We start from the raw sequence: 55,672 nt of genomic DNA, 5'->3' as shown, positions 1-55,672 counted from the left end.
TCGTGGTCATGGCTGGTCTCTCCTCGCGATGGTGTGTGCGTGGAGGACGGCCCTCGCCGGGCTCGGAGCCCGTACCGGAGAAGGGCAGAGAAAAAGGGCCGTCCGTGACGAACGGCCCTGGTCCCGCGCTGAAGAGGTGGCCGCTCCTAGGAGGAGCGCCACCAGTTCCGGCGCGGTACGAAGGTCATGGGCAGAGCTTAACCGGGGCGCGGTCCGGTCACGGGGAATTCCGCCGGACCGGGGTCCGGTTCCGCTCATGGCCGCGTGCACACCCGGGTCCGGCGCCCTCATGACCGCCTCCGCCCCGGTGACGAGTCACCCATGGGTGATGAAACGCGCACATAACTCGACTGGGTTCTACTGAGTTGTCATGAGCGAGGCGGGCATAAAGACCAAGCTGGGCCGGCCGAAACCCTCCGACGTCTCGGCCGGCCTGGTCACCGGGCTCTTCTCGATCCCCGAGGGCATGGCCTACGCGGCGATCGGTGGCTTCAATCCGGTCTCCGGCATCTACGCGGGTGTCGTTCCCACGATCCTGGGATCGTTCTTCGCCCGGACCGTCCTCATGGTCACGACCCTCACCTCCGCCATCGCCCTGACCTCGCAGAGCGTGCTGGCCGGGGCACATCTGGACCCCGGGGACGCGGGGAACATCGCCACGGTCGCCGTACTCGCCGGGCTGGTCATGGCGGTGCTCGGGCTGCTGAAGCTCGGTGCGGTGATGAGCTTCGTCTCCAATGCCGTGATGACCGGTTTCTCGACCGGGATCGCCCTCCAGATCATCACCGGCTCGCTCGACGACGCCACCGGCTACAGGCCCGCCGGCCACAACCGCCTCACCCAGTTGGCCGACTGGGTGATCCATGCCGGCGACTGGAAGCTCACGACCACCCTGACCGCACTGGCCACGGTCGCCGTCTGGGCGCTCGTCCGGCTGGTCAGGCGGCTGGAACCGGTCTCGGTCCTGGTCGCCCTGGTCGCCGTCAGCCTGGGCGTCGGGCTGCTGTCGGTCGATGTGGAGCTGGCCGGGGACATCGCGAAGATCCCGGCGGCGCTGCCCCACTTCACCGCCCCGGACCTGTCCGCCGTCGGCTCGCTGCTGCCCGGCGCCTTCGCCGTCGCGCTGGTCGCCCTGGCCCAGGCGGCGTCGATCGGCCCGACCGTCCGCAACCCCGACGGCTCCAAGTCGTCCGTCGACGGCGACTTCGTCGCCCAGGGGATCGGCAACATCGGCGGCGGGCTGTTCGGCGCGCTGCCCGCCGGCGGTTCCATGTCCCGTACCGGGGTCGCCGTCAGCGCGGGCGCGCGCACCCGCTGAGCCGGCGTCTTCGCCGGGCTGTGGCTGGCGCTGCTGGTGCTGACCCTCGGTTCACTGGCCGAGCGGATCCCGATGCCGGTCATCGGCGGCCTGATCATCGTGATCGGCTGCGAGCTGATCCTGGGGCGCCGCAAGGACATCCTGCTGGTGCTGCGCACATCCCCGCTGCCGGCCGCCGCGATGATCGTCACGTTCGTCGCCACCACCCAGCTGCCCCTCCAGCAGGCCATCGTGATCGGGGCGATGCTCTCGCTGCTGCTGTACTGCGTGCAGGCGGCCCGGCAGAGCGGGCTGCGTGGGCTTGAGCACGGCCGTACGCCCGGGAGCTGGCGGTTCACCGATCCGCCCGCCCGGATCGGGCCCGGCGAGGTGACCGTCCTCTTCTACGGCGGGGCCGGCCTGTTCGCCGAGGTCCCCCGGATCGACGCCCAGTGGCCCGACATCTCGCAGGCACGGGGGTCGGCCGTGGTGCTGACGCTGCGCACCACACCGGAGATCCCGTCCTCGGCGGTGGTGAAGCTGCTCGACCGGTACGCCGAGGAGCTGGACGCCCACGGCGGCCGGCTCTATCTGGCCGGGGTCCGGCCGGGGCTGCTCGCGGTGCTGCGCCGGACCGGTCTCGGCGCGGAGCTCGGCGACGACCAGGTGGTGCCCGCGCGCGAGGAGATCTTCGGGGCCCAGCGCGAGGCGATCGAGCGGGCCACCCGGTGGGTCGAGGAGCGCAGCGGAGGGGGTACGGCCACCGCGGAATAGGAGGACGAGGCGCTCCGTTGTAAGGTGTGCGAGTTAGTTCAACGTTCAACTACCTGAAGCGATCACCTGGAGGCGGGCGCCATGCAGTTCGGGATCTTCACCGTCGGGGACATCACCACCGACCCGACGACCGGCACGACGCCGAGCGAGCACGAGCGGATCAAGGCCACCGTCGCCATCGCACGGAAGGCCGAGGAGGTCGGCCTCGACGTCTTCGCGACCGGCGAGCACCACAACCCCCCGTTCGTCCCGTCCTCCCCGACGACCACCCTCGGCTACATCGCCGCCCGCACCGAGCGCATCATCCTGTCCACCTCGACGACCCTGATCACCACCAACGACCCGGTGAAGATCGCCGAGGACTACGCCACGCTCCAGCACCTCGCCGACGGCCGCGTCGACCTGATGATGGGCCGGGGCAACACCGGCCCGGTCTACCCCTGGTTCGGCAAGGACATCCGCCAGGGCATCCCGCTCGCCATCGAGAACTACGCCCTGCTGCACAAGCTGTGGCGCGAGGACGTCGTGGACTGGGAGGGGAAGTTCCGTACGCCGCTACAGTCCTTCACCGCGACCCCGCGCCCGCTGGACGGCGTACCGCCGTTCGTCTGGCACGGCTCCATCCGCTCCCCGGAGATCGCCGAGCAGGCCGCGTACTACGGCGACGGCTTCTTCCACAACAACATCTTCTGGCCCATCGAGCACACGAAGAAGATGGTGAACCTCTACCGGCAGCGCTACGCCCACTACGGCCACGGCACCGCCGAGCAGGCCATCGTGGGCCTGGGCGGGCAGGTGTTCATGCGCAAGAACTCGCAGGACGCGGTACGGGAGTTCCGCCCGTACTTCGACAACGCGCCGGTCTACGGGCACGGGCCCTCGATGGAGGACTTCACCCAGCAGACGCCGCTGACCGTCGGCTCCCCGCAGGAGGTCATCGAGCGGACGCTGTCCTTCCGGGACGCCGTCGGCGACTACCAGCGCCAGCTGTTCCTGATGGACCACGCGGGACTGCCGCTCAAGACGGTCCTGGAGCAGCTCGACATCCTCGGCGAGGAGGTCGTGCCCGTACTGCGCAAGGAGTTCGCCGCGCTGCGGCCCGCCGGGGTGCCCGAGTCCGCGCCCCTGCACCCGGCCGTCGCCGCCACCACTGCCGCGAAGGAGAGCTGACACCGTGTTCGCCACCGAACCGCTGAGGATCACCGCCGTCTCGGCGGGGCTGAGCAGCCCCTCGTCGACCAGGCTGCTGGCCGACCGGCTGGCCGCCGCCACCCGGGAGCGGCTGGAGGAGAGCCAGGACCGCCCGGTCGAGGTCCGTGTGATCGAACTGCGCGACCTGGCCGTCGACATCGCGGGCAACCTGGTGTCCGGGTTCCCGTCGGCCAGGCTGGAGGAGGCCATCGGCGCGGTGACGGGGGCCGACGGTCTGATCGCCGTCACCCCGGTCTTCACCGCCTCGTACAGCGGCCTGTTCAAGTCGTTCTTCGACCTGGTCGAGAACACCGCGCTGACCGGCAAGCCCGTCGTCGTCGCGGCGACCGGCGGGACCGCCCGGCACTCGCTGGTCCTGGAGCACGCGATGCGTCCGCTCTTCGCCTATCTGCGGGCCGTCACGCTGCCGACGTCGGTGTACGCCGCGTCGGAGGACTGGGGCTCCTCGGGCGACGAGTACACCGAGGGCCTGCCGGCCCGGATCCGGCGCGCGGGCGGTGAGCTGGCACAGGCGATCACCGGCGGCCGCGCGGTCTCCGGCGCCTCCAGGTCCCTCGGACTCGACGACGAGGTGGTCCCGTTCGAGCGGCAGCTGGCCGATCTCCGCCTGGACTGACCGCAGGCCCCTGACCGGTCGCTGAACACCCCCTGGAACTGTGGTTTCGTATGGTTTGACTACAGTTGCACACGAAGGTGCGTGGTACGGGTACCCGTCACCACGCACCCGCTCGACCCAACGGAACCGAGCTGGAGGCAGAGATGGGCAGGATCGTGGTGGGCGTTGACGGCTCCGAGTCGTCGATCAAGGCGCTGCACTGGGCCGTACGCCAGGCGGAGCTGACCGGTGACACGGTGGAGGCCGTCAACAGCTGGGAGTACCCCGCCACCAGCTGGGCGTCGATGATGCCGGGCATGCCGGAGGACTTCGATCCGCAGGCGCTGGCCACCGTGTCGCTCACCGAGGCGCTGGAGGAGGCACTCGGCGGTGCGCGCGCGGCCGAGGTCAGCAAGGTCGTGGTGATCGGCAACCCGGCCCAGGCCCTGCTCGACCGGGCGGAGGGCGCCAATCTGCTGGTGGTCGGAGCGCGCGGACGCAGCCCCTTCAAGGCCACGCTGCTCGGCTCGGTCAGCCTGCATGTCACCCAGCACGCACCGTGCCCGGTGACCGTGGTGCGCAACTGACCGGGCGCGACCGGCACCGGGCACGGTGTGGGACGACGCCCGGCAGGCGGACGGGCCCGCGCCGGTCCTCGTCGAAACCGAGGAGGCGCGGGCCCGTCCGGAGAGTGCCGTGCGGGGCTCGGCCCCTGACGTGCGGAAGCGGGGCTCAGCGCTTCCTCGTGTAGAAGGCGTAGAACGCGGCCACCAGCATGGCCGCCCCGGTCAGCAGGCCCAGCACGGACGCGGACAGCACACTCTTGCCGGACAGGCTGTAGAGAAAGCCGACCGACCCGCCGAACAGCGCGCCGTACGCGACCGCCGCGAGTTCGGCCGGCAGGCGCTTCTGCACCCGGCCCAGTCCGAAGCAGACCGCCGCGAGCACAGCCCCGGAGACCAGTCCGAGCGCGAGCTGCGTGCCGGTCAGCACACCGCCGCCGCGGACGATGGATGTCGCGTACCAGCCGAGGATCACGCCGAGCGTGAGGGGCACGGCCCAGCTGAGCGTGGAATGGCGCTGGGCACGCGCGTGCGTTCCGCGTGCCTGCACCGAAGCGTGTGCGGACATGGCAGCGAGCTCCTTCCGTCGCCCCCGCATTTCTCTTCGGTCCCTCTCCCGGCTCTCCCCCGGCCTTCCTCCGGCTCTCCCCCAGCTCTCTCCCGGCCTTCCTCCGGCTCTCCCCCAGCTCTCTCCCGGCTCTCTCCCGGCTCTCTTCGAGGGCCCACCCGAAGTTCTCTCGGGATTCCCTTCAAGAGCACACCCGGCCGTCGGCCCCGGCAACTCGGATGGCCCATGGCCCGGGGCGCCGCCCCGGCATTCGCGGTTCCCTGGTGAGGTGCGGACCTATTTCTCGGCGGCTCTCTCGGTGGTGTTCCTGGTGCTGCTCGCCGTCCTGGTACCGCTGAGCGCGCTCTCCGCCTGGGTCGATCTGGAGATCGACGACACGGACCGCTACGTGGCCGCGGTGGCGCCGCTCGCCTCCGACCCCGATGTGCAGAACACCGTCGCCGACCTGATCACCGACGAGGCGATGAAGCAGATCGACGTCGGCCCGCTCCAGAGCACCGTCCGTGACTTCCTCCACCAGGCCGTGCTGTCCTTCACCACCACCGACGCCTTCCAGGCCGCCTGGAACGCCGCCAACCGCACCGCGCACGAGGCCGTCACCGCGGCGCTGGACGGCGACAGCGGTGAGAGCGTCACCATCGATCTGGCTCCCGTGGCGGAGAAGGTGAGGCAGAACCTGGTGGACAACGGGGTGCCGTTCGCCGACCAGATCCCCGTCCAGCACACCGCCATCCAGATCGTCTCCGCCGACCGCGCGGACCAGATGCGCCACAGCTTCCAGTGGCTGCGGACCGCCAGTGTGTGGCCGACCGTCGGCACGCTCGTGTTCGCGCTGCTCGCCATCGTCCTGGCCTGGGTGCGCGGCGGTCCCGGCCGCCGGGGCCCGGCCCTGGCGGCGCTCGCCGCCACCGCCGTCGCCGGGGCCGGTTTCGCCCTCGGCGCCCTGGTGCTGCGCGGGGGGATCGCGCTGGCCCGCAACCGGGTGCTGGCCGAGGTGCCCGACAGCGACACCGACGGGGCGGCGGCGGTGTACGACGCGCTGACCGGGGCGTTGCGCACCACGGTGTGGATCGTCTTCGGTACGGGACTCGCGGTGGCCGTGTGCGCGGTGGCGGCGCGGATCTGGGCCCAGCGGGTGCTGCCGGCCCCCGACGGGGCATGAGCGGACCGCTGCCGCCCCGGGCCGGGCATGAGCGGACCGCCGCCTTCAGGGCCGTCCCGCTCTGCGCGACCGCCCTCCTCCTCACCGGAGTGAGCCTGGTGATCGGTTTCCGGGCCGCGGGCGCCGACGGCCCGACCCCCGTCCCGCAGGCCCTGGCCTTCCTGCCCTGGCTCCTGGTGCCCGGCGCCGCCGGTCTCGGACTGGCCGCGCTGGCCCGGTGGCGCGGCGGCCTGGTCTGGGCGGTGGTGGCGCTCACGCTGACCGTGTGGTTCACGCGCCCGTACGGCCCCGGCAGCACGGGCGCACGAGGTCCGGTGGCGGCGCGGCTGGACGTCCTCACCGCCAACGTGGAGTTCGGTGACGCGACGGACGGGCTGATCGCGACGGTCCGCCGTGAACGGCCCGATGTGGTGTTCGTCCAGGAGTGCGACCTCGCGTGCGCGGACGCCCTCGCCGCCCGTGTCCCGGCCGCCTCGTACCCGTACCGCGAGGTCGTCCGGCTCGACGGTTCGCTCGGCTCGGCGATCCTCAGCGGGTTTCCGCTGCGTACGGCGGGCCGGGTCGGGGGCACGATGGCGATGCCGGGAGCGGTCGCCGCCGTGGCGGGCCGCGAGGTGCGTCTCCAGCTCGCGCACCCCATGCCACCGGTCCCCGGCGGGGTGTCCGTCTGGCGCCGCGAACTCGGCCGGATCCGCGACCTCGCAGCCGCCGTACGGGCGGAACCCACCGTCCTGGCAGGAGACTTCAACGCTTCCCAGGACCACGCCGCCTTCCGGGCCGTCCTGGACGCGGGCTCCCTCCACGACAGCGCCCGCCTCGCCGGTTCCTCCCGTACGTACTCCTGGCCCGCCGACCGCGCCACACCGTTGCGCGCCCAGATCGACCATGTGCTGGTCAGCGAGGAGTTCTCCGTCCGCTCGGCCCGCTTCCTGCGCCTCGCCGGCACCGACCACCGCGCGCTCCTCGTCGCCCTGGACCTGCGCGAACGGGGCTGAGGCCGGGGCCCGCCCATGCCGAGGTGCGGGCTTCGGCGGGCCGGGGAAGAGTGGAGGGGGTGACTGCCGGGGGCTACTGGAGGGTCTGCCGTATGCGAGCCATCGCCGTCAGCACGTTCCGGTCCGGTCCCGGCCTGGCCGAGGTCCCCAAACCGGATCCGGGACCGGGTGAGGTACGGGTCAGGGTCGAGTACACCTCGGTCAACCCGCTCGACCGGCAGCTCGTGGACGGTACCGGGGAAGGCACCCGGGAAGGCCTCGTCCCTCAGCTCTTCCCGCTGGTGGTCGGCGTGGACTACGCGGGCCGGGTCGACATGATCGGCAGCGGCGACAACCGCTTCAGGGTCGGCGACCACGTCTTCGGCCGGTCCGGCGGCCCGGCCGAAGGTGCGGGGACGTACGGCGACTACGTCTGTGTGCCGCAGGACTCCGCCATCGCTCTGGTCCCGCCCGGCCTCGGCTCCCGGGTCGCGGCCGCGCTGCCGTCGGCCGGGATGGCCGCGGCCCAGATCCTGGAGGCGGTGGCGCTGCGCGGCCACGAGAGCCTGCTGGTCGTCGGGGCCGCGGGCGGCGTCGGCAGCTGTCTCACCCAGCTCGCCAGGGCCCGGGACGTGCGTGTGATCGCGGCGGTACGCGGTGACGAGCGGTCCAGGATGGGGTCCTTGGGCGCCGCCGCCACGATCGACGTCACGGACGGTCCGGCGGCCGACGCGATACGGGCGGCCTGCCCGGACGGTGTCGACGCGCTGGCCGACCTGGCCTCCGCGACCCCCGAGGCGTTCGCCGCGCACGCCGGTACGCTCCGGCGCGGCGGCATCGCGCTCTCCACCCGCGCGGTCGCGGGTGCGGCGCAGCTCCCCGGCGGGGTGCGGGGTGTCGACTTCCGCCTCGATCCGAGCCCGGTCCTGCTCGACGTGCTGGCGGCGGGCGTCGCGGAGGGCATCCTGCGCGTCCCCATCGAGACCGAACTCCCGCTGGAGAAGGCCCCGCAGGCCCTGGACCGCAGCCGGACCGGCGGGGCACGCGGCAAAACCGTCATCGCCCTGCGGAACCGCGGACACCGTTGAGAGGGCGCCGTGCCGAACGACCGACCGCGCTGCCGAGCGACCTCACCGGCCGGGTACCCGGCCTCATCACCGCCGGGCAGACGCGACTGCGTACGGTGGAGACCGGGCTCGGCCGGCGCCGGGACCTGCGGCAACAGCGCCGTGCGCTGAGCGAGCCGGGTGAGAACCACGCACCGGCCCGGCAGCCGGGGCCTGAACCGGGTGCGGGAGCCGGGAGGCATCGAGGCCGACCGCTGAACGGTGAAGGGGGCGCGTTGAAAGGCACCGGAGCGGCAGCCGGAGCAGCAGCCGGAGGGGACGCGAAGGGCGACGGCGCGGGCGGAGACGGCCGCACCGGGCCGGTGGCGCCCCCCGGCTCCGCCGCCCCGACGGCACCCGTCGGCTCCGGTTCTGGCTCCGGTTCTGGCTCTGGATCCGGCTCCGGCTCCGGCTCCGGCTCCACCGTCCGCCCCACCCCGGCCCAGCGACGGGCCATGCCGCCCGTCTGGCTCCGCTACGGACTGCGCCCGCAGCCCACCCCCATCCCCTGGGCCGCCGTCGCCCGCGCCTCCGTGGCCCTCGCCGCACCGCTCGCCGCCGGATTCGCCGTCGACCGGCCGGTGTACGGGGCACTGGCTTCCATGGGCGCGCTCTCCGGGGTCATCGGCGACACCGCCGACGCGTACCGGATGCGCATCCTCAACATCGCCGTGCCACAGCTGTTCGGCGCCCTCGGCATCATGACCGGCACGCTCGTGTACGGAACCGGCTGGGCGGCCGTCGCCGTGCTCACCCTCATCGGCCTCGTCTCCGGAATGATGTCGACGATCGGTGCCGTCGCCTCCGTGTCGGGGCTGCTGCTCCTGCTCAACTCCGTGGTGGGCGCCGGGCTTCCGATGCCGGACCCGTGGTGGGTGGCGCCGCTCCTGCTGACGCTGGGCGGGCTGTTCGTCCTCGCCCTGACCCTGCTGGCCTGGCCGTTGCGGCGGAAACTGCCGGAACGGGTCGCGGTCACGGGCACCTATCTCGCGGTCGCCGACCTGCTCGCCGCCGCGGGCACCGACGCGTACGAGGAGAAGCGACAGGCGGTCACCGACTCCCTCAACACCTCCTACGACCTGATCCTCGCCCGCCGCGCCCGCTACCACGGCCGCAGCGCCGCGATGGTGCGGCTGCTGTCGCAGCTGAACGTCGTCATCCCGCTGGTCGAAGCGGCACCCGCGGTCCATGTACGGCGGCTGCCGCTGCCCGACGCGATCCCGGCAGCGGTACGGGACCTGGCGGCGGACGTGTCCCAGGGCCGCACCGGCGGCGCCGAACCCGCCCTGTCCGCACCCGACTCGCCCGCCACCCGGGCGGTCGACAGCGCGCTGCGCCATGCCTTCGCGGTCGTCCACAAGGCCGATCCGGATCCGTACAACGTCGACGACCGGCTGGGCCGGCCCGCCGCGCTCGGAGTACGCGTCCGCCGTGCCACCCGCAACGTCCTGCTGTCCGGGCCCTCCTGGCGGTACGGGCTGCGCCTCGCGCTCTGCGTCGGGCTGGCCCAGGCGCTGACCTCACTGGTCGACGTGCCGCGCTCGTACTGGGTGGCGCTGACCGTCACCTTCGTCCTCAAGCCCGACTTCGGCTCGGTGTTCTCCCGCGCCGTACTGCGTTCCGTGGGCACCGCCGCAGGCCTCGTCATCGCGGCGCCGGTGCTGGCCGAGGTGCCCGTGGGCTGGTGGGACGTGCCGGTGATGGTGCTCCTCGCCGCGCTGATCCCGGCGCTCACGGCGAAGGGATACGCCTTCCAGACCGCGGCCGTCACCCCGGTCATCCTGCTGCTGTCCGATCTGCTGAACCACCAGGGCGTGCACCTGGTCTGGCCGCGCTTCCTGGACAGCCTGATCGGCTGTGCCCTCGTGCTGGTGGCCGGATATCTGTTGTGGCCGGAGAGCTGGCACACCCGGATCGGCCACCGGCTGGCCGACGCGGTCACGGACATCGCGGACTATGTGGCGTACGCGTTCGAGCCGGGCGGTGACGGCGACCGGGCGGAGCGGGTCCGGGCCCGCCGACGCATCTACCGCGATCTGTCCTCCGTACGCTCCGAGTTCCAGCGCGCCCTGACCGAACCGCCCCCCACCGGCACCCGCGCCGCCGCGTGGTGGCCGCTGGTCGTCGCCGTGGAACGCATCGTGGACGCCACCACGGCGGCCCGGGTCCGCGTCAACCACGGGGCCCCGGAACCGGAACCGGCGGAAGTGGACGTCGTACGGCGCCAACTCGTCGAACTGGCGGAGGGCCTGCGCGCGAGCGAGGTCCTGGTGGAGGTGCGCGCCGAACTCCCGGGCGACGACGAGGGCGTACTCGCCCCGCTGCGCCAGGAGGTGGCGGCGGCACGGGCCATCGCCTCGCCCCAGCCGTAGGACCACGCACCGCGCCCCGTCATTCCGGGTCCGTCCACGTCATTCCGGCAGCCCGGCCCGTCGCTCCGAGGGCCCGGGATCGTCACCCCGAGAACCCGGGACCCTCACTCCGAGGGGTCGGGCCCCGCACCCCGCAGCCGGTCCATCTCGCGCCGGTCCCGCTTCGTCGGCCGGCCCGCGCCCCGGTCCCGTACCGGAACCTGGATCGCGGCCTCACGCGGCGGCGGGGGCGGGCTGTTGTCGACGAAGCACTCCGCGGCCACCGGCGCCCCGACCCGCTTCTTCACGATCTTCGAGACGACGACGACCCGGTCCCGGCCGTCGTGCCGCAGCCGCACCTCGTCACCGACGCGCAACGCCTGGGCGGGCTTGGCGCGCTCACCGGCGACCTTCACATGACCCGCGCGGCAGGCGGCGGCCGCCTGCGCACGGGTCTTCGTGAGCCGGACCGACCAGATCCAGACATCAACCCGAACGCTGCCTGCCGCCTGCGGCGCCTCACCGGAAACCATGGGTCCGACTCTAGTGCGGTGTACGCATGCGGGACCGGCACAAGTCGGCACCGCACACGTACGCGTGACTGGTACAGGTGAATGACCGGCACCGGCCCTCGACGGCGGTCTCCGGGGCACCCCCAGGACTCGGTCCGGAATCGGTTGCGGCTCAGTTGCCCCACAGGCGGGCCGTGCCACCGATGGGCCGGATCCGGCCGCTAACCTTACGTATCCGCCCTGGCCAGGGATCAATTCCCGCAGTACGGACTCATCGCACCCAACTCATGCGAAAGGCCTCGCCCATGGGCATTCGGAGCTTGCTGCGCAAGGTGTTCGGCCGTGACCGCACGGAGCAGGACGAGCCGACGACGGCCACGGTCCCGCCTCAGAGCGAGCGCACCCTGGCCCCGGAGTCGGTGGCGGTGGCGGTGGACGAGCCGGTCGCCGAGACCGGGTCCGCGCCCGAACCCGCCCCGGCCGTCAAGGCGTCGGTGCCTGCCCCGGCCTCTTCGGAGCCGGACCCGGCCACCGTGTCCCGGTCCGCCACGGACGACGGCAGCGCGGCGGCGGACCTGGTGGCCGCCGCCTTCGACAAGGCCGCCACGCCCGCCCCCAAGACCGTTCCCATGGTTCCGTCGCAGGGCTCCGGGTCCCGGTCGAAGCCCGTGGCGCCCACGGAGGCCCCGGAGCCGACGGAGGCCGCTGAGCCCGCGAAGGCCGCTGAGACCGCTGAGACCGCTGAGGTCACGGAGACGGTTGCGCCGAAGGCCGACGCGGAAGCCGCAGTTGTGACCGAGGCCGAGGCCGAGACAGCGGCTGAGACAGCGGTTGAGGCCGAGGCACAGGCGACGGCAGAGGTCGTGGAGACGCCGGCGGATACCCCCGCCACGAAGTCCGAGCCGGTCCCTGCCGAGCGGGTCGCCGAGCCCGAGCCCGCCGCAGCCGCCGCCGAGCCCGAGCCGATCACCATCGACATGGACCCGGAGCCCGAACCGGAGCCGCTCCCCGAGCCCGAACCGGTCGCCGCCGAGGCCGCCCCGGACCCCGCGCCGGTCGCCGCGGAGCCGGTCGCCGAGCCGGAGCCGGTCGCCGCCGAACCGCTCCCCGCCCCCGAGCCGGTCGCCGCCGAACCCGTCGCCGCCGAGGCCCCCGCCGGCAAGCCCGCGCTCACACTCGCCAAGGTCAAGTCCCGCGCGCCCGAGCTCGTCGCCCCGTACAAGGCCGCCCAGGCCGGGCTGAAGGCACACGGGCTCACCGGCCTGCGCGCCACCGTGTACCTGGTCCTGGACCGCTCCGGCTCCATGCGGCCGTTCTACAAGGACGGCAGCGCCCAGCACCTGGGCGACCGCACGGTCGCCCTCGCCGCGCACCTCGACGAGAGCGCCACCGTCCAGGTCGTCTTCTTCTCGACCGACATCGACGGCACCGGCACGGTGGAGCTGGACGGTCACGAGGGCCGGATCGACGAGCTGAACGCGGGCCTCGGCCGGCTCGGCCGGACGAACTACCACCGCGCCGTCGAAGAGGTCGTCGCGCACTACGAGCGGTCCGAGGCCACCGGCCCGGCCCTGGTGATCTTCCAGACGGACGGCCCGCCGGACGTCAAGCAGGCCGCCCGCCAGGCGCTCGACGAGGCGGCACGGCTGCCGCTGTTCTTCCAGTTCGTGGCGTTCGGCGAGACGGACTCGAAGGGCTTCGACTTCCTGCGGAAGCTGGACGTCCCGAACGCCGGCTTCTTCCACGCCGGTCCCGCCCCCCGCGAGGTCGCGGACGCCGCGTTCTACCGCGAGGTACTCGCCGCCCCGGCCGCCTGGGCCACCGCGCGCGGGACGGCCGCCGGAGCCTGATCGGCCGGCAGGCGTACGGTCACGGCGAGCCCGCCCTCCGGGCCCGGCACCGCCGTGACCGTGCCGCCGTGCGCCACCGCGATGGAGCGCACGATCGAGAGCCCGAGCCCCGAGCCCCGCCCCATGCGGTCCTTGCCCTCACCCCGCCTGAACGGCTCGAACAGGCCGGGAATGTCCGTCGCGTCCACCACCGGACCGGTGTTGCGCACCTCCAGCAGCGCCCCGGTGCCCGCCCGTGCCAGGGACACCGCCACGCTCCCGCCGGGGACGTTGTACGTCACCGCGTTGGCCAGCAGATTGGCCACCAGCTGAGCCAGCAGCTGCCGGTTGCCGCGCACCGCGCAGGGCCCCGTGTCGACCTCCACCCCCGGGTGCCGGCCCGCCTCCTCCGCCACCACCCGGGCCAGGTCCACGGTCTCCCGCTCGCTCTTCGCCAGCCCCCGCTCGCTGCGCGCCAGCACCAGCAGCCCCTCGATGAGCCGCTCGCTGCGCCGGTTGTTGTCCAGCAGCGTCTGCCGGGTCCGTACGAGATCGTCGGGCGTCGGATCGTCCAGACCCACCTGGATCGCCGCCCGCTGCGTCGCCAGCGGGGTGCGCAGCTCGTGCGAGGCGTTGGCGATGAAGCGGCGCTGGCTGTCGAAGGCCTTCTCCAGCCGGGCGAGCAGCGCGTCCAGCGTGTCTCCCAGCTCCTTGAGCTCGTCGTCGGGCCCGCTGGAGGCGATCCGCTCGTGCAGCGTGTGCTCGGAGAGCCGGCGCGCCTTCGCGGTCATGGCGTGCACGGGCCGCAGGACCCGCCCGGCCGTCCACCATCCGACGCCCACCGCACACGCCGTCATCACGAGCAGGGCGGCCGCGGACCAGATGAGCAGCTGGTGCCCGGCCGCGTCGCTGACATGGTCGGTGAGGTCGTAGACGGTCGGCGGTCCGAGGCTGCGCCGGGTGACGAGCGGGCCGTTGACCGCGTAGCCGGGCTGGACGACCGCGGCGGTGCGGGCGATGGCGCGGGCCTGCGAGTCCGTACCGGCTCGGGAGGCGAGGTTGACCGTGGCGAGCAGGGCCGTACCGAGTACCAGGAACACCCCGCCGTACACGAGTGCGATCCGGGTCCTGATCGTGGAGTGCGGCACCGCGGTCCGACGCTTCACAGGGCGTACCCCACGCCTTGAACGGTGCGGATGAGGGCGGGTTCGCCGAGCTTTCCGCGCAGCTTGCTCAGGCAGACGCGGACCGCCCCGGTGAAGGGGTCGGCATGGGCGTCCCAGGCCCGTTCCAGCAGCTCCTCCGCACTGACCGTCCCCCCGTCGGCCTCCAGCAGCAGCTGGAGCACGGTGAACTCCTTCGGCGAGAGATCGAGCTCCCGGCCGTCGCGGCTCGCGCTGCGGCGCACGGTGTCCAGCCGGATGCCGTACCGCTCCAGCTGGGGCGGTACGGGGCGGGCGCTGCGCCGCCGCAGGGCACGGACCCGCGACACCAGCTCGGGGAACTCGAACGGCTTGCCCAGGTAGTCGTCGGCGCCCAGGTCGAGCCCGGCGACGCGGTCCTCCATGGACCCGGCGGCCGTCAGCATCAGGATCCTGGTCCGGGAGCCGGAGGCGACCAGCCCGCGTGCCACGTCGTCGCCGTGGACCCGGGGCAGATCGCGGTCCAGGACGACGACGTCGTAGTCGTGCAGCCCCAGATAGGCCTGGGCGGCGTCACCGCTGTACACCGTGTCGACGGCGAAGCCCGCCCGCCGCAGCCCGGTGGCGACGAGCTCCGCCAGAATCTCCTCGTCCTCGGCGACCAGTACCCGCATCGTGATGTCCCCTGCCTCGTCCACGCGTGTCCACTCCCTCCCAGGATGCGTCTTTGCTACCGGAAGGCATGTTTCGCAAAGCTCTCCGCCTCCGATCCGGGTCCGCTCCGGGTCCGCTCCGGGTCCGCTCCGCGTTTATCGGTGTGAGTGGACCTCCCCCGGACCGTTAGGATTTCGACCATGGCGGCCACTGGATCAGAGAAGCAGGGGGGCGACGACGTGACGAGTTTCTACGTGTCGACCCCCATTTACTACGTCAACGACGCTCCTCACCTGGGCCACGCCTACACGACCGTCGCAGGCGACGTGCTCACCCGCTGGCACCGTCAGCGCGGCGAGAAGGTGTGGTACCTCACCGGCACGGACGAGCACGGTCAGAAGATCATGCGCACGGCCGAGGCGAACGGCGTCACGCCCCAGGAGTGGTGCGACAAGCTCGTCGAGGAGGCCTGGAAGCCCCTCTGGGAGCACCTGAACATCGCGAACGACGACTTCATCCGTACGACGGAGAAGCGGCACACCGACCGTGTGCAGGAGTTCGTGCAGGACCTGTACGACAAGGACCAGATCTACAAGGGCGGGTACGAAGGCCCGTACTGCGTCGGCTGCGAGGAGTACAAGCTCCCCGGCGACCTGATCGAGGCCGAGGACGGCACGAAGCTGTGCCCGATCCACAAGAAGCCGGTGGAGCTCCTCAAGGAGGAGAACTACTTCTTCAAGCTCAGCGAGTACGGCCCGAAGCTGATGGAGTTCTACGCGGCCAACCCCGGCTTCATCCAGCCGGAGTCCGCGCGCAACGAGATCGTGAACTTCGTCAAGCAGGGCCTTCAGGACCTGTCGATCTCCCGCTCGACGTTCGACTGGGGCGTCCCGGTCCCGTGGGACGAGAAGCACGTCATCTACGTCTGGATCGACGCGCTGCTCAACTACGCGACGGCGGTCGGCTACGGCGCCAACCAGGAGAAGTTCGACGGTACGTTCCCGGCGAACGTGCACCTGATCGGCAAGGACATCCTGCGCTTCCACTCGGTCATCTGGCCGGCGATGCTGATGGCGCAGGGCCTGCCGCTGCCCGGCAAGGTCGTCGCCAACGGCTGGCTGATGGTCGGCGGCGAGAAGATGTCGAAGTCGAACCTGACGGGCATCAAGCCCCAGGACCTGACCTCGCACTTCGGCGTGGACGCCTACCGCTGGTACTTCCTGCGTGCCATCGCGTACGGCAGCGACGGCTCGTTCTCCTGGGAGGACTTCACCGCCCGCTACACCTCCGAGCTCGCCAACGACTACGGCAACCTGGCCTCGCGCGTGGCGGCCATGGTCGGCAAGTACTACGGCGGCACCCTCCCCGGGGCCACCGCCGGGGGCGAGGCCGAGCGGGCGGTCCAGGAGGGCCTGGCCTCGGCCGTGGCCACGGCCGACCGGAAGATCGGCGAGGAGCTCGACTTCCAGGGCGGCATCCTGGCGGTCTTCGACTTCGTGAAGCAGGTCAACGGCTACGTCACGGAGCAGGAGCCGTGGAAGGTCGCCAAGGACGAGTCGCCGGAGGGCAGGGCCCTCCTGGCGACGATCCTGTACACGGCCGCCGAGGCGCTGCGCGGTGTCGCGGTCCTGCTGAACCCGGTCATGCCGGACACCTCGCAGAAGCTGTGGGAGTCGCTGGGCGCCGAGGAGTCCCTGGGCGCGCTGTCGGACCAGCGCGTGGGGGAAGCGGGCACCTGGGGCCGTCTCCCGGCGGGTGCGACGGTCACCAAGGGCGCGGTGCTGTTCCCGCGTCTGGAGGAGAAGCCCGCGTAACGGGTGTGTGCACGGAGAAGGGCGGGACCGCGTCTGCGGTCCCGCCCTTCTCCGTCCGTCGGCGGACCCAGTTCCCGAGCGTCTCGGTGTCCAGCTCGGAGCCCACCGGGTCGGGGAGCCGGACCGTCCTGCCGAACGGCACGTTCACCACCGTCTCGTACCGCACCCCGTCGGGCTGCGAGTGCGCCTTTACCTCGCGGCGCCGCCCGGACGCGCCGCCTCTTTCAGCGGCTCAGCGACGCCGCGTCCCCCATCACGATGACGGGTTCCTTCGCCGGGTCGAGGACGCCCAGCAGTTCCTTCATCCGGTCCTCGGTGACCGAGACACAGCCCTGGGTGGGGCCGCCGTGGTCGACGTGGATCCAGATGCCGCCCCCGCGTTCGTCGCCGAGCGGGCGGGTGTGGTCCAGGGGTGAGGTGCCGGGGACGCGGTTGTAGTCGATGGCGATCACGTAGTCGAAGGAGCCCTCCAGCGGTTCCCCGTGGAAGCCCTCGCCCTCCACCTTGTAGTCCGGGCTCAGGTCGTACGGGAAGGCCGTGGCCGGAGGGTCGAGGCGACCGCCCGCCGCGGTCAGGGTGAAGACGCCGACGGGTGAGCGCAGATCGCCCTCCCAGTGCTCGGCCGTCCAGCCGTTCAGGGCGTTGTGGGCGGGCCAGGGGGCCAGCGCGGCCCGCCAGCCGACCGAGAGGTCGTCCCGGGTGTAGAGCACGGCCGTGGAGCGGTTGGAGTCCGGGGACCGGCCGGTGACGACGAACGCCTGACGGGCCCCGGCCGGGATCTGCGCCCTGGTCCGCGGCCCCAGCCCCGGGATCTCTCTCGGCGGGGCGGGCGGCGGTGACGGTCTGGGCGGTGCGTCGGCGGTGCGGGGCCCGCCGGGTGCGCCGGGCGGCCCCGGTACGCCGTCGGCGGCCTTGGTGGTGGCACCGTTCCCGTCCGTGCCGGCGAAATGCCCCGCCCCGCACCCGGCCAGCAGGAGCAGGAAGGCGGCGCAGACGACGAACGGCAGGCGCAGTGGAACACGGGGCTCGGGCACAGAAGGCTCCTCAGCGGTCGGTGGGCGACCGCGAGGCTCTGCGGACGCGGCCCTCCGCCCATCCGCCGCACCGGGGTCGGCCCAGGCAGTCTTTGCCGCAGCCGGAGCCCGTCAATCCGGTGCCGGGGCCATCCGGGTCTCACTGTTCGGGTGATTCGTTCTACTTGTATGTACGCAGCCATGTGCCCGCCGGGCAGCACGAAGGGCCCGGAACCGCCGCTGCGGCGGTTTCCGGGCCCTTCGTCTCCGCGGGGGGAACGGAGGCCTGAGGAGGCTGCGATGGTGCGTGCGGATCGAGGTGATCAGCGCCGGGGTGATCAGCGCGGGAGCGACCCGGGCCGGGGTGACCCGGGCCGGGGCGACGCGGACCGGGGCGACGCGGACCGGGGCGACGCGGACCGGGGCGACGCGGACCGGGGCGACGCGGACCGGGGCGACGCGGACCGGGGCGACCGGAGCGCGGGTGACCGGAGCGCGGGTGACCGGAGCTGGGTGATCACATCCCCGTTCCGTCGTTCGTCTCGTCCGGGTCCACGCCCATCGTGATCGAGCCGACGACCCCGCGCTCGATGTGGTTCTTCCGGTACGAGAGCTTCAGCAGTCCGCCCGTGACGCCGCTCTGGTCGTAGATGGTGTCCTCGGTCAGGGTCGTACGGGTGGTGGTGCTGGTGGAGTACGGCGCGACCTCGGCCGAGTCGAGGACCGCGGACTCAGCGAAGAAGAACTGGCCGGTGTGGCAGGTGTGCCCGCCCTCGTACCCGGCGTCGGTCATCTTCCCGCCGACGTGCACCTTGGTGTGGATGTGCACGGCGCGGCCCTGGTACCAGCCCGGGAAGATCGTCTTGAACTCCACATAGCCGTGTTTGTCGGTGAGCCGGGTACCGCGCAGATAGCGCTCGTCGTCGGTCGGCTCGCTGTGCCCGCCGCCGCCGGGGCCGCCGGACGGGGGTGTGCCGGTCGGGGGCGTCCCGGTGGGGGTGTCCGTCGGGGTGCCGGTCGGGGCGTCCGTGGGTGCGCCGCTCGGCGGGGTACCGCCGCCGGGGCCGCCCTGGCTCATGCTCTCGTAGCCGGAGTAGACACCCAGGGCGTCGCAGTGCCAGATGTCGACGGCCGCCAGCTTGACGGGCTTGCAGGTGTCGGTGTCGATCACCTTGAGCCGGAGGGTCATCGGGATGCCCTCCTTGTCCTCGGTGATGTCCTTCCGGATCTTGTCGGCGTCGATGTAGTACGGGCCCTCGGTGGTCTCCGAGGTGAGCCGGTAACACGCCTCGCCCTGACCGCCGGCCTTCTTCCCGCCGCCTCCGGCACCGCCCTCCCCGGTCGACGCGTTGGCGACGGCTCCGGCCCCGATCCCGGCCGCGGCGACGACCGCGCCACTGGCGATGATCATCCGTCGGCGGGTCAAGTCCTTCTTGTGTGCGGGTTCTTGAGTCTCTGTCATGCGAGGGAGGCTAGGCAGCCCAGCTGGCAGGGGCGTGAGCGCGGGCTGTGCGTTCCTGTGTGCCGGCGGAGCCCCGGGTTCCCGGGTCGCGCAGGAACCCCCGGAAGCTCCGGAAGGCCCCTGTGGACGTGAAACAGCCCCCAGCGGGAGCGCCAGGGGCTGTTTCACGTGAAACCGGTGGATGCGCCGGCGAGCGCGGCGGGCTACTTCTCCGCAGCACCCTTGTCAGCGGCACCCTTGTCCGCACCGGCCTTGTCGGCGGCACCCTTCGCGGATGCGACCGGCTTGCGGAGCTGGATGTTCAGCTCGCGCAGCCGGGTCTCGTCCAGCTCGCTCGGGGCGCCCATCATCAGGTCCTGGGCGTTGCCGTTGAGCGGGAAGGCGATGGTCTCGCGGATGTTGGGCTCGTCGGCCAGCAGCATCACGATGCGGTCGACGCCCGGGGCGATGCCACCGTGCGGCGGGGCGCCGAGGCGGAACGCGCGCAGCATGCCCGCGAACTCCCGCTCGACGGTCTCCGCCTCGTACCCGGCGATCTCGAAGGCCTTCAGCATGACCTCGGGCTCGTGGTTACGGATGGCGCCGGAGGACAGCTCGATGCCGTTGCAGACGATGTCGTACTGCCACGCCAGGATGTCGAGCGGGTCCTTCTCCTCCAGGTCCTTCATGCCGCCCTGGGGCATGGAGAACGGGTTGTGCGAGAAGTCGATCTTGCCGGTGTCCTCGTCCTTCTCGTACATCGGGAAGTCGACGATCCAGCAGAAGCGGAAGACGCCCTCCTCGAAGTGGCCGGCGCGCTTGGCGGCCTCGACGCGGACGACGGACATGATCTTGGAGACCTCGTCGAACTCGCCCGCGCCGAAGAAGACGGCGTGGCCGGGGACGAGCGACAGCCGCTCGGTGAGGGTCTTGATGTCCGTCTCGGTGAGGAACTTGGCGATCGGGCCGGCCAGCGTGCCGTCCTCGCCGACGCGGACCCAGGCGAGGCCCTTGGCACCGTGCTCGACCGCGTACGCACCGAGGCCGTCGAAGAACTTCCGGGACTGACCCGCGGTGTCCGGCACCGGAAGGGCGCGGACGTGCTTGCCCGCGAAGGCCTTGAACTCCGAGTCGGCGAAGATGTCGGAGATGTCGACGAGCTCCAGCTGGGCCCGCAGGTCAGGCTTGTCGTTGCCGTACTTCAGCATCGACTCACGGAACGGGATGCGCGGGAACGGCGAGGTCACATGGCGGCCGTTGCCGTACTCCTCGAAGAGCTCGGTCATGAGCTTCTCGATCGGCTGGAAGACGTCCTCCTGCTCGACGAACGACATCTCGACGTCGAGCTGGTAGAACTCGCCCGGCGAACGGTCGGCGCGGGCGTCCTCGTCGCGGAAGCAGGGCGCGATCTGGAAGTAGCGGTCGAAGCCGGAGATCATCAGCAGCTGCTTGAACTGCTGCGGCGCCTGCGGGAGGGCGTAGAACTTGCCCGGGTTCAGCCGGGACGGAACCACGAAGTCACGGGCGCCCTCGGGGGACGTCGCCGCGAGGATCGGGGTCGCCATCTCGTTGAAGCCGAGAGCCACCATCTTGGAGCGGATGGAGGCGATGACGGACGAGCGCAGCATGATGTTGCGGTGCATGCGCTCACGGCGCAGGTCGAGGAAGCGGTACTCCAGGCGCCGCTCCTCGTTGACCCCGTCCTCGGCGTTGATCGTGAAGGGCAGCGGGGCGGCCTCGCCCAGCACCTCGACCTCGGTGACCTCGATCTCGATCTCGCCGGTCGAGAGCTCCGGGTTGACGTTGTCGGCGCCGCGGGCGGAGACCTTGCCGTCGACGCGTACGACGGTTTCCTTGGTCAGCTTCGCCAGGGCCTCGTTGCCGGGGGTGCCGGGACGGGCGACGAGCTGCACCAGGCCGTAGTGATCGCGCAGATCGATGAAGAGGATGCCACCCAGGTCTCGGCGATTGTGCAGCCAGCCGCTCAGCCGGACGTCGGTGCCGACGTCAGAGGCGCGGAGCTCGCCGCAGGTGTGGGACCTGTACCGATGCATCGTCGTTCATCCAGTCTTCGCGGTTGGGGGCGGATACAGCCACCCCAGGCTACCGCTCGCGACCGGACCGTTTCATTGTCATTGTCCGCATCAAGATCGTCGGCGCCCCGGCAGCACTGCCCCCCATGCCCATGCCGGTCTAAAGTGGGGCAATGCGCACCGAGGACGTCCTGGCCGCGACCGCGACCGGTCTGTGGCGCTGGGACAACGGAGCCGGGACCGTCACGCTCGACGCGGAAGCGGCCCGGCTGCTGGAGCTGCCCGCCGGGAGCGGCGTCTTCCGTGAGTCGGAGGTGCGCTCCCGCTTCCACCCCGTGGACTGGAACGAGATCTACGGGATGGTGAACCTCGCCGTCGCCGAGGGCACGCTCGCCGAGGCCCGGGTGCGGATCGTGGACGAGCACGGACGGGTGCTGCGGACCCTCCGGAGCCGTTCCAGGCCGCTGCCGCCCGAGGCGGGCTCCGAGGCACGCTATGTGCTGGTCGGCACTCTTCAGGAGGTCGCGGGACCGCATCCCGGCACCACCGGGGCGCACACCCCGATCACCGGCGACTGGCGGCTTTCGCGCGAGGCGTTCCTGCTCGACGCGGGGCGGGCGCTGGCCGAGGCCCGGTCGACGGCGGAGGTGCTGCGGGTGGCCTACTCGCTCTCCATGCCCGGCTTCTCACCGGACGGGCTCGCCGTCTTCGGCGTCGATGGCGAGCACCTGACGATCGTCGGGCACCACGGGCACAACATGGGTGACGAGGGCCCCTTCAGCAACATGCCGCTGGAGACCGACTATCCGGCCGCCGAGGTCGTACGGACCGGGCGGGCGGTCTATCTGCCGACGGCCGAGGACTACCGCGACCGCTATCCGGCCACCTGGCCGCTGGCCCGCCGGTTCGGGCGCCATTCCTGGGCCTTTCTGCCGCTGACCGTGGCCGGACGCACCATGGGCACCTGGATGGCCGGGTTCCGGCATCCGGTGTCGTTCTCGCCCGACGAGCGGTCGGTGCTGACGACCGTGGCCCGGATGCTCGCCCAGGCGCTCGCCAGGGCCGGAGTCGCCGAGACGGAGCGCGAGCTCTCGCTGGGGCTCCAGCGCTCGATGATGCCGTCCCTGGGGCCCGACATCCCGGGGCTGACCGTGGCCGCCCGCTACGTCCCGACCGGGGGCGGCCTCCAGGTCGGCGGCGACTGGTACGACCTGATCCCGCTCCCCAACGGCCGCATCGCCCTCGTCATCGGCGACGTCCAGGGGCACGATGTGCGTGCGGCGGGGCTGATGGGCCAGCTGAGGATCGCCCTGCGCGCGTACGCCTCCGAGGGGCACCGCCCGGACGCGGTGCTCTCGCGCGCCTCGCGCTTCCTGTCGGGGCTCACCGAGGCGCACGAGGACGGCGAGGACATCGGGGCGCGCTTCGCGACCTGTCTCTACGCGGAGGCGGACCCGGACACCGGCACCCTCGACATCGCACGGGCCGGCCACCCCGACCCCGTGGTCATGACCGGCGACGGGACGGCCGTCATCCGGCAGACCGAGGGCGGACTGCCGCTCGGCATCGAGGCCGACGCGGACTACCCCATGACCCGGATCACGCTGGAGGCCGGGGAAACGATCATGATGTGCACGGACGGGCTGATCGAGACCGGCGGCCACGACCTGGCCACCGGCTGGGTCAGGCTCCGGCCGGTCCTGGAGCAGCCCACGGACGATCTGGAGAAGCTGGCGGACGAGCTGGTGCAGGCCGTGCACGGGCCGGCTTCGCACTACACGACGGGGCCGCTCGTCGACCGGCGCGAGGACGACATAGCGGTCCTGCTGCTGCGGCGCGAGGTCTCCACGGCCCACCCGGCCAGGCCCCGGCGGACCGCGCTGAGCATCGCGCAGGCGGAACCGGAGCGGATCTCTGCCGCCCGGAAGCTGGTGCGCGAGCTGCTGCACGACTGGGCGGACCCGGAGCAGGTCGACTCGGCCGCGCTGATGGTCTCCGAGGTGGCCACGAACGTGCTGGTCCACACGGACAGCGACGCGCTGATGGTCGCGCAGGCGAGCGGGGAGCACGGCAGGCGGCGGCTGCGGGTCGAGGTGTCCGACGGCAGCGACGAGCTGCCGCACAAGCGGCGGCCCGGCGAGATGGCGTCGAGCGGCCGGGGCCTGGTGCTGATGGAGATGCTCGCCGACGCGTGGGGGGTGGACCCGCGGGGCGCGGGGAAGTCGATCTGGTTCGAGCTGTACGAGTCGGCGGACCCGGCGGACCCCACGGACCCTACGGACCCGGCCCACCCGACGGACCCGGCCCACCCGACGGAGCCGTAGACCGAAGCGCGGGCGGCCTGCGACGCGGCCTACGAGGCGGCGGGCGGCGGCACCGGGTCGCCGGGAGGTCCGCCGGGCGCGTCGTCCGGTCCTGGGGAACCGGGCGCGTCCGGTCCCTCCGAGCGGCCCTTGCGCAGTTCACCGATGATGCCGAAGGCCGCGGCGCACAACGGGACCGCGAGCAGCATCCCCAGCAGTCCGGCCACGCTCGCCCCCGCGGTCAGCGCGATCATGACCATCGCCGGGTGCATCTGCACGGTCCGGCTCTGGATCATCGGTTGCAGGACGTGTCCCTCCAGCACCTGGACGGCGAGGACCACCCCGAGCGCCCACAGCGCGATCGCGAACCCCCGGTCCGCCAGCGCCACCAGGACCGCCACGGCCCCCGAGAGGAAGGCACCCAGGTAGGGGATGTAGGCGCCGACGAAGACGAGCGCGCCGAGCCCCACCGCGCCGGGCACGCCCAGAATCAGCAGACCGATGGTGATGCAGACGGCGTCGATGAGCGCGATCAGCGTCGTACCGCGCATGAAGCCCTCGACGGCCTCGAACGCCCGCCGGCCCATCGCCTCTACCAGGTCGCCGGTGCCGCGGGGGGCGATGGTGTGGGCGAGGTACACGGCCCGGTCCGAGTCGCGCAGGAAGAAGAAGGTCAGCAGGAGGGAGAGCACGGTGGTGGCGAGGAACGAGCCGACGAGGCTGATGCCGGAGAGGATCCCGCCCGCGGCACTCGCGCCGAACTTCTCGACGAGCTGCTTGGCGTTGTCCGCGAGCGCGTCGACGTTCGCGCCGTCCTCCAGCCCGAAGTGGTCGATGACCCACTGTCCGGCGTCCTTCAGCGAGGCGACGATCTGGTCGCCGGTCTCGATGAGGGCGGCCACCACGATGTAGCCCGCGCCGCCGCCCACCGCGACGAGCAGGGCGCAGGTGACTCCCGCCGCCACCGAGCGGTTCACCCCGTGGGCGGTCATCCGCCGGTGCACGGGACCGAGCAGCGCCGTACCGAGCAGCGCGAGAAGAACCGGGGTGACCGCGGTCTTGAGGACGATGCACAGGAAGATGGCGACGCCCGCGACACCGGCGACCAGCAGGACGACACCGCACCAGGCGGCCGTACGCCGGGCGACATCGGGCAGGAGAGGCTTGTGAGTCTGCACTCTCCCACCCGACCACGCTGTCCTGGTGGTGTCCCGCCCGTGCCGCCGTACGAGTGACGAACCGTCATACGGCGACGGTGCGGCTCACATTCCGTGGACGGCGGGCACCGTGCCGAGGCGGCCGGCCTGGAAGTCCTCGAAGGCCTGCTTCAGTTCGGCCTGGCTGTTCATCACGAACGGCCCGTAGTGCGCCATCGGCTCCCGGATGGGACGCCCGCCGAGCAGCACGACCTCCAGGTTGGGAGTGTTGCCGTCCTGCCGCTCGTCCGCGCGGACGGTCAGCGAGGAGCCGGCGCCGAAGACGGCGGTCTGGCCCATGTGGACCGGACGGCGCTCCGCGCCGACGGAGCCCCGGCCGGCGAGCACGTACGCGAGGCCGTTGAAGTCCTCGCGCCACGGCAGCGTCACCTCGGCGCCGGGGCGCACGGTGGCGTGGATCATCGTGATGGGGGTGTGGGTGATGCCCGGGCCCTCGTGGCCGTCGAGCTCACCGGCGATCACCCGGAGCAGCGCGCCGCCGTCGGGGGAGGCGAGCAGCTGGACCTGGCCACCACGGATGTCCTGGTAGCGCGGGGCCATCATCTTGTCGGCCTTGGGCAGGTTCACCCAGAGCTGGAGGCCGTGGAAGAGACCGCCCGACAGGACGAGGGACTCCGGCGGCGCCTCGATGTGGAGCAGGCCCGACCCGGCCGTCATCCACTGGGTGTCGCCGTTCTGGATGGTGCCGCCGCCACCGTTGGAGTCCTGGTGGATGAAGCTTCCGTCGATCAGGTACGTCACGGTCTCGAAGCCGCGGTGGGGGTGCCACGGAGTGCCCTTCGGCTCTCCGGCGGCGTACTCCACCTCACCCATCTGGTCCATCATGATGAACGGGTCGAGGTGCTTGTAGTTGATCCCCGCGAAGGCGCGGCGGACCGGGAAGCCCTCGCCCTCGAACCCGCTCGGCGCCGTGGTCACAGCAAGCACGGGACGGGCCACCGCGTCGCCTGCGACGGCGACCTTGGGCAGGGTCAGCGGGTTTTCGACGGTCACTGCGGGCATGGGAGCCACCTCCGGGGGACTGTTCTGGAACCAATTTAGTTGAATGGTGAACATCCCGCAAGGCGTCATCCATTCCCGCACCACCCGGAGCGGCGCAAAGGGGGGCGGAGGGAGAGCGGCCGGACGTGAAGGGCGGCGGGAAGAGGGCAGCAGAAAGGGGTCCGTACCGCCGAGCGGTACGAACCCCTTCCGGAGCACGGCGGTCAGCCGTACATGCGGCGCATCGCGAAGTCGACCATCTGCTCCACGGCCTTGGCGTCGAAGACCATGCGGTGCTCGCCCTCCATGTCCAGGACGAAGCCGTACCCCGTGGGCAGCAGGTCGATCACCTCGGCCCCGGTGATCACGAAGTACTTGGACTCCTTGCCCGCGTACAGCCTCAGTTCCTTGAGCGTGGTGAACATCGGGATCACGGGCTGCTGGGTGTTGTGCAGCGCGAGAAAGCCCGGGTTGTCGCCGCGCGGGCAGTAGACCTTCGACGTCGCGAAGATCTGCTGGAAGTCCTCGGCAGCAAGCGAGCCGGTCGTGAAGGCCCGTACCGCGTCGCCCAGCGAGGGCGGCGAGGGTTCGGGATACAGCGGCTGCTCGCCGTAGCCGCCACCCATCGGCTGCTGTGCGCCCTGGTTCTGGTCGTAGCCGTACATGAGGCAAAGAGTAATCGGACACATCTGGCCGTTGAGGGGTTGCGCCTTATTACTGACGGGTAGCATCATCGTAGAGGTCAGCTGATACGTCCGAGGCCTGCCAGGTCCCCGGCGCTGCGGCAGACCGGTTGTCCGCAAGCCCGTCGCCCGATCCTCACCCCTCCACGGGGCGCTGCGGGCCACTGCTATTGATTACGGAGCCTTCCATGGGGCACTACAAGTCGAATCTCCGCGACATCGAGTTCAACCTCTTCGAGGTCCTCGGGCGCGACAAGCTGTACGGCACCGGACCGTTCGCGGAGATGGACGTCGAGACCGCGAAGAGCATCCTCGACGAGGTCGTCCGCCTCGCGGAGAACGAGCTCGCGGACTCCTATGCCGACGCCGACCGCAACCCGCCGGTCTTCGACCCGGAGACCCACACCGCACCGGTTCCGGCGTCCTTCAAGAAGTCGTACCAGGCCTTCATGGACTCCGAGTACTGGCGCCTGGGCCTGCCCGAGGAGATCGGCGGCACCACCTCGCCGCGCTCCCTGATCTGGGGTTACGCGGAGCTGCTGCTCGGCGCCAACCCGGCCGTGTGGATGTACTCCTCCGGTCCCGCGTTCGCCGGCATCCTCTTCGACGAGGGCAACGAGGCGCAGAAGAAGATCGCCGAGATCGCCGTCGAGAAGCAGTGGGGCTCGACGATGGTGCTGACCGAGCCGGACGCCGGCTCCGACGTCGGCGCGGGCCGTACGAAGGCCGTGGAGCAGGAGGACGGCTCCTGGCACATCGAGGGTGTGAAGCGCTTCATCACCTCGGGCGAGCACGACATGTCCGAGAACATCATTCACTACGTGCTGGCCCGCCCCGAGGGTGCCGGCCCCGGCACCAAGGGCCTCTCGCTCTTCATGGTCCCGAAGTTCCACTTCGACTGGACCACCGGCGAGCTGGGCGAGCGCAACGGCGTCTACGCCACGAACGTCGAGCACAAGATGGGCCTCAAGGCGTCCAACACCTGCGAGATGACGTTCGGCGACCAGCACCCCGCCAAGGGCTGGCTGATCGGCGACAAGCACGACGGCATCCGCCAGATGTTCCGCATCATCGAGTTCGCCCGCATGATGGTCGGCACGAAGGCCATCGCGACGCTCTCCACGGGCTACCTGAACGCGCTGGAGTACGCCAAGGAGCGCGTCCAGGGCACCGACCTGTCGCAGTTCATGGACAAGACGGCCCCCAAGGTCACCATCACGCACCACCCCGACGTCCGCCGCTCGCTCATGACGCAGAAGGCGTACGCCGAGGGCATGCGCTCCCTCGTGCTGTACACCGCCTCCGTCCAGGACGCGATCCAGGAGAAGGAAGCCGCCGGCGAGGACGCGAAGGCGCTGCACGGTCTCAACGACCTGCTGCTCCCCATCGTCAAGGGCTACGGCTCCGAGAAGTCGTACGAGCAGCTGGCGCAGTCGCTCCAGACGTTCGGCGGCTCCGGGTACCTCCAGGAGTACCCGATCGAGCAGTACATCCGTGACGCCAAGATCGACACGCTGTACGAGGGCACGACGGCCATCCAGGGCCAGGACTTCTTCTTCCGGAAGATCGTCCGCGACCAGGGTGCCTCGCTCAACCTGCTCTCCGAGGAGATCAAGAAGTTCCTCGCGGGTGCCCAGGGCAACGAGGAGCTGTCCGGCGCGCTGGACCACCTCGCGAAGGCGGCCGTGGACCTGGAGGCGATCGTCGGCACGATGATCACCGACCTCACCGCGACCGGCGAGGACGTCAGGAACATCTACAAGGTCGGCCTCAACTCGACGCGCCTGCTGCTGGTCTCCGGCGATGTCGTCGTCGGCTACCTGCTGCTCAAGGGTGCGGCCGTGGCCGCCGAGAAGCTGCCGACCGCCTCCCCGAAGGATGTCGCCTTCTACCAGGGCAAGATCGCCGCCGCGAAGTTCTTCGCCGCGAACATCCTGCCGGGCGTCGGCGCCGAGCGCGCGCTCGCCGAGGCCGTGGACAACTCCCTGATGGAGCTGGACGAGGCCGCGTTCTGAGGTCCGACGCCGCCAGGACCACCCACAGCACCGCCGCCCGGACCCGTTTCCGGGCGGCGGTGCTGTGCGTGCGGCCCGGGTACGCCGGACGCCCGGGCCGACGAAACCCGGCCCGGACAACCAGGCAGCCCGGATCACCGGGCCGGCGAAATCCGGCAACGGGGGAACGACGACGGGCTCCGGCAGCCGCCGCCCGCGCCTTCCCTATGATCGGACCCGATTCCGAGGGGGAGGCCGGCGCATGAGTCGTACGGGCAAGCGGTGGTACATACGGGGAGCGGCGGCCGGGGCGGCCGCTCTGCTGCTCGCGGGCTGCGGCTCCGGGGACGAGGAAAGCGGTGCCAAGGCGCTCGGCAAGGCGGAGGTCTCCTCGGTCCTGCCCGACGCGAAGGCGGTACCGGGCTGGCGGAGCGTGCTGACACCGGACGCCCAGGAGCCGAACCCCGAGTTCCCGCCGTCAGTGTGCCTGCCGGTACGGAAGAGGAGCGCGACGGCCTGCTCCGACATCAGCTACTGGGGCACCTCGGGCTACGCCCGCAGGGCCGACGCCACCACGCTCAACTTCTGGACGCTCGCCTACCCGGACGAGAAGTCCGCCGACGCCGCCTACGACGCGCTGGCCGGGTACTACGGCGGGGACCGGGTCGGTGTGGGCGCTGTGCCGGTCGACATCGGCGAGCCGGGCAGCGAGCACGTGGCCAACCGCGCCGGCACGGGCACGATGGGCGGGCCCGGCACCCTCGTCCAGCTCAGGGTCGGCACGACCGTACTCGGCATCAGCACCGGCACCCAGGGCACGAAGGCCATCTCCGACCAGGAGGTGAGGGAACTCGCCGCCATGTTCGCCGAGCGCTCCCAGCAGGCACAGGACGGCGAGAAGCCGTCCTCGGCGCTGACCGCGCAGTAGCTCCGGCCGCACCGGGGGCCGACGGTGAATCCTCCCGGTCCGGTCTGGTTAGAGTGAAGAACATGAGTTCCTCCCCCCGGTTCGACCGCGCCCACACTGACGACCTGATGGCCTTCCTGATGTCCGCCCCCTCCCCGTACCACGCCGTGGCGAGCGCCGCGGCCAGGCTGGAGCAGGCCGGTTTCCGGCAGGTCGAGGAAACCGCGGCCTGGGACGGGACCACCGGCGGGAAGTACGTCCTGCGCGGCGGCGCGATCGTGGCCTGGTACGTGCCTGAGGGCGCCGGGGCACACACCCCGTTCCGCATCGCCGGCGCGCACACCGACTCGCCGAACCTGCGGGTGAAGCCGCTGCCGGACACCGGTGCGCACGGCTGGCGGCAGATCGCTGTGGAGATCTACGGCGGCACGCTCCTCAACACCTGGCTGGACCGCGACCTCGGTCTCGCCGGGCGGATCTCCCTGCGCGACGGCACGCACCGCCTGGTCAGCATCGACCGGCCGGTGCTGCGCGTCCCGCAGCTGGCCGTGCACCTGGACCGGTCGGCGAACACCGAGGGACTCAAGCTCGACCGCCAGAAGCACATGCAGCCCATCTGGGGACTGGGTGACGTCGAGGAGGGTGACCTCATCCGCTTCGTCGCCGAGGAAGCGGGTGTCGACGCCGAGGACATCACCGGCTGGGACCTGATGCCGCACCCCGTCGAGGCACCGTCCTACCTGGGCCGCGACCGCGAGCTGGTGGCCGGTCCGCGCATGGACAACCTGCTCTCCGTACACGCCGCGACCGCGGCCCTCGCCGCCGTCGCCGGGCAGCCCGACTCCGAGATCCCGTACATCCCGGTGCTGGCCGCCTTCGACCACGAGGAGAACGGCTCGCAGTCCGACACCGGCGCGGACGGTCCGCTGCTCGGCACGGTCCTGGAGCGCTCGGTGTTCGCCCGCGGCGGTACGTACGAGGACCGGGCGCGCGCCTTCGCCGGCACCGTCTGCCTCTCCTCGGACACCGGCCACGCGATCCACCCCAACTACGCCGAGCGCCACGACCCGACGCACCACCCGGTCGTCAACGGCGGCCCGATCCTCAAGGTCAACGTCAACATGCGGTACGCCACCGACGGCAGCGGCCGGGCCGTGTTCGCCGAGGCGTGCGAGAAGGCGGGCGTGCCGTGGCAGACGTTCGTCTCCAACAACGCGATGCCGTGCGGCACAACGATCGGCCCGATCACCGCAGCCCGGCACGGCATTCAGACGGTCGACATCGGCGTGGCCATCCTGTCCATGCACAGCGCCCGTGAACTGTGCGGCGCCGACGACCCGTACCACCTGGCGAACGCGCTGGCCTCGTTCCTGGCCGGCTGACGACGCACGTCCCCGAGGTTCCCCTGCCGCCCGGCGGCGGGGGAACCTCTGCCGTTCCGGGCGGTACGCCCGCCTGATCCGGAGAAACGCGTCGCGAAAGGCGGTGGAGGCGGGCCCCGCACCGCGACGGCGGCGCCCCCGCGCCTCCGTGTCCGGGAGCAGTGGCACCCCGCCCCTCCACGCCCGGGAGCATGGGTGCGGGCGGACCGGGTACCCGCCGCTTACACGGCCCGGAGCTTCCGGCCGTCGAGGAGGCTGAACTCATGGGACTCGGAGGATGCATCATCCTCATCGGCGCAGGGGCGATACTCGCCTTCGCGACCGACTGGGAACTGGACAGCGTCAACATCGAGATGGTCGGCTGGATCATGATGGTCGTCGGCATCGTCGGCGTTCTCGTCTACGCGAGCGTGATGCGCAGGCGCCGTGTGGTCGTACCGCCCACCACCGTGATGCCCGAGGACGAACGCCGCCTGTGACGTGGCAGGGTGCGCCCCGCCGGACGGGCGCACCCCTTCGCGGATGCCTGGCGATTCCCGATATTCTGGGTCCTTGTCCGTGACCCGGAACCGGGCGCGTCACCCCCGGAAGGGAAGCCGCTCGTGGAGTTCCGGCTGCTCGGTACGGTCTGCGTCGACACGCTGACCGGTCCGCTGCCACTCGGCCCCGCCAAGCGCCGCAGTCTGCTCGCCGCACTGCTGTTGCGCGCCAACACACCCGTGTCGATGGCACGGTTGACGGACTGCCTGTGGGACGACGCCCCGCCGCTGCACGCCCGGACCGTCATCCAGGGCCATGTCTCCCGGCTGCGCGCCCTGTTGATGAGTGCGGACGCGGAGGCGTACGGGGTCGAGCTGGCCACGCTCGGGGACGCGTATGTGCTGCGGGCGCCGGAGACGCTGCTGGACTCCCAGCGGTTCGAGGAACTGCTGATGCTGGCCCGGGAGCAGCGCACGCCCGCCGACACCGTGCTCATGCTGAAGGAGGCCCTGTCGCTGTGGCAGGGGCCCGCCCTCACCGGTACGTACGCCAGCGCGCCGCTCCAGGCCGCCGCGCAGGCGCTGGAGGAGTCCCGGCTGGCGACGGTCGAACAACTGGCGGATGCCTACGCCCTGCTGGGGGAGCACCACCGGGCGGCGGCGGTGCTGCGGGCCGAGGCCGTCGCCCATCCGATGCGGGAATCCCTCGCGGCGGCCCTGATGACGGCGCTGTACCGGTCGGGGCGTCAGTCCGAGGCGCTGGACTGGTTCCACCGCACCCGACGGCTGCTCGCCGACGAGCTGGGCATCGATCCGGGGCGCGAACTGGCCGACGCGTACGCGCAGATCCTGCGCGGCGGTCCGGACCCGGCGAGCGACCGCTCCCCGGCGGAGCCGTCCCCGGGAGCCCGGTCCCTCGACGACCGCTCCCCGGGTGGCCCGCCCTCGGACGGCCGCTCCCCGGCCGGCCCGGGGCCGCTGTCCCTGGCCCACCGCGGGCCGGGGGCCACCGGCGGTGCCGCGACCGCCCCGGCGCTGGCCGGCGTGGCCGCACCGGCGGCGCCGCCCCGCTCCCCGCGCGTCCCGGCTCCTTCGCACCCCGGCACCCCGCCCCACCCCACCGATCTGCTGCCCCGCGCCCCCCGCGGCTTCCACGGGCGGGGCGCCGAACTCACCGCGATCTCCCGGGCGGCGGCGGGCGAGGCGCCCGTGTGCCTGGTCACCGGCCCCGCCGGGGTGGGCAAGACCGCGCTGGCGCTGCACTGGGCGCGCCGGTCCCCCGCCGCCTTCCCGGACGGACGGCTCTACGCCGACCTGCGCGGATTCAGCGACACCGGCGAGCCGGCGCCGCTCGAAGTCCTGCGCGAGTTCCTGCTCGCGCTCGGCGTCGCACCCCGCCGGATCCCGGAGTCCGTCACCGGTGCCGCCGCCCTGTTCCGCTCGCTGACCGACCGGCTCAGCCTGCTCGTCGTCCTCGACAACGTCCGCGACTCCGCCCAGGTCGGGCAGTTGCTGCCGGGCGGCACCGACTGCGTCACGCTGATCACCAGCAGGCACCGGCTGGAAGGGCTGATCGCCTCGGACGCCGCCGTACCGGTGCCGCTGGACGTGCTGGAGCCGCCGGACGGCACCGCGCTCCTGGCCGGGGTGCTCGGCGAGGAGCGGGTCGCCGCCGAACCGGTGGCGGCCCGGCGCCTCGCCGAGCTCTGCGGCGGACTGCCCCTCGCCCTGCGGGTCACCGCGGCCCGGCTGGCGGGCCGCCCGCAGTGGACGCTCGCCGGAATGGCCGACGAGCTGGCCGACGAGCGCAGCCGGCTGAGCTATCTGGCCGTGGAGGACACCGGGGTCTCCGCCGCGCTGCGGCTGACCGTGCAGCAGCTGCCGCCGGACGCCGTCCACCACTTCACCCGGCTCGGCCACCACCCGGGCAGCCACTTCGACCCGTACACGGCCGCCGCTCTCGCCGGCAGCGACCCGGTCGTCGCGGCGGCCGCGCTGGAACGGCTGGCCGCCGCCCATCTGGTCACCGAGGCCGGACCGGGGCGCTGGATACTGCACGATCTGGTGCGGCTGTACGCCCGAGGGCTCGACCCCGAGGCCGGGGCCGGGGCGCTGACCGGCGTGCTCGACCACTACATCGCCACCGCGCTGGCCGCCGCGGACACCGCCGAGCCCGGCGGTGAGCCCTGCTTCGTGCTGCCGGACGCCTTCCGGCGCCCGGCAGCCGTCAGGGACTTCACCGACCGGGAGACCGCGATGGACTGGCTCGCGGCCGAACGCGAGGACCTCGCACTGGCCGCCGCGGCCGCCCGTACCGCCGGACTGGAGGACCGGGCCTGGCGGATCATCCTGCTCCAGTGGCCGCACGTGGTGTGGCGGTCCCGGGACGGCTGGGTCCCGATGCTGGAACTGGCTCTGGCCGCGGCGTCCGCGCACAGCGATCCGTACGCCGAGTCCCGGGTGCGCAATCTGCTGGGCTGGGTGCTGTCGGAAGAGGGCAGGACCGCCGAGGCGGTGGCACTGCTGGAGCCTTCGCCGGGACTCGCCCGGCAGGCCGGGGACCGGCTCGGCGAGGCGACGGCGCTGATCAACCTGGCGATCGTCCAGGCCGAACAGGGCGGTCTCGACGTGGCGATGGAGGGCTGCGGCCAGGCGCTCGATCTGGCCAGGAAGGAGCCCGACGCGCACACCGAGATGCTCGCGCTCCAGCATCTCGCCCGTATGCAGCTCACCGCGGGGCGCCCGCAGGACGCCCTCGACTCCGCCCGCGCCGCCTTCGAGCTGGGTCCCGAACACGAGGAAGCGGCCCGGCGGGTCCTGCTGACGACCGTGAGCGGCGAGGCCCAGCTCGCTCTGGGCGCGGAGGAGGAGGGGATCCTGCTGCTGGACCTGGCGGCCACCGAGGCCGAGCGGGCCGGCTACGACGTGGGCGCGGTGCGGGCCCTGGAGGCGCTGCTGCGGGTGGCCGCGGGACCGGCGTATGTACGTCGGTACGAGGAAGCGGTCCGGCGGCTCGCCGACGACGGGTGAACCGGGCGGGCGGCACTCGCACCGCCCGCCCGGTTCACCCGGTTCCCCTTCTCAGCCCTGCTCGTCCATGCCGGCCAGCACCAGCGGCAGCCGCGAGACGCCCTCGGCGCCCACGCTGACGGGGACGCCCCAGTCCTGCTGGTGCACATGGCAGGCCGGATACTCGTTCGCCGGGTCGTCGTCGCAGGACGCCGCCATCGCCGAGACGTGCAGCACGCCCTCGGTGACGCCGTCGGCGAGGACCAGGTCACGGAAGAGATCGGTACCCGCCCCTTCGCCCTCGGCCAGCAGCTCCGGCGGGGTCGAGGAGACGAGCAGCCGGGTCGAGGGCCCGTAGCGCGTGTCCAGCTTCTGACCGGCCGGCGCCTGGAAGACGACGTCGAGCCGGAGCGTGCCCGGGGCGATCACGGTCGCCGCGCGCTGGGTGCGGTGTGCCTGGTCCGCGACCCGTACCGCCTCCTCGGGCAGGCGCAGCCGGGTCAGCCGGTGCCGGGCGGACTCGACGACCACGAGATCCCCGTCCACCAGCACGGCGTCACTGGGCTCGCGCAGATCCGTGGCCAGCGTGGTGACCTCGTCGCTCGCCGGGTCGTAGCGGCGCAGGGCGTGGTTGTACGTGTCGCACACGGCGACGGACCCGTCGGGCAGCGCGGTGACGCCCAGCGGGTGCTGGAGCAGGGCCTGCGCGGCGGCCCCGTCACGGTGGCCGAAGTCGAAGAGGCCGGTGCCGACGGCGGTGTGCACGGCGCCCTCCCGGTCGACGTAGCGCAGCGCGGACGTCTCCGAGTCGGCGACCCAGAGCCGGTCCTCGGTCGCCGCGAGCCCGGACGGCTGGGCGAACCAGGCCTCCGCCCCCGGACCGTCGACCAGTCCCTCGTTCGTCGTGCCGGCGGCGACCCGTACGGTGCCGGCCTCGGGGTCGTACGTCCACAGCTGGTGCACGCCCGCCATGGCGATCCACAGCAGGCCGTCGAACCAGGCGATGTCCCACGGCGAGGAGAGGTCGACCTCATGGGCCGCGCCGCTGGTGGGCGCCCCCTGCCACCACTGGCGGCCGGTGCCGGCGAGGGTGGTCGTCGTGCCGGTCGCGAGGTCGAGCGCACGGATGGCGTGGTTGACCGTGTCGGCGACGGCGATCCGCCCGTCGGGCAGCACGGCCAGCCCCTGCGGCTCACTGAACCTGACCTCGTCGGGCCCGCCGTCCACGAGCCCCCGCTCGCCCGTGCCGAAGTGACGGCGGACGGTCTCGCCGTCCGCGTCCAGCTCGACCAGCCGGTGGCGGGTGGTGTCGGAGACCAGGAACCCGCCGTCGGCGAGCAGCAGCGCCTTGCCGGGGAACCGCAGATGCGTGGCCACCGGCTCGGGCGCCACATAGGGCCCGTCGCCGCGGCGCAGGGTGCCCTTCGCCGCGTGCTCCGCCTCCAGCTCCTCCACCAGCTTCTCGATGGCGTGGGCGTGCCCCTCACCGGCGTGCTGGGCGACGACATAGCCCTCGGGGTCCACGACGACGAGCGTCGGCCAGGCGCGTACCGCGTACTGCTTCCAGGTGGCGAGCTCGGGGTCGTCGAGCACCGGGTGGTGGACCTCGTACCGCTCGACGGCGTCGACGACGGCCTGGTGCTCTGCCTCGTGGACGAACTTCGGCGAGTGGACGCCGATGATCACCACGGTGTCGCGGTGTTTCTCCTCCAGCTCGCGCAGCTCATCGAGGACATGCAGACAGTTCACACAGCAGAACGTCCAAAAGTCCAAGATCACAATGCGCCCTCGCAGGTCAGCGAGGGTGTACTGCCGGTCGCCTGTATTGAGCCAGCCGCCCTTGCCGATCAGTTCGGGGGCCCTGACGCGCGCTCGTGTTGCCATGTGGACAGTCAACATCACCGTGGCGTCCACGCATTCCGCGGAGGGCTCGGGGAACCTGTGAGCCATGAGACTTCTCGTACGTGAGCGGCTGTTCGGCATCGGCGACGACTACTGGATCGAGGACGCGGACGGCCGCAAGGTCTTCCTCGTCGACGGCAAGGCCATGCGGGTCCGTGACACCTTCGAGCTGAAGGACGCGCAGGGGCGGATCGTCGTCGAGATCAAGCAGAAGCTGCTCAGCCTGCGCGACACGATGCTCATCGAGCGCGACGGCGAGCAGCTCGCGAAGATCAAACGGAAGCGGCTTTCGCTGCTGCGCAACCACTACCGGGTGACGCTGGTGGACGGCACCGAGCTCGATGTCAGCGGCAAGATCCTGGACCGTGAGTTCGCGGTCGACTACGACGGGGAACTGCTGGCCCAGATCTCGCGCCGCTGGCTGACCGTCCGGGACACCTACGGGATCGACATCGTGCGCGAGGACGCCGACGCGGCCCTGCTGATCGCGGTGGCGGTGTGCGTGATCGTGCTCGCGGAGAAGGAGCACGGGGACTGAGAAGCCGGCAGGGGCCGGCCCCGGCGCCGTACCCGAAGCGCCATGACCGAAGCGCCGTGCGCGAAGTGTTGTACCCGAGCCGCCGTGCCCGAAGGGCCCCTGTTTCACGTGAAACAGGGGCCCTTCGCGATACTCGGCTACACCAGGCCCGTCGGCGGTGCCAGCCCCAGCCGGCGGTCCTTGAGCGCGGGGAACTGCTCCCGGGTGGTGGCGACCTTGGCCGGGTCGAACTCCACGGTCAGCACCTCCTCGTCCGCACCCGCCTCGGCCAGGACCTCGCCCCAGGGGTCGACGACGATGCTGTGCCCTGCCTGCTGGACCCCGGCGTGGGTGCCGGCGGAGCCGACGGCCAGGACGTAGGCCTGGTTCTCCACCGCACGGGCCTGCGCGAGCAGGGTCCAGTGGGCGCGGCGGCGCTCGGGCCAGCCGGCCGCGACGACGAGGATTTCGGCGCCGTCGTCGACCAGCCCCCGGAACATCTCGGGGAAGCGCAGGTCGTAGCAGGTGGCGAGGCCGAGTGTGGTCTGCGGCAGCGCGAGCGTCACCAGCTCCTCACCAGCGCCCATCATGACCGCCTCGCCCTTGTCGAAGCCGAAGCGGTGGATCTTGCGGTAGGCGGCGGCCCGCTCGCCCTCGGGCGTGAAGACGAGCGTGGTGTTGTAGAGCGCACCGTCGTCGGCCCGCTCCACGAAGGAGCCCGCGTGCAGCCAGACCCCGGCGTCGGCGGCGGCCTTGGCCATCACCTCGTGCGTGGGGCCGTACAGCGGTTCGGCCTCGGCCTCGAACTCCGTGTAGGCGAAGGCTCCGACCGGCCAGAGCTCGGGCAGGACCACCAGATCCACGCCCTGCTGGGCCGCGACAAGTGAAGCCGCACGCGCCCTGCGGGAATTGATGGATTCGTCCGGGTCTACTGCGATCTGGATGAGGGAGGCGCGCACACTACCACCGTCCTGGCATTCAAGCCGTCAACACGGGCCTACGATCGTCACACGAAAGCACTGCCGGGGTGCCTGCTCGCAGCGTAGCTTGGACCGACCGGTCCAAACGACCGAACCTCACCGCCCGGAAGCCCGCAGCCCGCAGCCCGCCGTCCGAGCCCAGTTCTCCAGCCCATGCACCGCAGAACCGCACGAGGGGTCACGTGACCGTCCATCCCAGCCTCCAGACCTACGCCGACGCCTGGACCCATTCCATCGAGTCGATAGCCGAGCTGGTGAGCCCGCTCACCGAGGGGGAGTGGAACGGCCGCACACCGTGCCCCAACTGGTCTGTGCGCGACATCGTCTCGCACATCATCGGCATGGAGTGCGAGCAGCTCGGCGATCCGCGCCCCATCCACACACTTCCGCGCGACCTCTTCCATGTGCAGAGCGAATTCGCCCGCTACATGGAGATGCAGGTCGACGTACGGCGCCACCACACCGCACCGGAGATGACCTCCGAGCTGGAGTACACGATCATCCGCCGGTCCCGTCAGCTGCGCAACGAGACGCGCGACCCGGAGACCATGACGCGGGCGCCGCTCGGCGCCGAGCAGACCCTCGAAGTGGCGCTGCGGATGCGCGCCTTCGACGTCTGGGTGCATGAACAGGACCTGCGTACGGCGCTGGGCAAGCCGGGCAACCTGGATTCCCCCGGCTCCGCGATCGTCCGCGACACGCTGCTCCTGGCGCTGCCGAAGGTCGTGGCCAAGGAGGCGGAGGCGCCGCCCGGTTCGGCCATCGTGCTGGATGTGCACGGGCCGGTGGAGTTCCTGCGCACGGTCAGGGTCGACGCGGAAGGCCGCGGTTCGGTGGACGGCGCGCCGTCGCTGGGCCCCGCGGTGACGCTGGCGATGGACTGGGAGACGTACGTACGCCTTGCCTGCGGGCGGGTACGGGCGAGCGCGGTGGCCGACCGGATCAAGGCCGAGGGCGATCAGGACCTGTCCGCCGCCATCCTGCGGAACTTCGCGGTCACCCCGTAGTCACGGCACGGCAACCGGTGCGCCCGCCCCGCAGGGGGGACGGGCGCACCGCCGTTTCCGGAGCCGGCCGGGCACCCGCGCAGGGCGGCGGGACCGGCCGGGCACCCGCGCAGGTCGGGCACGCGGACATGGACGCGCACGCGCACGCGGGCGGAGTCGTACGGGTGCGGCGCACGGAGGGTCACACGGGCACGTGCACGGCCTCCACGCGGCTGATCACATGGTGCTCCCGCTCCCGGTGCGCGGCCTTCAGCCGCAGGCGCAGGATCTGCACGACGCCGAGCGCCTCCAGGACGAAGACCGAGGCGAACGCGATGCGGTAGTTGTCGCCGCTCGCGTCCAGCAGCACACCGATGGCGAACAGCGTGGTCATGGAGGCGATGAAGCCGCCCATGTTGACGATGCCCGACGCGGTGCCCTGGCGCTCCGGCGGGTTGGCCGGGCGTGCGAAGTCGAAGCCGATCATCGAGGCGGGCCCGCAGGCACCGAGCACCACGCACAGGGTGACCAGCAGCCACATGGGGGCGTGGTCCCCGGGGTGCAGGACGGCCGACGCCCACAGCAGGGCCGTCATCGCGACCGTCCCCAGGGCGAGCGGGATCCGGGCCGCGTGGTGGCGGGCGATGACCTGCCCGTAGACGAGGCCGACCGCCATGTTGGAGAGCACCACCAGGGTCAGCAGCTCCCCCGCGGTCCCCCGGCTCAGCCCCTGGTCCTCCACCAGGAACGGCATGCCCCACAACAGCAGGAACACCATGGCCGGGAACTGCGTCGTGAAGTGCACCCACATGCCGAGCCGGGTACCGGGCTCCCGCCAGGCCGCCGCGATCTGCTTGCGCACGTACGTCGCGCCGGCGTGTTCCGCGGGCGGCGGTTCGAACCCCTCGGGGTGGTCCTTGAGGAAGAGCAGGAGCAGCACCAGGACCAGGACCCCGGCCAGCGAACTGCCGACGAAGGTGGTGGTCCAGCCGACACCGTGCAGGGAACGGGCGATGACCAGCGTCGAGACGAGGTTGCCCGCCATCCCGAAGAGCGCGGCGACCTGCCCGATCATCGGGCCGCGCCGGGCCGGGAACCAGCGCGCGCCCAGCCGCAGCACGCTGATGAACGTCATCGCGTCGCCGCAGCCCAGCAGGGCCCGGGAGCCCAGCGCGGTGCCGTACGACGGGGAGAGCGCGAAGCCGAGCTGGCCGAGGGTGAACAGGACGGCGCCGAGGGCCAGCACCTTCTTGGTGCCCAGCCGGTCGACCATCAGGCCGACGGGTATCTGCATGCCCGCGTAGACGAGCAGCTGGAGTATGGAGAAGGTGGAGAGCGCCGAGGCGTTGACGTCGAAGCGGTCGGCGGCGTCGAGTCCGGCGACGCCCAGGCTGGTACGGAAGATGATCGCGACGAAGTAGACAGCGACACCGATGCCCCAGACCCAGGCGGCACGCCGGCCGCCGGGCGGATCACCGGGCAGGGACAGGGTGGGGGCGGCCGAACTCACCGGTCCTCACCCCTGACCAGCACCTTGACCCGGCTGACATGGCGGCGCACGACCTGCGCGGCACCGTCCGCGTCATTGACCCTGATCGCCTCCAGCAGCTCACCGTGCTCGGCGATGTTGGCGGCGATCCTGCCCGGGTGGGCCTCCATGACGGCGACGCCCATCCGCAGCTGTCGGTCGCGCAGCTGGTCGTAGAGGCGGGACAGGATCTCGTTGCCCGCGTGGCGGACGATCTCGGCGTGGAAGCAGCGGTCCTTCACGGAGACGGCGGCCAGATCGCCGGCCTCGGACATCCGCTGCTGCTCCTCCAGCAGTTCTTCGAGCCGGGCGATCAGCTTCGCCGACGCGGGCACGGCCCTGCGGACGGCGAACTCCTCCACGAGCAGCCGGGTCTCCACCACGTCCGCGATCTCCTGGGCGGAGACGGGGAGCACCAGAGCGCCCTTCTTCGGGTAGAGCTTGATCAGCCCCTCGACCTCCAGCCGCAGCAGCGCCTCGCGCACAGGCGTACGGGAGACCCCGACCGCCTCGGCGAGATCGCCCTCGGTCAGGAGCGTCCCGCCCTCGTAGCGGCGGTCCAGGACCGCGTCCTTGATGTGGGTGTAGACGCGTTCGGCGGCGGGCGGCTGCTTCACGGGCGGGCGTACGGGCGACGAGGCTGGGGCAGGCATGCACACAGCATAGATACAACATGCACGCAACGAGGGAGCCGTTCCACGATGCGGACGTCCGCCTCCATGGGGCGTCCCGGAATCCGGGCCGCCGGAAGTTGTGAGAAATCATCCCTCAGACGCCGCAACCATTCATCCGTCCCATAAGTCTCATCAGAGTGCGGCACCCTTATGTGGCCGCATTCCAGGGGCATTTGGAGCATTCAACTTGAAACTCGGCATTCAGCGCATAAGGCGCGCATCCGCCACCGCCACGGTGGCCCTCACCGCAGGTGCCGTCATCGTGGGCGGCACGTTCGCCTCCACGGCACAGGCCGCCACGCCGCCGGCCCCCACGCTCGTCGCCAAGGGCGGCTACGTGATGAACAACGGCACCGGGAAGTCCCTGTTCAGCAAGGCCGCGGACACCCGTCGCTCCACCGGCTCCACCACGAAGATCATGACCGCCCGTGTGGTGCTGGCCCAGAAGGGCCTCAACCTGGACTCCAAGGTCACGATCCAGAAGGCGTACAGCGACTACATCGTCTCCAAGGGCGCGTCCTCGGCCCGCCTCATCGTGGGCGACAAGGTCACGGTCCGTCAGCTGCTGTACGGCTTGATGCTGCCGTCCGGCTGCGACGCCGCGTACGCCCTGGCCGACAAGTTCGGCTCGGGCACCACGCGCGCGGCCCGGGTGAAGTCGTTCATCGGCAAGATGAACAGCACGGCCAAGGCCCTCGGCCTGAAGAACACGCACTTCGACTCCTTCGACGGCATAGGGAACGGGTCCAACTACTCGACCCCGAAGGACCTGACGAAGATCGCAAGCAGCGCGATGAAGTACTCCACGTTCCGTACGGTCGTGAAGACGAAGTCGACGAAGCAGAAGGTCACGACGAAGAGCGGTGGCTACCGCTACATGTCGTGGACCAACACGAACAAGCTGCTGGGCACCTACAGCGGCGCGATCGGCGTGAAGACGGGCTCCGGCAAGGTCGCCAAGTACTGCCTGGTCTTCGCTGCGACCCGCAACGGGAAGACCGTCATCGGTACGGTCCTGACCTCCACCTCGGAGGCGACCCGCACGGCGGACGCGAAGAAGCTCATGGACTACGGCTTCAAGAAGTAACCCGTCGGCACGAGAGTGCCCGGCGGTACGAAAGCACCCCTGCGGTACGGAAGTACCGCGGGGGTACGAAGGTGCCCGGCGCGTGCGGTCTCGCATGCGCCGGGCACCTTCGCGTTCACCCGCCGCCGGCCCGTCCCGTGAAGACGCCCGGCCGTTCCCGTTTCAGGTGCGCGGCCCCGCACCGTGCAGCAAGGTGTCGATGACGCGCGCGGCGAGCGCGTCCGGGTCGGTCCCGGCCGGGTCGGCACCGGCCGCGCTGCCGTGCAGGGACTCCCCGATGAGCGCGTAGTAGACCCGGCGCACCCACTCCAGGTCGGCCGCCGCGTCGATGACCTTCTCCGCCTGGGCCCGCCGCAGCACGGCGACGCAGCGGCGGTCGATGTCCCGCTGGAGGGCGGCGGCCTCGCTGTCCGGATCGGCCGGCAGCCCCAGCGCGAACGCCCAAGCGCCCTTGACCTGGAGCACATTGGCCGTGATCCGGTGCATCGCCACCAGTGGCGGCGCGGTGTCCGGGCGGCCGTCGTCCACCGCCTGGGCGAGCTGGCGGGCCGCGGACAACGCCAGCGCCTCGATCAGCGACTGCCGGTTGGCGAACCGCCGGTGGATCGTCGTCCGAGCCACTCCGGCGGCGGCGGCGATCTGCTCCATGGACGCGCCGGGGTCCTCGGCGAGCACCCGCTCCGCCGCTTCCAGGACCGCGCGCACGCTGCGCTCCGCGTCCGCCCGCAGCGGTCGTGCCGCCTTCTCGCCCATGACGCCTCCATTCGGCCACTTGTCCCGAAACACAGTACATCCCGGATGCAGTCCCACTCTTACTTGCATCACCACTGTTGCACTTTTCTCAATTATTAGTACTGTCACGTCCTAGTTGCCGCCGATCGAAGGAGGAAGTCATGCACAGCACCGCCCTCATCACCGGAGCGTCGTCGGGCCTCGGCGCGGAGTTCGCCGAGCAGCTGGCCGCCCAGGGGCACGACGTGATCCTGGTGGCGCGGTCCGGCGACCGGCTCGCCGCGCTCGCCGAGCGCCTGGCCGCCCATCACGGAATCCGCGCCCACGTACTGGTCCAGGACCTCGCCGAGCCCGACGCGGCCCGCCGCGTCGCCGACGAGCTGTCCGCACGCGGTCTCGGCGTCGATCTGCTGGTCAACAACGCGGGCTTCGGCACCTGCGGCCATTTCGAGGACATCGACGGGAGCCGCGACCACGACCAGCTCATGGTCAACGTCGTCGCCCTCGTCGACCTCACCCACCTGCTGCTGCCCGGCATGCTGGAGCGCGGCAGCGGCGCGGTCGTCAACGTCGCGTCCAACGCCGCCTTCCAGCCGTCCCCGTACTTCGCCGTCTACGGCGCGTCCAAGGCCTTCGTCCTCAACTTCGGCCTCGCCCTGCGTCAGGAGTACCGCCGGCGCGGCATCCGCGTGCTCACCCTGTGCCCCGGCCCGGTGGAGACCGCCTTCTTCGACACCATCGGCACCCGCGACGCCGCCGTCACCGGATCCATGACCACGCCGGAACCCGTCGTACGCGCCGCCCTGCGCGCCCTGGAACGCGGCCGGGGCTATGTCGCCCCCGGCTTCGGCAACGCCCTCGGCGCGCATCTGACACCCCGCCGCCCCCGCACCCTGGTCGCCGCCCTCGCCGAACGCGTCACCCGCAAGGTCCTGACCGCTCCGAAGCCCGCCACCCCGATGTCGCCCCCCTCGTCCACCACCCCCACGAAGCGGGAGTACGCGGCATGAGATCCGCCTCCATCGGCGCCGCCTCCGCCATGCTGCTCGTCGGCACGTCGACGGCCGTGTCCGCCACCATCGCCGACTACCCGGTCCTGGCGGGACAGGCCCTGCGCTATGCGCTCGCCGCGGTGATCCTGCTCCTCGTCGTACGCCACCAGCGCCTGCCGCGGGTCCGCCTGACGGCACGTGACCTCGTGTTACTCGCCGCGCTTTCCGCCACCGGCCTGGCCGGCTTCAATCTCTTCCTGGTCGCGGCCACCCGGCACGCCGGCCCCGCGATGATCGGCACCGTCGTCGGAGCCGTCCCCCTCGTCCTCGCCCTCCTCGGGCCCCTGATGGAGCGCCGCCGCCCGGCCCCGCACACCGTCGGCGCGGCACTCGTCGTCGCCCTCGGTGCGGCCGTCGCCGCCGGACTCGGCTCGGGCAGCCCGGCGGGCCTGCTCCTCTCCCTGGGCGCGCTCGTCTGCGAGGTGGCCTTCTCCCTGCTCGCCGTACCGCTGCTGCCGAAGATCGGCCCGCTGCGGGTCGCCGCCTACCCCGCCGCTCTGTCCGTGCCGCTGCTGCTGGCCGCGAGCCTCGCCCTGGAGGGCCCCGGCGCGCTGCGGCTGCCCGCCCCCGGTGAGGCCGCCGCCTTCACCTACCTCGGCGCGATCGTCACCGCGGCCGCGTTCTTCCTCTGGTACGACGCGCTGCGCCGTCTCGGCGCCGACCGTGCGGGCCTGTTCGCCGGCCTGGTACCCGTGGGCGCCCTGCTCACCACCGTCGCGCTCGGCCTCGGCCACGCGGGCCCCGCCGACGTCATCGGCGCACTGCTCGTCACGGCGGGTGTCGTCCTCGGCCTCCGCGTTCCCGGCCTCCGCGTTCCCGGCCGCGACCGCGGCCGCCGGGAACCGCGCCCCTCCCGGGGTGCGCTCGCCGCGCCGGCGGCGGACAGGTCGCGACGGTCACCGCAGAACGCCTGACGCGCGGCCCCGGACGCGTCGTGGTGGCCGCCCGCCGCACCGGCTCGCCCCCGCGCGTCGGCGGGTGTCCCTGTGCGGGGCCCGGTTCAGACGATCAGCACCCTGCGCCCCCGGGTGTGGCCGGCCCGGCTGTCCTCGTGGGCCGCCGCCGCGTCGGCGAGCGGATACGCCTTCTCGACCGGGATGCGGAGCTTCCCCCGCGCGATGAGGCGGGCGGCTTCCGCGAGCGCGTCCGGCACGCTGCCGGCCACTCCGGAGAACCGGACGCCGCGTTCCGGGGCGGCGAGATCCGCGATGGAGACCACCTTGCGCGGGTCCCCGGTCAGCTCCACGAGCTCCCGGATCACGCCCGAGCCGGCCACGTCGAGCGCCGCGTGGACGGGGCCGAACCGGCGTACCCGCCCTTCCCAGCCCTCGCCGTACGTCGTGGCGAGGGCGCCCAGGTCACGCAGGTAGTCCTGGTTCGCCGCCCCGGCCGTGCCGATCACCGTGATGCCCCGGTCACGGGCGATCTGCACCACCGCCGATCCGACCCCGCCGGACGCACCGCTGACCAGCAGTGTCTGCCCGGGTTCCACCCCGACCTCGCGGATGATGCGCAACGCGGTCTCCACCACGGAGGGGTACCCGGCGGCCTCCTCGAACGTCAGCCCCTCGGGCATGGCCGCCCACGCCGACAGCACGGCGAACTCGGCGTAGGTGCAGGAGCCTTCACCGAACACGGCGTCACCGAGCTCCACCCCTTCGACCCCGTCGCCGACCTCGTCCACCACCCCGGCGGCGTCCAGTCCGACCCCTGCGGGCAGTTCGATCGGATGCGCCCCCAGGACCTGGCCCTCACGGACCCGCCAGTCGACCGGGTTCACCCCTGCCGCCCTCACGGCGATGCGCAGGCGGCCGGGGCCCGCGTGGGGCTCCTCGGCGTCCAGAAGTCGCAGCACATCGGGACCGCCGAACTCGGCGAAGCTCACTCTCTTCATGCCGGCGAACGTAACACTAACGGTTAGCTTTTCCTATCGGTTACGTTTTTGTGGCTGATAGCGTGCGGTCATGACCGACCCGTCCGGGCGTCGCGAGCGCAAGAAGGCCGCGACCCGCCAGAAGATCGCCGACACCGCCCTGCGGCTCTTCCTGGAACAGGGGTACGACGCGGTGGGCATCCGCGACGTGGCCGCCGAGGCGGACGTGGCCGTCACCACGCTCTTCTCCCACTTCGCCTCCAAAGAGGCCCTCGTGTTCGAGCAGGACGAAGACTTCGAGCAGCGCCTCACCCGGGCGGTCACGGACCGGGCCCCGGACGAGCCGCTCATCCCCGCCCTGCGCCACGAGATCCGCGCCCTGGTGCGCCATTGCACGGCCAACGGCGGCACCCCGGTCCGGCGCATGATCAACGCCTCATCCGCCCTGCGGGAGTACGAGGAGACGATGAGGCTGCGCCACGCGGAGTCGCTGGCCACCGCCATCGCCGCCGATCCCGGCCTGTCACGGAGCACGACGGCCTGCCGGACGATCGCGAGGTTCACGATCGACGCCCATGCGCTGGCCCGCACGGCGCCCGATCCGGACGCCGCGGTGGACGAGATCTTCGAGATGATCCAGGCGGCGTGGGACGTCAGGCCCTGAGGGCTCTCCCGTACGGTTTCCCGTCGACGGGCGTCCGCTTACGGATCAGCCGCCCTGCCCGGCACTTCCGATCGGGCCCACCAGCACCGGGGAGCCGGAACCGTCCGTGACGGGCAGCGATCCCTGGCCCGGCCAGGCGAGGGTGACCGACTTCGTCTCGTTCGGCGGGGTCACCACCAGCCCCGTGATGCGGACGCCGGAGCCACCGGATTCATTGAGCGGGTAGCTGACGTAGAAGTCGACTTCCTTCCCGTTCTTGAGGGTGTACGGGTCGCCGGGCTCGCCCTTGCGCGTGGCGGAGATCGTCCCCGCACTGGTCTTCAGATCGACGCCCGCGAACCCGGAGATCACACAGTCGGCGCCGCTGCCGTTCGTCAGCCCCACCACGACGCTGCCATCGGGGTCGCCGTCGATGAAACCGTCCTGCGCGGTGATCTTCAGCCCGTCGGTCGTGCACTTGGGGGCCGCGGCGTTGTCGCCCGACCCCGACCCCGAACCGGAATCGGAGCCGGACCCGGCGGCGGTGTCCTTCCCGCCGGAACCCGCCCCGGCCGAGCCCTTCCCACTGTCCTGATCCGAGCCGCCGGAGCCCGAACCACCCCCCGAGGAGGACGCGGCCGAGGAGGCGGACGACGGGTCGCTCGCCCCCGTACCGTCGTCGTCGCTCTGGCAGGCGGTGAGCGAGAGACCGGCGGCAACGACCAGGGCGGCGAAGGTGATCCTGCGAGCGCGCATCATTTCTTCCTCAGCATCGGTGAACGGGACCGGCCGCTCCGTACCGGTCGGGTACGGAGCGGGCGTTACTGATCACCATGACCGGAAGGCCCGCCACCGCGTTCCGCCGCAGCGCCGCCTAAGACATCCCTGTTACACGCACGGGCTGCCCGAACGCCCCTCCGTACGGGGCGCGTCGGACCGGAACACGCGGCCGGGCCTGCCGGGTAGGGCCCTTCCCGGCCCCGCACCGTACGCGTCCGGGGCCGCCGCCCGCTGGGACAGACCCGTGACCCGACACGCCGGACGGGCCGGTGGCGGCTCACGTCGGCTTCTGCTCCCGGAGCACGGCGACCGCCGCGACGAAGACGCCCGTGGAGACGCCCGTGGAGACGCTCGGGGCCGTCGTCGTGCGCCTGCCAGGAATCGCGGGGCCGCGCCTAGGGTGTGCGGATGCCTGACACCTTCGACCTCCGCGTCGAGCTTCCCGCAGCCCTCGCAGGTCCCGCGGCGGCCTGGCTGTTCATCGAACGGTTCGCCGCCCGTCTCGGCGCCCCGGTCGGGCCGGATGACGGATTCCCGGAGTCCGAGATCGCCGCTGCCGAACTGCGGCTCGGGCTGCGACTGCCGCAGGCGATGCGGGAGTTGTACGGCAGGTTCGGCCGCCGCCACGACCTGCTGAGCGGGTCGAGAACGCTCCTGCCCCTGGACGAGCTGGAGGTGGACGACGCGGCACTGATCTGGCAGGTGGAGGCGTTCTGGCTGTACCAGGTCGCCGTACCGCTCGACCGGATCACGGAGGCCGACCCGCCCGTGCTGATCGACGGGAGCTCGCAGGCGTACGACGACTGGGAGCCGTTCGCCGACAGCTTCTCCGCCGCGTGCGTGGAGATGGTGATGTCGGTGAACTCACTGTGCGGCGACTGGGGCGGCTGGTACCGCGAGAGCGTGGCCCCCGACGCCGCGCGCCTGGAGCGGTCCCTCACCCCCGTACCGCCCCTGATCTCGTCGGGCGACCGGGACCACGCGGACCGCTGGTACGCGGGTGCCGATGTCCTGGTGCACGAGGACCGCTCGGACGAGGCGTCGGAGCTGGGGTGGCTGTACGTCCGCGCCTTGACGCGGGAGGCGTGGGACGGCGTCCGGACGGCGTTGCCGGGGGCATGGACCGAGACGGCGGGCCAGTGAGCGGCCGGTCGGCAGCACGGGGACCGGGGCCGGTGATCCCGTAACGCGTCCCGGCCGACCGGCCGCCGCCTATACCCGCCCTATACCCGGCGCAGGCCGGTCCGGAAGGCGTCCCATGCGGTGGGGGCGAGGAGGACGACGGGGCCGTCGGCCTGCTTGGAGTCGCGGACGGCGACAACGTCAGGGACGTTGCGGGCGACCTCGACGCAGTCGTTCTCCAGGGTGCTGTAGCTGGACTTTCTGAAGCAGAAGTCGGTCATCAACTCACCCTCGGCGCTCGTGCCTCCAGGCGACAGGATCATTCAGGCCTTCCCGGAACACACCCCACGCGCCAGATGCGACTACCAGGACCGCACCACCCGGAATTTTGGAATCACGCACGGCGACAACCCCGGGGACGTTACGGGCGACCTCGACGCACTCCTGCCCGGCATTGCCTCCGCTGTAGCTGGACTTGACGAACGTATACACGGGCACGCGGCCTACAACTCCTTGAGGATTCCGTCGATCAGTGCGACCGAGTTGCGCTGAGCGAGCGCAAGACGCGTCATGCGATCGAAGATCCTGTCGTGACGCTCCGCATCAGTATCGCTCTCCATCCAGAGGGTGGTCGAGGTGGTATCCATGTGAACCACGTCGAGCGCTCCAGGCTCCGCGAACGACACAATGGTGAACGCACTGGTCATGCCGGGGTGCGCACCCGCCAGGTACGGCATCACCTGGAGCTTCACGTTCGGATGGCGGACCATGTCCAGCAGGTGGCCGAGCTGCCCTCTCATCACCTCGCGCCCTCCGACCAGTTGGCGGAGCGCACCCTCATGTACCAGAGCCCACAGCTCAAGCGGGCGGTCACCGGTCAGACGTGCCTGCCGGGCCATCCGCGACTCGACGAAGAGCTCGATCTCGTCGGGGTCCTCCCAGGAACCGTTTCCCACAGCGAGTGCCCGAGCGTAGTCGGGCGTCTGGAGCAGACCGGGCACGATGGCGAGTTGCCAGGTACGGAGGCCTGTGGCGATGTCCTCCAACGCCACGTACTCGACCATCGACTGAAGTCCCGGGTACTGGTTCCACCAGCCGCTCGCCTTGCGACGTTCACGATCGGCCTTCGCGAGAGCCAGCAGTCTGCCGATGACGCCTTCGTCCATCTCGCCGTAGAGATGACAAAGAGCCCTGACATCCGGGTCCCGTATCGGAACAAGGCCCCGCTCGATCTTCGCCACCTTGGCAACCGACGCTGTCAGCGCCTCAGCAGCGTGCGACTGACGCAAGGACCGGGCCTCCCGCAGCCGAAGCAGTTCACCGCCGAGACGGCGTCCGAGCACAGTGGACACCGTCCGCCCACGATCCGGGCTATTTCCTGCCACAGCCAGCTCCCTCCCAGTCGGTCGGCCCAGTCTGGAGCTCTGATCCATCGAACACCAACTAGGGCAGAGAATTCTCTGCCCGAATTACTTGCTGCCCGCCGACGGGTTCCGCTACTTTCAGTTGCACGCCCATCACTCAGCGGCAACGACAGGCGGAAGTGCACCGCCCTGCCCTGCGCAGGCGCGACACCGCCACCGCCCGTACAACGGAGGCACGCGACCATGACCGCAGCCCAAGAAGCCCCCGCCCCCACTCCCGAACCCGACCCCGCCCCGGCGCCCCCGCTCCGCGAGGACCGCCTCGACTACACCCCCACCGCCCGCAGCGTCACCCTTGCCCGGCGCCGCACCGCGCGTCTGGTCACCGAGTGGGGGCACCCCCAGCACGCGGGCTATGCCGCGCTCCTTGTCAGCGAGTTGGCGACCAACGCCCTGCTGCACGGCAGCGTGCGGGGCCGGCTCTTCCGGGTGCGCCTCGCGCTCACCGCGAGCACGCTCCGCATCGAGGTGAGCGACGCACGCGGGGAACGGCTGCCCGGACTGCGTCAGGTGGACGACGACGACTGCTACGGGCGCGGGCTCGTCATCGTCTCCGCGCTCGCCGACCGCTGGGGCACCGAGCCACGCACCGTCGGCAAGACCGTCTTCGCCGAACTCGCCGTACGGAAGCGGGCGGGCACCGGCGACTCCATGATCGGTCCCGCCTCGGGGCACGACCTGCCGTCACCTTGAAGTGGTGTGCCAGCGGGGTGAAGTGACCGGTTCGGGGCGCTCGTGCCTGTCGTGAGCGACGGTCTGTGCCGCTGATCGCCCGACGGGCGTGGTGTCGACGACGTCGATGCGACGCTCGCCCGGGTGGAGGCGCTCGGCGGCTCGGTGAGCGGCGGCCCCGACGACATGCCGTGGGGACAGCGCGTCGCCCACATCAAGGACCCCGACGGCAACCCGGTGAACCTCACGCAGCCGATCCCGGCCCGGTGACGCGGTTCCGGGGCATGTGCTGGTCAGCCCGACTCCGTACTGCTGATGCAGGGTGGAAGAGGCTCAATGTCAGTGTGGTGCTGTTCACTTGGCCACGTGGACGCCTCTGCTCTGCGCGCCCGTCTGAACGACGCCTGGCGCGCGCCCGAATTGCGCTGCCCGCTGCCCGCCCATGGGGCAGGGCATGTCTGTGTGCCCAGTGAGGCGGAGGATCTTGCCGAGCTGGAGCGCGTCGCTGCGGACGTGGTCGACGGGGCGGGTCTGCCCGTACGTGCGTGGGTCGTCGGGGGCAGGGCGGCAGAGGTGCCCGACGGTCCGCCGCTGGGCGGGGAGGGTGGGCTCCCCATCGGCGGGGAGGGCGGGCTGCTGGAGCTGCGCGGGTGGGTGCTGGCCGGGCACTGGTTCGGATACGGCGTGACGGCCACCGCCGATGGCCCGCGCCGCGTCGTGATCCTCGCCCGGCGCGTGTTCACCCGCCCGTCCGGTGCAGGGTGGGTGGCGTTGCTTCGGGAGGCCACCGGGTGGACGGATCCCGATCGGGGCGGCGTCGACTGGGCCGCGACGGAGGCAGCGCTGGGCACCGCGCTGCCCGGTGACTACAAGGACATCGTCGACGCCTTCGGCACGGGCAGCTTCGACGAGTACCTGGACCTGCTGGTGCCGGGTGCGCTGGGCACGGATCTGGTCTCCTGGGGCCAGGACATGGCGCGGTACGCCGACCTCTACCGGCCGTACCCGGTCCACCCCGCGCCCGGCGGGGTGCTCATATGGGGGACCTCCGAGCAGGAGGTGACCTTCCACTGGCTGACCGGACCGGCCGATCCCGACGACTGGCCGGTCCTGGTGCAGTACCTGGGCGGTGAGTGGCGGCGCTTCGACTGCGGCACCGGCGAGTTCGTGCTGCGCCTGCTCACCGACCGCACCCCACCGTTCGCCTTCCCACCCTCCTCCGGACCGTTCCCCCACTGGTTCGCCTCATGGGAGCCGCCGGAGCCCTGAGCCCTTTCCCAGCCGGCTGTCGGCGCTGCTGCCCATGTTCGGCGAAGCGTACGGGCCGCCGGGACAGCCCTCAGTCCTCGTCCGCGCGGGTCAGCGCTTCGGCGATCATCCGGGTGGCGAAGTCGTGGTCGTCGGTGATGCGGTTGATCTGCTCCGCGAGCAGGAAGGCGGTGGCCTCCAGCGGGGTCATCTCCGCCTCCGTCCACTCCCCGTACTGCTTGCGCCACAGGCTGGGGCTCAGCCCGGTTCCCGCGGCGACGACCAGGCCGGCCATGGTGGGGATGGCCTCGGGGCCGACGCTCCTCGGCATCATCCGCATCGAGGCCACGAGGGTGGGCACCACGTACTCGATGACGTCCTTGTCGTGGGCCTCATGAGCCTTCCGCAGCCACATCATGAACATGTAGATGAGGGTGCAGGTGCCGTCCAGTACATCATCGGCTTCCCCGGGATCCAGCGAGGCGATGAACTGCTCGGCGAGCAACCGCTGCTCGGCATCGCTTTCCGTGTTGCCGTCGTACACGCTCTTGAGCCGGGAGTCGATCAGCATGAGCGCGGCGCCCACGTCACCGGCGGGAGCGTGCTTGGGGTCGCAAGTCGATGACAGAGGTCCTCCTCGGTCGGCTGCGCGGAGCAGCGAACGGACTGCCCGCAGATTATTGGGCCACCGGAACAGTTCGCGCTATATCACCGCTTTGGCAACGCAGTTCGGGACGGCCCGGTATCCTTCCGCGCGCAACCGGGACCGGGACCGGAACCGGAACCTTTGTCACCGCGCCCACCCCCGCGCATGGCGATGGGCCCGCGCCACCATCGCGCGGGCCCACCTCATACACGTACCGCCGGGGCGACTACGCCCAGGTGATCAGCCGCTTCGGCTGTTCCAGGATCGCCGCCACATCGGCCAGCACCCTGGAGCCGAGCTCGCCGTCGATCAGACGGTGGTCGAACGACAGCGCCAGCGTGGTCACCTGACGGGGCTTCACCTTGCCCTTGTGGACCCAGGGCTGGAGCTTGATCGCGCCGACCGCGAGGATCGCGGACTCGCCCGGGTTCAGGATCGGCGTGCCCGTGTCCACGCCGAAGACGCCGACGTTGGTGATGGTCACCGTGCCGCCCGCCATCGCCGCGGGGGACGTCCTGCCCTCGCGGGCGGTGGAGACCAGCTCGCCCAGCGACGCCGCCAGCTGCGGCAGCGTCTGGTCGTGCGCGTCCTTGATGTTCGGCACGATCAGTCCGCGCGGGGTGGCGGCGGCGATGCCCAGGTTGACGTAGTGCTTCTGCACGATCTCCTGGTTCGCCTCGTCCCAGGCGGCGTTGACCTCGGGGTTCCGCTTGATCGCGACCAGGAGGGCCTTGGCGATGATCAGGAGCGGGTTGACCCGCACCCCCGCCATGTCCTTGTCCTCCTTGAGCTCCGCCACGAGCTTCATCGTGCGCGTCACGTCGACGGTCACGAACTCCGTGACGTGCGGCGCCGTGAAGGCGCTGCCGACCATCGCCTGCGCGATGGCCTTCCGTACGCCCTTGACCGGGATACGCGTCTCCCGGGCGGTCACGTCGGCGGACGCCGCGACCGGAGCGGCCGACGCCGGGGCCGCGACCGGAGCCTCGGCGCTCACCGGCGCGGGGGCGGGCGCCGTGGGCGTCGCCGCCGCGTGCACGTCCTCGCGGGTGATGATGCCGCCGTCGCCGGTCGGGGTGACCGTCGTCAGGTCGATGCCCAGGTCCTTGGCGAGCTTGCGCACCGGCGGCTTGGCGAGCGGCCGGGCCTCGGCGACCGCGGCGTGGCCGGTGCCGTTCATCTCGCCCTGGATCGCGGCGGATGCGGCGGCCGGGGCCGCCTCCGTGCCCTTACGGGCGCGCCGCTTGGTGGAGGACTCGGCGACGCCGTAACCCACCAGGACGGGCTGGCGGCCCTTCGGCGCCTCGGCCTCGGGCTCGGCCTCGGCGGCCGGGGCGGGGGCCGGTTCGGCGGCGGGTGCCTCGGACGGGGAGCCCGGCGCCGCGTCCACCGCGATGATCACCTGGCCGACGTCGACGGTCGTGCCCTCGGGGAACCGCAGCTCGTGCACCACCCCGTCGAACGGGATCGGCAGCTCCACGGCCGCCTTCGCCGTCTCGACCTCGCAGACGACCTGGCCGTCGGTGACGGTGTCGCCGGGCTGGACGAACCACTTGAGGATCTCGGCCTCGGTCAGTCCCTCGCCCACGTCGGGCATCTTGAACTCACGGAAGCGAGCAGCGTTGGAAGTGTCGGTCATCGTTGTCACGTCCCCGTCCTCAGTACGCCAGCGAGCGGTCGACGGCGTCGAGCACACGGTCGAGACCCGGCAGGTACTCGTCCTCCAGCCGCGCCGGCGGGTACGGGACGTGGTAGCCGCCGACCCTCAGCACGGGTGCCTCCAGGTGGTAGAAGCACCGCTCCGTGATGCGAGCGGCGATCTCCGCGCCGGAGCCGTAGAACACCGGGGCCTCGTGGACCACGACCAGGCGGCGGGTCTTCTCGACCGAGGCCTGGATGGTGTCGAAGTCGATCGGGGACATCGAGCGCAGGTCCACGACCTCGATCGACTTGCCCTCCTCCTGGGCGGCCGCGGCGGCCTCCAGGCAGACCTTCACCATCGGGCCGTAGGCGACGAGCGTCAGGTCCGTGCCGGTACGGGCGACGGAGGCCCGGTGCAGCTGCCCCGGGATCGACTCGGTGTCGAGCTCGCCCTTGTCCCAGTAGCGGCGCTTCGGCTCGAAGAAGATGACCGGGTCGTCGCTCTGGACGGCCTGCTGCATCATCCAGTACGCGTCGGACGCGTTGGAGGGCGAGACGACCTTCAGGCCCGCTACGTGCGCGAACAGGGCCTCGGGCGACTCGCTGTGGTGCTCCACCGCGCCGATGCCGCCGCCGTAGGGAATCCGCACGACGACCGGCAGCTTGATCTTGCCGAGCGAGCGGGCGTGCATCTTCGCGAGCTGCGTGACGATCTGGTCGTACGCGGGGAAGACGAAGCCGTCGAACTGGATCTCCACGACGGGCCGGTAGCCGCGCAGGGCCAGGCCGATCGCCGTACCGACGATGCCGGACTCGGCGAGCGGGGTGTCGATCACCCGGCCCTCGCCGAATTCCTTCTGGAGCCCGTCGGTGATCCGGAAGACCCCGCCCAGCTTGCCGACGTCCTCACCCATGATGAGGACCTTGGGGTCGGTGTCGAGGGCCTTGCGCAACGACTCGTTGAGCGCCTTCGCGAGGGACATCTTTTCCATGGCCATGGCTACTTGCTCTCCTCGGCGAACGATGCCTGGTAGGCGGCGAACTGGGCGCGCTCCTCGTCGACGAGCGCGCTCCCGTCGGCGTAGGCGTGCTCGAAGATCGCCATCCGGTCCGGTTGCGGCATGGACCGCACCGCGTCGCGGACCCGCTTGCCGAGGGTCTCGCTCTCCTCGTCCAGAGCGGTGAAGAACGCCTCGTCGGCGGCGCCCACGTTCTCCAGGTAGGTGCGCAGGCGCAGGATCGGGTCCTTGGCCTCCCAGGCGGCGCGCTCCTCGTCGGCCCGGTACTTCGTCGGGTCGTCGGAGGTGGTGTGCGCGCCCATCCGGTAGGTGAACGCCTCGACGAGGGTGGGCCCCTCGCCCTGGCGGGCCCGCTCCAGGGCCGCCTTGGTGACGGCCAGGCAGGCGAGTACGTCGTTGCCGTCGACCCGGACGCCGGGGAAGCCGTAGCCCTGGGCGCGCTGGTAGAGCGGCACCCGGGTCTGCTTCTCGGTCGGCTCGGAGATCGCCCACTGGTTGTTCTGGCAGAAGAACACCACGGGGGCGTTGTAGACCGCGGAGAAGGTGAACGCCTCGGCCACATCACCCTGGCTGGAGGCGCCGTCACCGAAGTACGCGATCACGGCCGAGTCCGCGCCGTCCTTGGCCACGCCCATGGCGTAGCCGGTGGCGTGCAGGGTCTGCGAGCCGATGACGATCGTGTACAGGTGGAAGTTGTTGGTGTTCGGGTCCCAGCCGCCGTGGTTCACCCCGCGGAACATCCCGAGCAGATTGGTCGGGTCGACCCCCCGGCACCAGGCGACGCCGTGCTCGCGGTACGTCGGGAAGACGTAGTCGTCGTCGTGCAGCGCCCGGCCGGAACCGATCTGCGCGGCCTCCTGGCCCAGCAGCGAGGCCCACAGGCCCAGCTCGCCCTGGCGCTGGAGCGCGGTGGCCTCGGCGTCGAAGCGGCGGGTCAGGACCATGTCGCGGTACAGCCCGCGCAGCTCGTCCTCGGTCAGGTCGATCGAGTAGTCCGGGTGCTCGACCCGCTCGCCCTCGGGCGTCAGCAGCTGTACGAGCTCGGGTCCGGAATCCTGTGATGTCTTCGCGGGCGTCTTCGCGGCGCTGGTCCGCTTGCTGCTGCGTCGCGGTTTACGCGCGGCAGCAGTGCTCTCCACGGTCACGTGCGT

Annotated in this window: 51 protein-coding genes and 1 pseudogene (1 of these 52 running past the window's edge); 27 read left to right on the top strand and 25 right to left on the bottom strand. The window is 71.5% G+C overall.

The window, feature by feature from the left end; all coding sequences use genetic code 11:
- Positions 1–10, bottom strand: the start of a protein-coding gene (gene trpS, locus ACZ4LX_RS07730; RefSeq protein ID WP_467640156.1) for a tryptophan--tRNA ligase. 1,028 nt of this gene lie to the left of the window's left edge; the window shows 10 of its 1,038 coding nt (coding positions 1–10); its start codon is at positions 8–10; the stop codon falls past the left edge of the window.
- Positions 11–370: 360 nt separating this feature from the next.
- On the opposite strand from trpS, the gene ACZ4LX_RS07725 reads away from it, so the two are divergent.
- From ACZ4LX_RS07725 to ACZ4LX_RS07705, 5 genes are all read left to right on the top strand, one after another.
- On the top strand, positions 371–1,318 hold the full coding sequence (locus ACZ4LX_RS07725) for a SulP family inorganic anion transporter (protein ID WP_467640159.1): 948 nt from the start codon (positions 371–373) through the stop codon (positions 1,316–1,318).
- 36 nt (positions 1,319–1,354) lie between these two features.
- Positions 1,355–2,071 carry an STAS domain-containing protein gene (locus ACZ4LX_RS07720; RefSeq protein ID WP_467640162.1) on the top strand — a complete coding sequence of 239 codons (717 nt, stop codon included), beginning with the start codon at positions 1,355–1,357 and terminating at the stop codon, positions 2,069–2,071.
- 81 nt (positions 2,072–2,152) lie between these two features.
- Positions 2,153–3,241 (top strand): LLM class flavin-dependent oxidoreductase, encoded by a 1,089-nt coding sequence (locus ACZ4LX_RS07715; RefSeq protein ID WP_467640165.1) that lies wholly within the window; start codon positions 2,153–2,155, stop codon positions 3,239–3,241.
- A 4-nt stretch (positions 3,242–3,245) separates the two neighbouring features.
- A complete protein-coding gene (locus ACZ4LX_RS07710) occupies positions 3,246–3,899 on the top strand; it encodes an FMN reductase (protein WP_467640168.1) in 654 nt (217 codons plus the stop codon).
- Between the two features lie 143 nt (positions 3,900–4,042).
- A complete protein-coding gene (locus ACZ4LX_RS07705; protein WP_467640172.1) occupies positions 4,043–4,465 on the top strand; it encodes a universal stress protein in 423 nt (140 codons plus the stop codon).
- Positions 4,466–4,610: 145 nt separating this feature from the next.
- Here the strand turns inward: ACZ4LX_RS07705 and ACZ4LX_RS07700 are convergent, their stop codons facing one another.
- A complete protein-coding gene (locus ACZ4LX_RS07700) occupies positions 4,611–5,009 on the bottom strand; it encodes a hypothetical protein (RefSeq protein ID WP_467640175.1) in 399 nt (132 codons plus the stop codon).
- 268 nt (positions 5,010–5,277) lie between these two features.
- Here ACZ4LX_RS07700 and ACZ4LX_RS07695 point away from each other — a divergent pair, with 268 nt between their 5' ends.
- The 4 genes from ACZ4LX_RS07695 to ACZ4LX_RS07680 all read left to right on the top strand — a co-directional run bounded on the left by ACZ4LX_RS07695 (position 5,278) and on the right by ACZ4LX_RS07680 (position 10,623).
- A complete protein-coding gene (locus ACZ4LX_RS07695; protein ID WP_467640178.1) occupies positions 5,278–6,171 on the top strand; it encodes a hypothetical protein in 894 nt (297 codons plus the stop codon).
- Positions 6,168–7,166 (top strand): endonuclease/exonuclease/phosphatase family protein, encoded by a 999-nt coding sequence (locus ACZ4LX_RS07690; RefSeq protein WP_467640181.1) that lies wholly within the window; start codon positions 6,168–6,170, stop codon positions 7,164–7,166. The genes ACZ4LX_RS07695 and ACZ4LX_RS07690 overlap by 4 nt, the downstream gene beginning before the upstream one ends.
- Positions 7,167–7,258: 92 nt before the next feature.
- Positions 7,259–8,233: an NADP-dependent oxidoreductase gene (locus ACZ4LX_RS07685; RefSeq protein WP_467640184.1), complete on the top strand. Its 975-nt coding sequence runs from the start codon at positions 7,259–7,261 to the stop codon at positions 8,231–8,233.
- A 473-nt stretch (positions 8,234–8,706) separates the two neighbouring features.
- A complete protein-coding gene (locus tag ACZ4LX_RS07680; protein ID WP_467640557.1) occupies positions 8,707–10,623 on the top strand; it encodes an FUSC family protein in 1,917 nt (638 codons plus the stop codon).
- A 104-nt stretch (positions 10,624–10,727) separates the two neighbouring features.
- On the opposite strand, the gene ACZ4LX_RS07675 is transcribed toward ACZ4LX_RS07680, so the two are convergent.
- A complete protein-coding gene (locus ACZ4LX_RS07675) occupies positions 10,728–11,135 on the bottom strand; it encodes an RNA-binding S4 domain-containing protein (protein WP_467640186.1) in 408 nt (135 codons plus the stop codon).
- Positions 11,136–11,419: 284 nt separating this feature from the next.
- On the opposite strand from ACZ4LX_RS07675, the gene ACZ4LX_RS07670 reads away from it, so the two are divergent.
- Complete coding sequence (locus tag ACZ4LX_RS07670; protein ID WP_467640189.1) at positions 11,420–12,964, top strand: VWA domain-containing protein; 1,545 nt, start codon at positions 11,420–11,422, stop codon at positions 12,962–12,964.
- Here ACZ4LX_RS07670 and ACZ4LX_RS07665 read toward each other — a convergent pair.
- Both ACZ4LX_RS07665 and ACZ4LX_RS07660 read right to left on the bottom strand, forming a co-directional pair.
- The gene (locus ACZ4LX_RS07665; protein ID WP_467640192.1) at positions 12,898–14,109 is read right to left on the bottom strand and encodes a sensor histidine kinase; all 1,212 of its coding nucleotides are present in this window, start codon (positions 14,107–14,109) and stop codon (positions 12,898–12,900) included. The two genes, ACZ4LX_RS07670 and ACZ4LX_RS07665, sit on opposite strands and share 67 nt — an antisense overlap.
- On the bottom strand, positions 14,106–14,759 hold the full coding sequence (locus tag ACZ4LX_RS07660) for a response regulator transcription factor (RefSeq protein ID WP_467640560.1): 654 nt from the start codon (positions 14,757–14,759) through the stop codon (positions 14,106–14,108). The genes ACZ4LX_RS07665 and ACZ4LX_RS07660 overlap by 4 nt, the downstream gene beginning before the upstream one ends.
- A 180-nt stretch (positions 14,760–14,939) precedes the next feature.
- On the opposite strand from ACZ4LX_RS07660, the gene metG reads away from it, so the two are divergent.
- Positions 14,940–16,553, top strand: coding sequence for a methionine--tRNA ligase (gene metG, locus ACZ4LX_RS07655; RefSeq protein ID WP_467640195.1), 1,614 nt, complete (start codon positions 14,940–14,942; stop codon positions 16,551–16,553).
- A gap of 224 nt (positions 16,554–16,777) precedes the next feature.
- Here metG and ACZ4LX_RS07650 read toward each other — a convergent pair whose 3' ends face one another.
- The 3 genes from ACZ4LX_RS07650 to aspS all read right to left on the bottom strand — a co-directional run bounded on the left by ACZ4LX_RS07650 (position 16,778) and on the right by aspS (position 21,061).
- Positions 16,778–17,587, bottom strand: a complete 810-nt coding sequence (locus ACZ4LX_RS07650) for a L,D-transpeptidase family protein (protein WP_467640198.1) — start codon at positions 17,585–17,587, stop codon at positions 16,778–16,780.
- 496 nt (positions 17,588–18,083) lie between these two features.
- A complete protein-coding gene (locus tag ACZ4LX_RS07645) occupies positions 18,084–19,028 on the bottom strand; it encodes an intradiol ring-cleavage dioxygenase (RefSeq protein WP_467640201.1) in 945 nt (314 codons plus the stop codon).
- Between the two features lie 203 nt (positions 19,029–19,231).
- On the bottom strand, positions 19,232–21,061 hold the full coding sequence (gene aspS, locus ACZ4LX_RS07640; RefSeq protein WP_467640204.1) for an aspartate--tRNA ligase: 1,830 nt from the start codon (positions 21,059–21,061) through the stop codon (positions 19,232–19,234).
- A 152-nt stretch (positions 21,062–21,213) separates the two neighbouring features.
- Between aspS and ACZ4LX_RS07635 the strand changes: the two genes are divergently transcribed.
- Positions 21,214–23,364 carry an ATP-binding SpoIIE family protein phosphatase gene (locus ACZ4LX_RS07635; protein WP_467640207.1) on the top strand — a complete coding sequence of 717 codons (2,151 nt, stop codon included), beginning with the start codon at positions 21,214–21,216 and terminating at the stop codon, positions 23,362–23,364.
- Positions 23,365–23,393: 29 nt separating this feature from the next.
- Here the strand turns inward: ACZ4LX_RS07635 and ACZ4LX_RS07630 are convergent, their stop codons facing one another.
- The 3 genes from ACZ4LX_RS07630 to ACZ4LX_RS07620 form a co-directional block, all read right to left on the bottom strand.
- Complete coding sequence (locus ACZ4LX_RS07630; protein WP_467640210.1) at positions 23,394–24,521, bottom strand: AI-2E family transporter; 1,128 nt, start codon at positions 24,519–24,521, stop codon at positions 23,394–23,396.
- Positions 24,522–24,605: 84 nt separating this feature from the next.
- Positions 24,606–25,562, bottom strand: a complete 957-nt coding sequence (locus ACZ4LX_RS07625) for a pirin family protein (RefSeq protein ID WP_467640213.1) — start codon at positions 25,560–25,562, stop codon at positions 24,606–24,608.
- Between the two features lie 203 nt (positions 25,563–25,765).
- A complete protein-coding gene (locus ACZ4LX_RS07620; protein WP_018522179.1) occupies positions 25,766–26,206 on the bottom strand; it encodes an SseB family protein in 441 nt (146 codons plus the stop codon).
- A 206-nt stretch (positions 26,207–26,412) separates the two neighbouring features.
- Here ACZ4LX_RS07620 and ACZ4LX_RS07615 point away from each other — a divergent pair, with 206 nt between their 5' ends.
- The 5 genes from ACZ4LX_RS07615 to ACZ4LX_RS07595 all read left to right on the top strand — a co-directional run bounded on the left by ACZ4LX_RS07615 (position 26,413) and on the right by ACZ4LX_RS07595 (position 34,016).
- A complete protein-coding gene (locus tag ACZ4LX_RS07615; RefSeq protein WP_467640217.1) occupies positions 26,413–28,239 on the top strand; it encodes an acyl-CoA dehydrogenase in 1,827 nt (608 codons plus the stop codon).
- A 241-nt stretch (positions 28,240–28,480) separates the two neighbouring features.
- Positions 28,481–29,146: a hypothetical protein gene (locus tag ACZ4LX_RS07610; RefSeq protein ID WP_467640220.1), complete on the top strand. Its 666-nt coding sequence runs from the start codon at positions 28,481–28,483 to the stop codon at positions 29,144–29,146.
- A 62-nt stretch (positions 29,147–29,208) separates the two neighbouring features.
- The gene (locus ACZ4LX_RS07605) at positions 29,209–30,507 is read left to right on the top strand and encodes a M18 family aminopeptidase (protein WP_467640222.1); all 1,299 of its coding nucleotides are present in this window, start codon (positions 29,209–29,211) and stop codon (positions 30,505–30,507) included.
- Between the two features lie 263 nt (positions 30,508–30,770).
- Positions 30,771–30,986 (top strand): DUF6458 family protein, encoded by a 216-nt coding sequence (locus ACZ4LX_RS07600; protein ID WP_467640225.1) that lies wholly within the window; start codon positions 30,771–30,773, stop codon positions 30,984–30,986.
- Between the two features lie 123 nt (positions 30,987–31,109).
- Positions 31,110–34,016, top strand: a complete 2,907-nt coding sequence (locus tag ACZ4LX_RS07595) for an AfsR/SARP family transcriptional regulator (RefSeq protein ID WP_467640228.1) — start codon at positions 31,110–31,112, stop codon at positions 34,014–34,016.
- A 51-nt stretch (positions 34,017–34,067) separates the two neighbouring features.
- Here the strand turns inward: ACZ4LX_RS07595 and ACZ4LX_RS07590 are convergent, their stop codons facing one another.
- Positions 34,068–35,879 carry an NHL domain-containing thioredoxin family protein gene (locus ACZ4LX_RS07590; protein ID WP_467640231.1) on the bottom strand — a complete coding sequence of 604 codons (1,812 nt, stop codon included), beginning with the start codon at positions 35,877–35,879 and terminating at the stop codon, positions 34,068–34,070.
- Positions 35,880–35,943: 64 nt separating this feature from the next.
- Between ACZ4LX_RS07590 and ACZ4LX_RS07585 the strand changes: the two genes are divergently transcribed.
- A complete protein-coding gene (locus ACZ4LX_RS07585; protein ID WP_467640234.1) occupies positions 35,944–36,435 on the top strand; it encodes an LURP-one-related/scramblase family protein in 492 nt (163 codons plus the stop codon).
- Between the two features lie 137 nt (positions 36,436–36,572).
- Here the strand turns inward: ACZ4LX_RS07585 and ACZ4LX_RS07580 are convergent, their stop codons facing one another.
- Entirely contained in the window at positions 36,573–37,373 is an 801-nt protein-coding gene (locus tag ACZ4LX_RS07580; protein WP_467640236.1) for a carbon-nitrogen family hydrolase, read from the bottom strand.
- A gap of 203 nt (positions 37,374–37,576) precedes the next feature.
- Between ACZ4LX_RS07580 and ACZ4LX_RS07575 the strand changes: the two genes are divergently transcribed.
- A complete protein-coding gene (locus ACZ4LX_RS07575; protein ID WP_467640239.1) occupies positions 37,577–38,401 on the top strand; it encodes a maleylpyruvate isomerase family mycothiol-dependent enzyme in 825 nt (274 codons plus the stop codon).
- Between the two features lie 181 nt (positions 38,402–38,582).
- Here ACZ4LX_RS07575 and ACZ4LX_RS07570 read toward each other — a convergent pair whose 3' ends face one another.
- Together ACZ4LX_RS07570 and ACZ4LX_RS07565 are read right to left on the bottom strand one after the other, a co-directional pair.
- Positions 38,583–39,890, bottom strand: coding sequence for an MFS transporter (locus ACZ4LX_RS07570; RefSeq protein ID WP_467640242.1), 1,308 nt, complete (start codon positions 39,888–39,890; stop codon positions 38,583–38,585).
- Entirely contained in the window at positions 39,887–40,561 is a 675-nt protein-coding gene (locus ACZ4LX_RS07565) for a GntR family transcriptional regulator (RefSeq protein WP_467640245.1), read from the bottom strand. Before ACZ4LX_RS07565 ends, ACZ4LX_RS07570 begins: the two co-directional genes overlap by 4 nt.
- 208 nt (positions 40,562–40,769) lie before the next feature.
- On the opposite strand from ACZ4LX_RS07565, the gene ACZ4LX_RS07560 reads away from it, so the two are divergent.
- A complete protein-coding gene (locus tag ACZ4LX_RS07560) occupies positions 40,770–41,669 on the top strand; it encodes a D-alanyl-D-alanine carboxypeptidase family protein (protein WP_467640248.1) in 900 nt (299 codons plus the stop codon).
- Positions 41,670–41,831: 162 nt separating this feature from the next.
- Here the strand turns inward: ACZ4LX_RS07560 and ACZ4LX_RS07555 are convergent, their stop codons facing one another.
- Positions 41,832–42,422, bottom strand: a complete 591-nt coding sequence (locus ACZ4LX_RS07555; protein WP_467640251.1) for a TetR/AcrR family transcriptional regulator — start codon at positions 42,420–42,422, stop codon at positions 41,832–41,834.
- Between the two features lie 140 nt (positions 42,423–42,562).
- Here ACZ4LX_RS07555 and ACZ4LX_RS07550 point away from each other — a divergent pair, with 140 nt between their 5' ends.
- Together ACZ4LX_RS07550 and ACZ4LX_RS07545 are read left to right on the top strand one after the other, a co-directional pair.
- The gene (locus tag ACZ4LX_RS07550) at positions 42,563–43,411 is read left to right on the top strand and encodes an SDR family NAD(P)-dependent oxidoreductase (RefSeq protein WP_467640254.1); all 849 of its coding nucleotides are present in this window, start codon (positions 42,563–42,565) and stop codon (positions 43,409–43,411) included.
- A complete protein-coding gene (locus ACZ4LX_RS07545) occupies positions 43,408–44,367 on the top strand; it encodes a DMT family transporter (protein ID WP_467640257.1) in 960 nt (319 codons plus the stop codon). The genes ACZ4LX_RS07550 and ACZ4LX_RS07545 overlap by 4 nt, the downstream gene beginning before the upstream one ends.
- 86 nt (positions 44,368–44,453) lie before the next feature.
- Here the strand turns inward: ACZ4LX_RS07545 and ACZ4LX_RS07540 are convergent, their stop codons facing one another.
- Positions 44,454–45,347 (bottom strand): NADP-dependent oxidoreductase, encoded by an 894-nt coding sequence (locus tag ACZ4LX_RS07540; RefSeq protein WP_467640260.1) that lies wholly within the window; start codon positions 45,345–45,347, stop codon positions 44,454–44,456.
- 70 nt (positions 45,348–45,417) lie between these two features.
- Between ACZ4LX_RS07540 and ACZ4LX_RS07535 the strand changes: the two genes are divergently transcribed.
- A complete protein-coding gene (locus ACZ4LX_RS07535; protein WP_467640262.1) occupies positions 45,418–45,990 on the top strand; it encodes a TetR/AcrR family transcriptional regulator in 573 nt (190 codons plus the stop codon).
- 45 nt (positions 45,991–46,035) lie between these two features.
- Here the strand turns inward: ACZ4LX_RS07535 and ACZ4LX_RS07530 are convergent, their stop codons facing one another.
- Complete coding sequence (locus tag ACZ4LX_RS07530) at positions 46,036–46,725, bottom strand: DUF4232 domain-containing protein (protein WP_467640563.1); 690 nt, start codon at positions 46,723–46,725, stop codon at positions 46,036–46,038.
- Positions 46,726–47,157: 432 nt separating this feature from the next.
- Between ACZ4LX_RS07530 and ACZ4LX_RS07525 the strand changes: the two genes are divergently transcribed.
- Positions 47,158–47,892, top strand: coding sequence for an SMI1/KNR4 family protein (locus tag ACZ4LX_RS07525; protein ID WP_467640265.1), 735 nt, complete (start codon positions 47,158–47,160; stop codon positions 47,890–47,892).
- Between the two features lie 80 nt (positions 47,893–47,972).
- On the opposite strand, the gene ACZ4LX_RS07520 is transcribed toward ACZ4LX_RS07525, so the two are convergent.
- Genes ACZ4LX_RS07520 through ACZ4LX_RS07510 form a run of 3 tightly spaced genes read right to left on the bottom strand, consistent with a single transcriptional unit; the run spans position 47,973 to position 49,256 of the window.
- Positions 47,973–48,152 (bottom strand): DUF397 domain-containing protein, encoded by a 180-nt coding sequence (locus ACZ4LX_RS07520; RefSeq protein ID WP_467640268.1) that lies wholly within the window; start codon positions 48,150–48,152, stop codon positions 47,973–47,975.
- A gap of 4 nt (positions 48,153–48,156) precedes the next feature.
- Positions 48,157–48,363: a DUF397 domain-containing protein gene (locus tag ACZ4LX_RS07515; RefSeq protein ID WP_467721121.1), complete on the bottom strand. Its 207-nt coding sequence runs from the start codon at positions 48,361–48,363 to the stop codon at positions 48,157–48,159.
- Between the two features lie 11 nt (positions 48,364–48,374).
- A complete protein-coding gene (locus ACZ4LX_RS07510; protein WP_467640273.1) occupies positions 48,375–49,256 on the bottom strand; it encodes a helix-turn-helix domain-containing protein in 882 nt (293 codons plus the stop codon).
- Positions 49,257–49,478: 222 nt separating this feature from the next.
- Between ACZ4LX_RS07510 and ACZ4LX_RS07505 the strand changes: the two genes are divergently transcribed.
- The 3 genes and pseudogenes from ACZ4LX_RS07505 (at position 49,479) to ACZ4LX_RS07495 (ending at position 51,236) form a co-directional block, all read left to right on the top strand.
- Positions 49,479–49,988 carry an ATP-binding protein gene (locus ACZ4LX_RS07505; protein WP_467640275.1) on the top strand — a complete coding sequence of 170 codons (510 nt, stop codon included), beginning with the start codon at positions 49,479–49,481 and terminating at the stop codon, positions 49,986–49,988.
- Between the two features lie 90 nt (positions 49,989–50,078).
- A pseudogene (locus ACZ4LX_RS07500) lies at positions 50,079–50,237 on the top strand (VOC family protein); the annotation flags it as partial.
- Between the two features lie 96 nt (positions 50,238–50,333).
- A complete protein-coding gene (locus ACZ4LX_RS07495; protein ID WP_467640277.1) occupies positions 50,334–51,236 on the top strand; it encodes a hypothetical protein in 903 nt (300 codons plus the stop codon).
- 70 nt (positions 51,237–51,306) lie between these two features.
- On the opposite strand, the gene ACZ4LX_RS07490 is transcribed toward ACZ4LX_RS07495, so the two are convergent.
- From ACZ4LX_RS07490 to pdhA, 4 genes are all read right to left on the bottom strand, one after another.
- Positions 51,307–51,843 (bottom strand): hypothetical protein, encoded by a 537-nt coding sequence (locus ACZ4LX_RS07490; protein WP_467640566.1) that lies wholly within the window; start codon positions 51,841–51,843, stop codon positions 51,307–51,309.
- A 244-nt stretch (positions 51,844–52,087) separates the two neighbouring features.
- The gene (locus ACZ4LX_RS07485) at positions 52,088–53,509 is read right to left on the bottom strand and encodes a dihydrolipoamide acetyltransferase family protein (protein ID WP_467640280.1); all 1,422 of its coding nucleotides are present in this window, start codon (positions 53,507–53,509) and stop codon (positions 52,088–52,090) included.
- Between the two features lie 10 nt (positions 53,510–53,519).
- On the bottom strand, positions 53,520–54,500 hold the full coding sequence (locus ACZ4LX_RS07480) for an alpha-ketoacid dehydrogenase subunit beta (protein ID WP_467640282.1): 981 nt from the start codon (positions 54,498–54,500) through the stop codon (positions 53,520–53,522).
- A gap of 2 nt (positions 54,501–54,502) precedes the next feature.
- Entirely contained in the window at positions 54,503–55,666 is a 1,164-nt protein-coding gene (pdhA, locus tag ACZ4LX_RS07475; protein ID WP_467640285.1) for a pyruvate dehydrogenase (acetyl-transferring) E1 component subunit alpha, read from the bottom strand.
- Positions 55,667–55,672 lie beyond the last annotated feature (6 nt).

The sequence above is a fragment of the Streptomyces sp. NPDC026062 genome (assembly GCF_055568375.1).
The sequence above is the reverse complement of the archived record's forward strand: the minus strand, read 5'-3'. Positions and strand labels throughout refer to the sequence as shown.

What these genes read in the sequence shown, in the direction of transcription:
- ACZ4LX_RS07505 (WP_467640275.1), top strand. Translation starts at nt 49,479, where the DNA reads ATGACCGCAGCCCAAGAAGCCCCCGCCCCCACTCCCGAACCCGACCCC.
- ACZ4LX_RS07725 (WP_467640159.1), top strand. Translation starts at nt 371, where the DNA reads ATGAGCGAGGCGGGCATAAAGACCAAGCTGGGCCGGCCGAAACCCTCC.
- metG (WP_467640195.1), top strand. Translation starts at nt 14,940, where the DNA reads ATGGCGGCCACTGGATCAGAGAAGCAGGGGGGCGACGACGTGACGAGT.
- ACZ4LX_RS07535 (WP_467640262.1), top strand. Translation starts at nt 45,418, where the DNA reads ATGACCGACCCGTCCGGGCGTCGCGAGCGCAAGAAGGCCGCGACCCGC.
- ACZ4LX_RS07590 (WP_467640231.1), bottom strand. Translation starts at nt 35,879, where the DNA reads ATGGCAACACGAGCGCGCGTCAGGGCCCCCGAACTGATCGGCAAGGGC.
- ACZ4LX_RS07705 (WP_467640172.1), top strand. Translation starts at nt 4,043, where the DNA reads ATGGGCAGGATCGTGGTGGGCGTTGACGGCTCCGAGTCGTCGATCAAG.
- ACZ4LX_RS07685 (WP_467640184.1), top strand. Translation starts at nt 7,259, where the DNA reads ATGCGAGCCATCGCCGTCAGCACGTTCCGGTCCGGTCCCGGCCTGGCC.
- ACZ4LX_RS07670 (WP_467640189.1), top strand. Translation starts at nt 11,420, where the DNA reads ATGGGCATTCGGAGCTTGCTGCGCAAGGTGTTCGGCCGTGACCGCACG.
- ACZ4LX_RS07615 (WP_467640217.1), top strand. Translation starts at nt 26,413, where the DNA reads ATGGGGCACTACAAGTCGAATCTCCGCGACATCGAGTTCAACCTCTTC.
- ACZ4LX_RS07605 (WP_467640222.1), top strand. Translation starts at nt 29,209, where the DNA reads ATGAGTTCCTCCCCCCGGTTCGACCGCGCCCACACTGACGACCTGATG.
- ACZ4LX_RS07700 (WP_467640175.1), bottom strand. Translation starts at nt 5,009, where the DNA reads ATGTCCGCACACGCTTCGGTGCAGGCACGCGGAACGCACGCGCGTGCC.
- ACZ4LX_RS07480 (WP_467640282.1), bottom strand. Translation starts at nt 54,500, where the DNA reads ATGGCCATGGAAAAGATGTCCCTCGCGAAGGCGCTCAACGAGTCGTTG.
- ACZ4LX_RS07645 (WP_467640201.1), bottom strand. Translation starts at nt 19,028, where the DNA reads ATGACAGAGACTCAAGAACCCGCACACAAGAAGGACTTGACCCGCCGA.
- ACZ4LX_RS07565 (WP_467640245.1), bottom strand. Translation starts at nt 40,561, where the DNA reads ATGCCTGCCCCAGCCTCGTCGCCCGTACGCCCGCCCGTGAAGCAGCCG.
- ACZ4LX_RS07520 (WP_467640268.1), bottom strand. Translation starts at nt 48,152, where the DNA reads ATGACCGACTTCTGCTTCAGAAAGTCCAGCTACAGCACCCTGGAGAAC.
- ACZ4LX_RS07585 (WP_467640234.1), top strand. Translation starts at nt 35,944, where the DNA reads ATGAGACTTCTCGTACGTGAGCGGCTGTTCGGCATCGGCGACGACTAC.
- aspS (WP_467640204.1), bottom strand. Translation starts at nt 21,061, where the DNA reads ATGCATCGGTACAGGTCCCACACCTGCGGCGAGCTCCGCGCCTCTGAC.
- ACZ4LX_RS07530 (WP_467640563.1), bottom strand. Translation starts at nt 46,725, where the DNA reads ATGCGCGCTCGCAGGATCACCTTCGCCGCCCTGGTCGTTGCCGCCGGT.
- ACZ4LX_RS07610 (WP_467640220.1), top strand. Translation starts at nt 28,481, where the DNA reads ATGAGTCGTACGGGCAAGCGGTGGTACATACGGGGAGCGGCGGCCGGG.
- ACZ4LX_RS07675 (WP_467640186.1), bottom strand. Translation starts at nt 11,135, where the DNA reads ATGGTTTCCGGTGAGGCGCCGCAGGCGGCAGGCAGCGTTCGGGTTGAT.
- ACZ4LX_RS07525 (WP_467640265.1), top strand. Translation starts at nt 47,158, where the DNA reads ATGCCTGACACCTTCGACCTCCGCGTCGAGCTTCCCGCAGCCCTCGCA.
- ACZ4LX_RS07690 (WP_467640181.1), top strand. Translation starts at nt 6,168, where the DNA reads ATGAGCGGACCGCTGCCGCCCCGGGCCGGGCATGAGCGGACCGCCGCC.
- ACZ4LX_RS07660 (WP_467640560.1), bottom strand. Translation starts at nt 14,759, where the DNA reads ATGCGGGTACTGGTCGCCGAGGACGAGGAGATTCTGGCGGAGCTCGTC.
- ACZ4LX_RS07600 (WP_467640225.1), top strand. Translation starts at nt 30,771, where the DNA reads ATGGGACTCGGAGGATGCATCATCCTCATCGGCGCAGGGGCGATACTC.
- ACZ4LX_RS07555 (WP_467640251.1), bottom strand. Translation starts at nt 42,422, where the DNA reads ATGGGCGAGAAGGCGGCACGACCGCTGCGGGCGGACGCGGAGCGCAGC.
- ACZ4LX_RS07680 (WP_467640557.1), top strand. Translation starts at nt 8,707, where the DNA reads ATGCCGCCCGTCTGGCTCCGCTACGGACTGCGCCCGCAGCCCACCCCC.
- ACZ4LX_RS07550 (WP_467640254.1), top strand. Translation starts at nt 42,563, where the DNA reads ATGCACAGCACCGCCCTCATCACCGGAGCGTCGTCGGGCCTCGGCGCG.
- ACZ4LX_RS07625 (WP_467640213.1), bottom strand. Translation starts at nt 25,562, where the DNA reads ATGCCCGCAGTGACCGTCGAAAACCCGCTGACCCTGCCCAAGGTCGCC.
- ACZ4LX_RS07540 (WP_467640260.1), bottom strand. Translation starts at nt 45,347, where the DNA reads ATGAAGAGAGTGAGCTTCGCCGAGTTCGGCGGTCCCGATGTGCTGCGA.
- ACZ4LX_RS07620 (WP_018522179.1), bottom strand. Translation starts at nt 26,206, where the DNA reads ATGTACGGCTACGACCAGAACCAGGGCGCACAGCAGCCGATGGGTGGC.
- ACZ4LX_RS07545 (WP_467640257.1), top strand. Translation starts at nt 43,408, where the DNA reads ATGAGATCCGCCTCCATCGGCGCCGCCTCCGCCATGCTGCTCGTCGGC.
- ACZ4LX_RS07715 (WP_467640165.1), top strand. Translation starts at nt 2,153, where the DNA reads ATGCAGTTCGGGATCTTCACCGTCGGGGACATCACCACCGACCCGACG.
- ACZ4LX_RS07635 (WP_467640207.1), top strand. Translation starts at nt 21,214, where the DNA reads ATGCGCACCGAGGACGTCCTGGCCGCGACCGCGACCGGTCTGTGGCGC.